Consider the following 57,671-nt stretch of genomic DNA (forward strand, 5'->3'; position numbering starts at 1 on the left):
CACATAGTACGATTCGCAGCCGTTGTTCAATGCCGCCATCAGGGCCGCGTCGGAGAGCAGCCATAGGCCTCCACTGATGTTGATCACCACGTTGTTCTTCGCCATCTGACGTCTTCGAACGAGCTCGTCGATCTTGGAGAAACATGAAATGAAATCGAAGATGTCCACGATGACTGTCTCTACCGGGGTGTGGAACTTGCCCGCCAGTTCCAATATCCTGGCATATTCTGGTCTTGAGGTGTTCTCCTTTCCCGTTACCAGTATCAGTTCGTCATGTCCGATAGTCCTCATCGCCTTGACGATCTTGTCTTGCCGGTAGCCATAGGTGCAGATCAGCGTCCTCATCCGCTCACCTCAGCAGCAGGGCCATGCTGTCCTCGACCCTGATCGGTCGGACCCGCTTGTCGCCCACCTTATCTTCCAGATGGATGGCCCGCTTGTCGATCAGCTGCTTGACGTGATGGTTGACCGTGGCCTTGTGCAGATGCAATTCATCGGCCAGGTCCCTTTGGGTGACCTCCTTCCCTTTGTTTGCCAAAAGGAACCTGAGGATCAGCTTTTCCCGTTCGGTCAGAATGTCCGAATACTTGATCTGAAGGAGCGGCAGCGGTATCTCCTTGTGACTGTCATCATGGACATAGACGGCGTTCAGCCCTTCAAGGGTGCAGACCAGCAACGCCGATGCGCTCATTATGCGAGTCCCTCCGGCGATGTTGAAAACAGCTATATGTTTGTTCTCCGTCCGAAGCTCCAGTATGGTCTTCTGGATCTCCTTCGCGGTGGAAACGAGGTCGAACGCGTCCGGGATCTGACGGGGAGAGAACGCAACCTCCATCATATGGCAGGTCCGGCCGATCTCCTCGACCGCCTTGATGGAATTCTCATGATCGCTGTGAAAGACGACCACCTCATCCACACCTTTGGTGGAACGTATCGTGGGTAGGAGCGTTTCCGGATGATGACCAAGTGTACCGAGTATTACGACCATATTGATCGGACCGAGACAATATCATCGGCCGCCTTATTTCTTGGTTGAGACCGTATTATGGAAACTGATACCATTGACATCGCTTGTTCCATCCGATGAGGAAGGGCAAATTGTCCTAGCGATTCAATATGGACTTCTCTCCGTCTTCCTTCTAGAGCGGTTTATGAAGGGAGGTCGATGATCGGATAACGGCCTGCATTCCGAAATTTCATAATCCGGTGAACGTTTTATGAGTACATATTCAACACGCGTCAATATTTCGGTGATCAGATGCAGCATGACCGTCAAGACAAGCCATGATAAGAAATTGCCAATGGATCGATGATTTGGCAGATATGGGTATCCGATCCCATTAACAGAGAGACGGACACCCTGGTCAGGTGGTCCAGAACGTCATTCTTCGGAGGAAGCCCGGCCTCCAGACCCAGGTTTGTTCGCGATCGTACGAACGGCCGACATTTCGAACCATTGTTGCGGCCTAACGAGTCACTAGCCTCTCTTTCTAAGCTCATTCTCGATAAATGGTCTGTAGTGGCGAGAACAGCATCTGCCAGCTGGGTTGGTTATTTTGCAATGGCCCCCGCCCCCTATCCCTGTGCTCTCCATAACTTCTTCGAATGTGGTTGCGCCGTTCTCTATGGCCTTGACCTCGTCTTCTTCCGTGACCTGTCTGCAATAGCACAGGGGCCTGGGAGAATCCTTTTCTTTGAAGGTCACCCGGGTCTTCACGTCGTCTTTCTTCAGTGTTCTTCCTTTCGCCGTTGTAAAATCGACGACGTCACACTGGGGGTTCTCGCATATCGAATATTTTGAGTCCCCCAAGGGCCAGCATGACTCCTTGGCGTGATTTGCGACGGTGATCTTATCGACACCCGCTCCTGCTTTATTGCACACCGGACATGTGGCCATGAGCCATATTAACAGGTCACGATCCTTTAAACTAATGTGCGGGCCAGAACACCAGTCTGGCAGAGTTGCTTTGTCAATAATGACGATCCTGCCGGAATGGCGAGTGGTCACAGAAATGGACGCAACTGGCCTGAGATAAAGGATGGGCTTTGGATTTGGCTATATCGCGCCACCAAGGGCATGAATGAATCAAGCCACAGATACCAGATTCAATGAATCTAACTAGCATTGATAATACCAATATCCCAGCGCGGGCACCCTTCACCGTTCCACCCCGTCCCCCCCTCAGAAGTGCTGCCGGACCGAATGGACGACCATCAATGAGAAATAAGCCAGCGCGAGAGAGGCTACCACGACAAGACCTTCCAGTATGGTATAACCGATCGGCGCTATTTCCGGTTGCATCAGATGCGCTTGATCGGCGATGACCTGAACGATGTTGAGCGTAGCAGCCAATATCCCCATCAATGCCCCGACGAAAGCTCGCCTGAAGATCAGCGGGATGGTGGCGATCTCCGCGATCAATAGGGCAAAGAAGAGCACTAACCAGATGGCAGAAACGTCAGTTTGGGGCCTCGTCTCGAAACCGAGCGGTGGAGGAAATTCCAGCACGGTCATGATCAGTATCGCAATCACGGATAACACGATGGTCCTCTTTGCCGCCACTATCGAAACCATACCTCAATCTCCTTAATTTTGAGGGAATCCCCAATGGCTGGATAGAAGGAACATTCTTACTTAACACATTTCATCGCTCCATATTTAATTATACTACAGAATTTGCATCGGATCCAGGCTCTCGGTGATGGCCTTCTCATTGCGCTCCTTCGGTTTCTTAGAACGTTGACCATCGATCCGATCGGCACAAACCTCGATTGCGGCTTTCCCTCAGAGCCGACCATATCTCCCGGAACCACCTTGTGCTCGATCCCCGCTGCCCATCGGTTCTACTAACGCGGCCTATCACCAGATGAATAGACAAGCTTGGCTTCCATGTGGAGCGGAAACTATCTGCCCAGCGTCTAGTCGAGCGTTTGATAATGGGAGGTCGACCTGTTGATGCGAGGGAAAAAGGACGAACTTGAAGGCGTTCCCCCTGAACCCTGTGAAAGAGAAAAAATATCAGCCTTGGAATTCTTCCAGCTCTTTCAGGAATCTTTCCATGGAGGCGAGTTGAGGGGCGTGCCCTCCAGGAAGCTCGATCACCCTGGATTCCGGAAGATCCCGTGCCAGCACGTCAATGACCCCATGCAGCCATTTCGCCGACCCGGTTCCTTTGACCAATAGGACCGGCATGTGCAATCCACCCAATCTCTTCGGGTCGTCCATGTGCTCCATCGAGGCCCTCGTATTGAGCAGCGATTGACGGTGCAGGACCCAACCTGGCCATGGAGGAAGGGACTTGGGATCGGTATCATTGGGAACGATTCCGGCCCCATGCAGGAAAATGATCAATTGCTCCACTGAGACGTTGTCCTTGATCGTCATGCTCATGCTCTGCATCCTGTTGAACGCTTCATCATCAGGCCTCTTCCCCCCCAAGACCCAGACCGCAGGCGGTTCTATGAGGGTCAAGGTCCTCACTCTGTCGGGGTGGTTCAGTGCATAATCGAGGCTGATCTCGGCTCCAAAAGACCATGCGACAATATCGAACGGTTCCCGCAGTTCGAGATCATCAAGCGTGTTGGACAGGGCTTCGGATTCTGTCGTCAATGAGTAATCTGATGGCAATCTCCGGCCTTCCAACCCGTATTGCACCGAGATCAATTGGACCCTGATGGCTCTCCGATTTGCCGACAGCCTTTGGGCATGGGGTTCCCAGCTCTTCCATCCCGTCAACCCTCCCGGAACAAGTACAACAGGCCTACCATGGCCAATCTCCTCCGACTGCATCTTCAGTTCCATAGCGATCGGATAAAATTGGAAACAACGACTACTTAATTCTAATCCGGTGAGAAAAATGCTAGGCAATTTCTTTCTCCACGGTCAGGTGTCGATCTGATCATTGCCTCTTGGGTACGTTAGCTTGTGCCGTCCTCCTGGTCAGGAACATGCAACCGACCACCGTGGTAATGGCCATGCTCATGGAGCTATCCCGATCATCTCGATGGACTAGTGCTCGGCCGGCATGCCGGTTAGCATCCTACCCTTGAACTCTCTTGTATCGATAGGGATTGCCACAAACCATCCTTCGTAGCTAAGTTCACTGCTTATCCCACCATTTAGACGGGCCGGGCGCCGGCCTGCGCTGGTCGGTCCGGCTCTTTTCCTTCCTCTTCGCTTCTTCCGTCCTCGCCTCGGCCATCATGGCGATTTCGTCCGCCAACGATGTGCATCCCATGTCCTTCAGGTAGTTGGTGTGCAGGTTCCTGACCGCCAGTTTCGCCTCTCCGTTCTCCTGGACGACGTTCTTGAGCTTCTTCTCCGTTTCCTCGTTCTGCGATTGCGCGAAGTTGGTCAGCGCGTCCATCAGTCTCCGGGTCGGTTCGATCTGCATCTCGGTGAGGAAGCGCGACGGCCCGGCGCCTTCGTAGCCCTTGACCTTTCCCAGCGTGATCGGCCTGGAAGAGATGATCACACCTTTCCTGGCCCGGGTGATTGCGACATAGAACAACCGGCGTTCGTTGTCCATCATCTCCGAGGTCTTGATCTGCTTGACCTTCCCCGAGGTGTCGTACGCCATCTGGAAAACGTCCGATTCGCTCGCGTAGGTGGGCATGAAGCCCTCATCGCAGTTCGGTACGAGGACGTAGTCGAACTCCAGCCCCTTGGTGCGGTGGATCGTGGTCATGACGATCTGGTCCTTCCTCTCCGCTCCGCAAGTAGTGTCCTCGCCCTCTCCGACCTTCAGGAACGTCTCGACGTCCGTCGGCGTCGCCATCAGACCGTCGCGGTAGTTGTTCACGAACTCCTTACGGTCGAGCGAGGGGCGGCCCTTTCCGTAGAAGTCGTCGAACTGCTCCAGATACCCGGTCCGCTTGATCAGCCAGTCGACGACCTCGTGCACCTTCGCCTTCGAGTCAATCCGGTCCTTCGCCTTCTCCAGGCAGAGCAGCAGGTCCTTGAGGGAATCCTGGTTGCGGGAGCTCAGTCGCCGTGACGTGACCAGCCGGCGCAGCAGGTCGTGGAACGAATCCTCGGCGTCGGGACCGAAAAGGTCGGCGATGGCCAGGTCGAGATCGGCCTTGCGGATGAAACGCTTCGGGTAGTTGGCGATGTTCACGAACTGCTGGATCGGCGCCTGGTTCAGCGGTGCCTCGAGCTTCGACGCCACCTCCAGGTACTGTCGCAGCGCCTTGATCTCCATGCGTTCGTACAGCGACGTTCCGCCCTCGATCCGGTGCGGTATCCCCCGCCGCAGCATCTCCTGCTCCAGCCCGCCCAGCTGCATGTAGCTCCGGGCCAGCACGATGACCTTCTCCGCGTCCTGCGTTTCGCGCACGCAATTGGTGAGCGCGTCCGCCATCTCCTTAGCGGCGTTGGTCTCCTGGCCGGGCTTGATCTCGATGAGCCGCAGATACGAAGCCTGTGCGGGACAGTAGGAGATCAGGCTCTTCTGCTTCCTCGAGTGGTTGTGGGTGATACAGTTCTCGGCGTACTGGGCGATCATCGGCCCGAAACGGAACGAGTGCGACAGGTTGTACGTCATCAGCAGCTTGTCCTTGAAGATCGCCTCGAACTCGCCCAGGATGTAGGCCGGACGGGCACCTCTCCATTCGTAGATGGTCTGGTCGTCGTCACCTACCACCATGACGTCCGCCTTGCCGTCGGCCAGCAGCTCGACCAGCTTCTGCTGAGCATAGTTGATGTCCTGATACTCGTCAACGATGATGTGACCGAAACGCCCTTTCCACTGCCGGCTCAGCGGCGTATCCTGCTTGAGCAGATCGACCGCGGTCAGGATCATATCGTCAAACGTCATACCTTTCCTGTCAAGGCGCCACTCCTCCATCAGGCCGTAGACCAGGTGGTAGCACTCTTTCCCCTTCCAGCCGGCGTTCTCCGGCTTGATCAGCGAACCTTTCCAGAAATCGATGGCGGTGAGGGCGGATTCCCGGTCCATCTGAACATCGGAAGTGACCCTGCCGTCGTTCCTCAGCTGGTTGAACGCGGCGTAGACCTGGTTCCGGTACAGCTCGCTCTTGTCCTCGGTCCAGAGCTCGTAGTCGGTCTCGAGGACGCCTAGACTTTTAGCGCTCTGCACGATCCTCAGGGCGATGGAGTGGAAGGTGTTGACCGACGGCTGCATCCCCGGCGGCAGTCCGCTGCTCTTCAGCTTGTATGAGAAATCGTCCGAGGCCATCCGGTTGAACATGAGAACCTGGATCTGACCGGGGTTGACTTTCTCGTTCTGCACCAGGTGCTTGACCCGTTCCACCATGGTGGTGGTCTTGCCCGAGCCGGCGACGGCCAGGACCTTGGCGTTGAGGCCGATCGGATGGTTGATGACCTTCAGCTGTTCCTCGGTGTTGTTCCGCTCCATTTTCGCTATCCTATTGCCTGGGAAAACGTCATGATTGACATAGGTTTCTCTGAGGTCACCGAAAATGGCGTGCGGGTTCGCCGGCATTTCATAGCTCTAAACATACGTGTGTGCAGAGTTCATCGATTAGATAATGGACAGCGACCGTCCCAGCAGCGGTATTAAAGAATCATTAAGAGCACGAAGGCATTTTTCCGTTCAGGCATGAAAATCTAGACGATGACCCGAAGAATAGACCAGAATGGCCCAGAACTTGAACCGTTCGGAATGGACGGCGTTCAATTTTTGATGAACCGATATCAGACGGGGATCGCAATACAAGGAAGAAGACTAGCATGAAAATGCCCATCCATGTGCTCGGGAAAGATGCTGGGAACGCTGACCGTCGCCTGATATCGCCATCGGATCAGCCTATATAATGCAAATCAGATGATAAAATAATCAGTATTGAAATTCTGGAGGGTAATAAATGGATCAGTATGGGGAGAATGCAAGGGCTTTCTTTGAAGAGATAGGACATGTCGGGTTTTTCAAGCGGTTGTTCGGATGGGGTTCCGTGGTCGCAAGGACGGAGATGGCCAAGGCCGATCTCCGAATGGCCTTAGAACAGCAGAACCGGACATCCAGCATAATAACGGGATACGAAGGCGATGCCCGGGCCAAGGAGGAGACGATAAAGGGTCTTCAGGGCAGGATCGAGCTGGTCGGTCAGCAAACCTTAGCGCGAGAGAAAAGGATATCCGAGCTGGAAGCAGAGATCAAAAGCAAGGGCAACCAGATCCAGGATGTCCTGTACAAGATAGGCGGTCTGGAAATGGAGATCAGGACCGCGAAGAAGGAGCTCGAAGAAGCGAACATGTCCCTGGCCACGTTCCGGGCGGCGGACGCCTCCAAGATCGAAGATTATCAATTGAAGATATCCGGCCTCAACCAGCTGAAGCAGGAGCTCAACGACGACCGCGTCCGGCTGCAGAACGAACTGGTCGAAGCGGAAACGAAACGCATGGAGGAGATGAGGAGGACCTGGCTTGTCCATGAGGAGAACGTTCAGCAGACGCTAACGACGTTGTGCAAGAAGCATGCGATCGAGTACGCGGGAAAGGAATCGTACCCTTTCAAGGGGAAGCCGGACAACGCGATCAAGATCTGCGGCGAATACGTCATCTTCGATGCGAAGAGCCCCCAGTCGCAGGACCAGAGCAATTTTCCCGACTATCTCATCGCCCAGGCAAAGCAGGCGGAAAAGTATGTCGGGGAGGATGGAGTGAGGAAGGAGCTCTTCCTGGTCGTTCCATCCAACACCGTCGAGAACATCGTGCCGTTGAGCCATGAGCTTGGTTCATATCGGGTGTACGTCATCTCCCTGGATGCGCTGGAACCGATCATCCTGACCTTGAAGAGGATAGAGGATTACGAGTTCGCCGAACAGCTCAGCCCGGAAGAGCGGGACGCGATATGCAACTCGGTGGGCCGGCTCACGCACCTGACCAAGAGGAGGATGCAGGTGGACGCGTACTTCAGCGAGGAGTCGATGGGTGCGTTGATGCAATGCAAACATCTGCCGGAGGACATCGCCAAAGAGGTCGACCGGTATGAGAAGGCGGCCAGGCTCAATCCGGTCCAAGACCGGGGCAAGAAGAAGATAACCGACAAGGACGTGGCCTCCTGCAAGAAATCCATAGTCGACTCGAATAACCACGTGAAGGACGAATCGACGGAAGTTACGATCATGGACCAAGAGACGTTGAAGGGATGAACCTCTAGCCTTGGCTTGTCTTCGAGGTCTTTTATCTTTTGCAGGCCTTGCCTGTTGATGTCGATGGCTTAAGGAGATTCGTTCGTCTGGAAAATTTCGGGCCAGTCTCAATCGCAATCCTCGAACTGACTGTTGTACAGGCTGTAGTAGAACCCTCCCTGTCTTAGGAGTTCTTCGTGCCTTCCGCTCTCGACGATATTCCCGTCCCTCATGACCAGTATGGTGTCCGCATCCTTGATGGTCGAGAGACGGTGGGCGATGATGAAGGAGGTCCTTCCCACGGTGAGGTCGTTCATCGCCTTCTGGATTATCTTCTCCGTCCTGGTATCGACGGAACTGGTGGCCTCGTCCAGTATCAGCAGTGGGGAGTTCTGCACCACCGCCCGGGCTATGGTGATCTGCTGTCTCTGCCCGGTGGATATCTTGGACTCGTCGTCGAGCTTGGTATCGTAACCGTCCGGGAGCGTGGCGATGAAGTGGTGGATGCCCACCGCCCTGCACGCTTCCTCGACCTGCTCGTCGGTGACGCCTTCCTTGCAATAGGCGATGTTCTCCCTGATGGTGCCCTCGAAGAGCCATGTGTCCTGAAGCACCATGCAGAACATGTCATGCACGTTCTCTCTGGTGAGCGTTTTCGTGGATACGCCGTCTATAAGGATATCTCCTGAATTGACCTCGTAGAAGCGCATCAGGAGGTTGACGATCGTCGTCTTGCCAGCCCCGGTCGGGCCGACTATGGCCACCTTCTGGCCCGCCTTCACGCTGAATGAGAAATCGTGGATGACCTCCTTTTCCGGAGTATACCCGAAGTACACGTTCCGGAACTCCACGTCACCTTTCACGTCCTTGTGAACGACCGTCTTCCAGTCCTCGTTCTCCATCTCTGTCTCATCGAAGAACTCGAACACGCGTTCAGAAGCGGCGGCCACGGACTGCAGGCTCGACATGGCCTGTCCCAACTGTGTCAGGGGCTGGGTGAATAGGCGTACGTACACCATGAACGCGACGATCACGCCGATCGATATGGCCCCGTTCACGAACTGAACCGCACCGACGATACAGATGACCACGTATCCCAGATTGCCGATGAATCCCATGATGGGCATCATCAGGCCGGAAAGGAACAGCGATTTGAACGCGCTGTCGAAAAGACCGTCGTTGATGGATTCGAACTCATTCTGCGCGGCCTCCTCGCCGTTGTACGCCTTGACGATGTTGTGCCCGGTATACATCTCCTCGACGTAACCGTTCACCTTGCCGAGGGAGGCCTGCTGGCGTCCGAAGAACTTCTGTGATTTGGACATTATCACGATCATGAGGACGAAGCCTGCCAACGTGGAAAGGATGGCGGCTGCGGTCAAGGTGACGTCGGTGAGGAACATCATCACCGTCGCACCGATGAGCAGCGCGACGGCGCTCATCAGCGTACCGATGCTCTGGTTCATCGACTGGCCGATGGTGTCCACGTCGTTGGTCGCCCGGCTGAGGACGTCCCCGTAACTGGTCTTGTCGAAATACCTGAGCGGTAGGCGGTTGATCTTTTCCGAGATATCGGTGCGGAGGCGCCTCGACAGCCTCTGGACCACGGTGGTCACGATATAGCCTTGTCCGTACATCGTCACGGACGAAAGGATGTAGATGGTCAGGAGGAACATCCCTATCTCGGCGATGGCGGTGAGGTCCGTCGACCCGGTCCTTATCCCGTCGAAGATGAGGTTGGTCATCTCGCTGAGCTTGTTCGGACCTATGACGGTGAATATGGTGCCGATGATCGCGAGGACCGACGCCGCGACGATCGCCGGAACGTACGGTCTCATGTAGGTGAGCATTTTGCGCCAGGCATCCCTGAAGTTCTTTGCCTTCCTTACCGGACGCATGCCCGGGGAAGGTCCAGGGGGAGGCCCTTGGGAATCCTTGGGGCTCATTTGCTCACCTCCTCCTCTGACAGTTGAGAATAGACTATCTCCTTGTACACCGGGCAGGTGTCCAGGAGGTCGCGGTGCTTACCTACCCCTACCACCATCCCGTTGTCCAGGACGACGATCTTGTCGGCGTCCATTATGGTGCCGACCCGCTGTGCGACGATGATGCTCGTAGCGTCTGCGGTCTCCTTCTTTAGTGCGTTCCGAAGCGCACGGTCCGTCCGGTAATCCAAAGCAGAGAACGAATCGTCGAAGATGTAGATCTCCGGCCTACGGTACACCGCCCGGGCGATCGACAGGCGCTGCTTCTGGCCCCCGGAAAGGTTGGTCCCGCCCTGGGAGATCGCGGCATTGTAACCGCCATCCATCTTCTCAACGAAATCGGTGGCCTGGGCGATGGCGATGGCCTTCTTCAGGTCCTCTTCGGTGCGTTCGGGCGAACTGTCTCCATACCTAACGTTGGATGAGATCGTGCCAGAGAACAGATTCGCCTTCTGCGGCACATATCCTATCTTCTTATGGAGCGCCTGTTGGGTGTAGTCACGGACATCTACGCCATCGACGGAGATCGTCCCCTCGGTGACGTCGTACGAACGCATCATGAGGTGGATGATGGTGCTCTTTCCGCTTCCGGTGGAACCGATGAACGCGACGGTCTCGCCCCGTTCGGCCTTAAAACTAACGTTCTTCAGAACGTATTCAGACGCTCCGGGATACTTGAACCCGACGTTGCTGAAGACGATCTCGCCTTTGGACGCTCCCGGGGATTCGGTGACGTTCCCGTCCTTGATCGACGGTTCCGTGTCCAGGATCTCCTCGATACGCTTGGCGGCCACTATGGCACGCGGCATGACGATGAACACGACCACCAGCATCACGAATCCAAACACCACTTGCATGGCATATGCCAGGAAGGTGATCATCTGCGAGAACAGTATCATTTGCGTGCCGACGCCGACGGTGGCCGCGATAAGAATCGCCCCGAACCAATAGATGGAAAGGGACAGGATGCTCATCACGCCGGACATTATGGGCATCATCAGCGCCATCGCCCGGCCGGTGAACAGATTGTTGGACGTGAGGGCATCGTTGCCCTTCTCGAACTTCTCTTCCTGATAGTCTTCCGCGTTGTATGCCCGGATGACACGGATGCCCTTGAGGTTCTCCCGGACGTTGCGGTTGACGTCGTCGGTGAGCCACTGAATCTTCTTGAAGCGCGGAACGACGAAGATCATCAATACCACGATGACCGCGATCAAACCCGCTATGGCGACGGCGGTGGAGGTCGTCCACTGCCAGCTTTTCCCTTCGATCTTGAGGATCGCCCATGCGGCCAGGATCGGTGATCTGATCACGAGCTGCAGACCCATCGCGACGGCCATCTGCACCTGCGTGATATCGTTGGTCGCACGCGTGATCAGACTGGCGGTGGAGAACTTGTTAATCTCGTGGACGGTGAACGACTGGACCTTGCTGAACTCCAAAGAGCGGAGACGTTTCGAGAGGGACGCGGCCACAAAGGCGGCTATGAAACCGACTACCAACGTCGTGAGAAGACTTCCCAACGCCAGGGCGAGCATCACCCATCCCTCGCTCATGACCTGGCCGACCGTGCCGCCGGTCTGGATCAGGTTGGTGATCGCGAACATGTGGTCCGGGATCTCCAGGTCCAGCCAGACCCCGGCAACGATGAACGCCGCGCATACGGCGATAAGCCCCCATTCCCTGGCCTTCAGATATTTCAGGATCATCTTTCACCAACGATATTAGACAAAATTACAGAAAATATGGTCGATCGAACGCTTGGACCTTAAAATCATAAATGTTGACTGGCAAGGCAATTTCGCTATAATAAATTATTGACATGTCAAGTCATAGGGCTGGGATACATAGAACCGGCTCCTGATCAATGGGAGGTGAACAGGGATCTGTTCGTCTCTCCCCATATTGTCATAGACTATGTGCTCCCTCATGCCATCCAGTATCAGCTGGGACCGGTGACAACGTCCAAAAACCGAATTTCCGGTGGGTCATTTTCATATAATTAATGAACCAACCATAATTTCGAAGACCGTGAGGAGTGTCTTCGAGGTGAATGACATGCCAGAGACAAAGATGCTTGATAAGAGGAAAATGAATGAACAGGATCCAAACAGAATGAAGGATGAGATCACTGGATCAGAACAGGGAGTGGCCGGGGAACGGGTCGGTCTTACTGAGGAAAGGAGAGAGGGAAACCAAGAGAATGAAGGATCGACCTGCAGCGGCAAAGACCCCTATGTCCCAAGGAATCCCGTGAAAAAAGAGAGCAAAAAGTGAACTACTGAGATCGGAAAAGGGACGAACGCCTCAGAGGTGGAAAGAGCCGGACGAAAGGATGGGATCTACTTAAAGCCGGCAAAACCCTACGACCAGTGGGTCACACATCGGCTCGCAGCCCGGAGTAAGTACTCCTAATGTTGGTCAAACGCCAGTCGCCCTTTGAAATTCTCGGGGACCGCAGTTTCATCCTTTTATCGCCAGGCGAATCTGGTCCTTATCATATGCCGATGCGAGCGCCGAGGCAGAGCGCTTCAACTGAGCCATGGCTCTGGCGATCGGCCAGGAAACAGCATCCCTGATCGGCATGTTGGTCTTAGCGGAGGCTTAGCTGTCTCCATCCCGGTCAAGGATCGTTTCAGCAAAGCTTTCGCTGGCCGTGATATAAATCGTTTCCAGTCGCTTACTCCCAAGGAATACCGGTGTTCTTATCGATTATCGTATATCCCAATTGAGTGAGGAAATCGTTGGCCTGGTTGACCCCCAATATCCCGCGATCGTGCATGCCCCCATGGACGGATAATCCGGCCATGGACAGCACGTATTTGGGCGGGTAATCGGTATTTCCATCCTTGAGGACCCATCTTTTTGGGGCCCTGGCCCTTGGTACGCCTTCCTTATCTATGGTCTTCAGCGCGGATTCGATGTGTGTTTTATTGATGCCGCCAAATGGATCTACATTCCTGGCTTCGGCGGCCGCTGTTCGTTGATCAGGGTTGCTTATCTTGACCCGGTCAATTACTTGCAACTGATCTTTGTATGCCTGGACCTCGTTCCGTTTTTCGTAGAGTTGAATGTTGGCCAAGGTTAGCTGTGATCTCAACTCTAGAATGATTGCTTGATCCGATCTTCCCGAATGTGCCAACTCTACGACCATCATTTCCTTCTCTTTTTGTGCCCCGACCAGCGCATCGTGGGCCAGGTTGGCCTCGGCCAGATCTTCCCTTGACCCGTCGAGCTCCTTATCCCTGGACTCGACCTTTCTCTTTTCTTCCTCCAGTAGCTCACGAAGTTCGGATCTCTCCGCTTCCGCAGAGGCATGTTCCTTGATCAAGAGGTCATAATCCTCATGTGCCTCTTGGCCAAGGATTCGTATTGCCTTCCATGAAAAGATCCGTCTCTTCAAACTGGCCGTGCCTAATTCTTCAAATAACCTATCAATATTCTTAACCATCCCATCTGCAGCCATGAGCCGCCCCCCTTCTGATATTCGCATGGAGCTGAAGGTTTTTAGTTATTGCTAGTAAATGGGTTCAACGATCCCGATCAGGGAAACACCCTTTGAGGGCTTTTACCGTTCGAGGCCCGGGATCCCCATGACTGAACATGACATGAGATCTCAAAAGGCGAGGAATTGTTCGATAAACTCTATTTTGACCGATCAGGGGCGTTTTGTTCCAAGGTGAGGTTGTTTTCATAGGAGAATGTGTATCATTTGACATCCTCGATCTCGATGCCTTCAGATGCCTCGACGATCTTCTGGACCCTCCTCTCGCTCTAATCCAATATCCTTTGGCACTGTTCACGCAGGCCTGCCGCCCGCTCGTATATCGCCAGGCTTGATTCCAGATCGAGGTCCCCCTTCTCCAGGACATTCACTAAAGACTCCAATTCCTTCATGGCCTCTTCGAAGCCCATTTCCTTGATGTTCCTATCTTCTGACACGCCTGTCTACCCCTTTCTGGTCACTTCTGCTTCCAAAACCCCGTCCCTCATCACTATCCTCACCTCGTCCCCTTCGTTCACATCGCCCACCGAGCTGAGCACCTTGCCATTGATGGATTGCAAAATGCCGTAACCCCTTCCGAGTACCCGCGATGGGTCCAGTCCGTCCAAAGACGCCTGCATGGCCTTCAGGCGACTGTAAGGGGCCGCAATCTGGCAAGAAGGTCAAGAAGTGAATATCATGATTCTAAGGTTGTTCCGCCCTTAACCAGGGCGATTGATTCACTGTATTGAGCCCACTAGTCCGGCAATACCAGAAGTGATTTGAAATAATCCATCGGGTCCCCGCGATGGAGAAGCCCTTTCCTATTCTTGGAGGTCACATCGACCCTGATGGCGCATGCCAATGCCACCATGCAACTACCCAACCTTTGTTCGGGATTCATTTCCCCGGCATCATCAGGATCAACTATGTTACCTTCAACGCCGAGCAGCAGTGCAGTGGGGGAGTGCTGGAAGGCCCATACAATCTTGTCCCGCATTTCACCGAAACCAACGTTGTCCCTTTTCGCGACGTGGTCCATCAGATACTTTTCCACACCCACCCGGCCATACTCGCTTTCCAGAAAAATGGTGGGGATGTTTTTCATTCTCTGAACGATGGCTTCGTAACCCGTCCAGTTCTCCGCCAGTCGGTAGATAATTATCTTTTTGTTACGATAACCGGTCGAGTTCATGGATTCGATAGCATTTCGGAGCAGGCGGTTCAATATCAATACGGCACCTGCCCTCGATATCGTCAGCGGCATCCGGTTCTTGTCATTCAGGACGCCAATGCTACTTCTGGATTCCTCATTGTTCACCCAGCCCACAATGGTATCAGCATTGACCCAACCATTTCCGTGGGTGAGAAAATAGATCAGGACCACTTGCTCCTTAGTATATTCCTGAATCTCCATTGTTGACCTTCCGTTGAATTCTAGCACGGTAATCATTACTTAAGTAATTAAGCACTCTGGTATAATTGTTCATAATATAAGTAAAGGTTATATCCATACTAGTGAATTAGTTAACTAATCATTATGCAAATTTCAATCGAGACATAATGATTATCAGGGATATGTATGGAGCAAGACCCAGAGGATACGTTGCCTCGCGAATATTATGAGGCTGTATTAATAATAAAGACCGAAATGGAAGACTCGGGTGTTCCCGAGGAAATTGTCGAGGAAACCATGGACGACATCGAATCGCTGATAATTACCTCGATTCGGTACTCCGAAAAAGCAGAGGAGGAAGTCGAGGTGGAAACTGCGTGAAGGCCTCCCCTGGAGTAAAATCTTTACAACTTTCCCACAAGAAGTTGAGAACGCTTATGGGACGCCATATTTTTCATCTTGTCAATAAACTCAGCTCAGTCCGTTGCGTTCGCGTCCCTCTATCGAAACTGAGATCGATCTCACCGCGATGGACAGATCATTACATGGCCCTGATGAGGGATGACTTTCATCGAGCATTGTTAGGACGCGCAACGATTACCCAAAGTTCGGTCCGAGCAGTTATCGCACTAAGGATGGTCAAAGAGGTGCACGATGAATGACATGAACATAACTCCGAACATCAAGAAAGATGGGTCGAACAACCCTGTTTCGAACATCAAGACTCGGACCATCGACGGCATCGACGAGAAGCTGCATGAGAAGATCGTAGCGATGGTCGGGCCGCCCATACAAGGGAAGCTACCGATAAACGTTCAACTCGCGGAACTGTGTTGAATAACTCAACCTACCCTGTCGCCTCCTTCAACTTCGAGTACTGGACGAACATTCGTTCCGCCTGTTTCTGGGCGAGGTCAGGTCGTTTAGACCTGACCGGCTCGCCTACCTTCCTTTTCACGGCAGAGAACATCGTCTCGACCTTCCACCGCATGTTGTAACCTCGCTTGATCTTCCAATCTTCCTCACCCAGGTCATTCCTCTCCCGCACGGCCTTGGGCCGTGCCGAGGAATGACCGTGACGTTTGGTGCTGGCGTTCTTCCGCATCTTGATGACCTGCTTGCGTCCAGCAAGATAACCGAAGTTGTCATAGGTGTCGTATCCGCCGTCTGCCAGCACCCGGGGGATCCGGCCCGGGAGCAGGCGTCCAGCCTGCTCCACCAGGGCAGGCAGGAACGGTGCGTCACTGGCCTTCTCGTCGCTGACCATGAGACCCACGATCGATCCGGAGCCGACCTCGACGCACATGTGCACCTTGATCCAGCCGCGGTGCACATGCCATTTCTCCCGCATCCACTCGCCCCGATCGCTCACTTTTATACCGGTTGAATCGACGGCCAGGGTCCAGCCGGAACCACAAAGGTCCACCATCGGTAGGTGGACCTGGCTTTGGCACTCTCGGTGCCAAAGTGTGGTGTAGTCGGGCACCTGGAATCCGATGACGCAGGCAAGAGCTTGGAGGAATCCTTCCAGCTGCCGCAACGGCAGCCGGAGGAAGGTCTTCAATGTCTCGGCGAAGCTGATAAGGGATTCCGGATGTCAGTACGGCCGACCGAACTTACCTTCGTTCATCCTTTCCAGCTCATCGTCCAAATCGTCCACCCAGTCGTGCTGCAGGAGCAGCACGCCCTGGGCGACGTAGGCCTCGTTGATACGAGGCCAATTCCTTATATTCTGTCGAGTGCATCCATTAATTTGTGGCATCCCTGTTCCCAAACAATTTATTGTAGCAACTACAATAAAAAGGATGCCACACCCTCCTAAGAGTTATTCAACACAGTTACTCGCGGCGAAGATGCATAAGGCGGGTTCTCGTACAAGCAGATCGGACTGTATTTCGGGATGTCCGGCTGCACGGTCAAACGGCGGTTGCACGAAGCAGAGTTGATTTAGAGTGCGTATCCAAGCATTTATGAAACCTTCAAGGTGTAATGAGGAAACCGGTGAAAAAATCGTGAAAGGGAGACTGACAAAGTCTCCTTGATTGATGTTTTGCCCTGGGTCTTACTTCTTCCTCCGCCTCATGAACAAAATCGTACCGACTGCGAGCAGGGCGACAATCACGGCCACCACCGCACCTATCATCAGGCCTCCGTCGGAGGTGGAGTTTCCAGAAACGTCTGCCTGAACGCTAAGCGTTCCGATATTTGTCGTTTGTCCAGCGGTGGTCGATACACTCTGTGATGTGGTGATGAAGCCGTCCATGACGACGGTCATATTGTAAGAGCCGGAGGTCACGTTGCCGATGGCGAAATTACCGTTAGCGTCGGTCGTGGTCGTCATGCCGTTGCTTAGTGTAACCAAGGCATGGGCTATCGGGTTGCCATTCGCGTCTTTGATCATGCCTTCAATCACCCCCTCGTTCTTCATTGTGATGAACGACCAAGAGTACTCAACGGCGTTCCCGGCGAGGTCCTTACCCGTTACCATGACAGAATAGGTCGTGTTATACGCCATCATAGACGATGGGGTGAAGGTGGCATTGTAGCCGCTCCAGGAGAGTGTTCCGCTTACGCCGTTGACCGTGATGCCCAAGGAACTCGTGTTCATAGTGTCGTAGAAAGAGAAAACTATCATCGCGCTTCGAGAAACGTTGCTCCCGATGGGCGAGTGAGCCGTTATCGTTGGAGCAACAGTATCGATGAGGAAGGCGTCGGAGGTCTCGTTCCAGTTGCCTGCGTTATCCTCGACCTTCACGGTGACAATATGGTTGCCATCAGCTAAAGCGTTGAAAGAATGTGTAGTACTCGTTGCCATATCCATCCAATCGCCTCCATCGATGCTCACCCAGTAATTGGCAATGCCAGAAGCGGTATCACTTCCGCTCCAGGAAATTGCGACAATGGATGAGTTTAATCTGGAATTATCCAACGGTTTCACGATGCTCAAGTTGGGCTTGACCGTATCTACATTGAACACCCTGGTGGTGTCATTATTGTTACCTGTATTATCGTAAGCACGTACCTCCATGGTGTGTTGGCCATCAGTAATTCCATTGAACATGTGGTATTGGGTGGTCACGTTGATCCATTGACCGCTGTCAATACGAACCCAAGTGTAGGCCAGACCACTTCCTAAATCGGTCGCTGTCCAGGTGACATTGAGCGATATGGTGTTATGCCATGAACCTTGGACAGGGGTCAAGATGTTTAGTGATGGTTTGACAGTGTCGGTCTTGAATGACCCGGTTGTGGTGTTAAAGTTGTTCGCTTTATCGTACCCACGCACATCCAAGGTATGTTGACCATCAGCTAGACCGTTGATAGTATGATACTTAGTGGTCACATTGATCCACTGACCATTATCGATCCTGACCCAGAAGTAGGACATGCCGCTGCCAGAATCGGTCGCTGTCCAGGTGACATTGAGCGATATGGTGTTATGCCATGAACCTTGGACAGGGGTAGCGATTCTTAGAACAGGCTTAATAGTATCGATGTTGAAGTTTGAGGTCTTAGTGTTCTCAACGTTGCCCGCGTTATCAGTCGAATTGTATTGCAAAACATGGCTGCCCTGACCAGAGACGACGATTGGTGTTGCATAGACCGTCCAGGCGCCACCATCAAGGCGATAGAATGTCTTCGATAACCCGCTGGTGCCATAAGTGGCACTTAGGGTTAACGATACACCATTGTTGTTCCAGGCTGGAGCCAAGGCTCCGGTCATAGTCGCGGTCGTTACCGGAGGCGTGGCGTCGAACACCGTAGAAGCTTCATAAGTCAACGGGGTAGATTGCACATTCCCAGCGTTGTCGGTTGCAACTGAATAGAACTGATACGTTCCTTCGGCACCACCAACGCTGTTGAAATTGAAATCGACGGGCGTGTAGATCCAAACCCCAGTGGGATTGCCTGCTGTGGTGTATAGTGAATATGGTCCGGTGGTCCCTTTCCGATAATTAATCTGCAAACCATGAAATCCACTGCCACCAATATCAGATGCCGCGCAATTCAGCATCACATCGCCCGTGGTCGTGTAGCTCGATAGGTGCCCGATGCTCGATGTTGGCCCCTGGATATCGAGGACCGTCAAGAGCATATCGTCTACATAGAATCCTTCGTATGGGCCGAGCCCTACTGAGCCATCGCTGTAGAAACAGAACGCCACATATATCGCATCACTAGGAACCGTCACCTGGGCCAGTGCCCAACCGTTCGAATTGACCGAGGGTTGGGTCCAGATGGTGTTCCAGGTCGAGTTATCATATACCTGAACAAATGCATAATCGGCAAGGCTGAAACTCCCGGTCACAGCCCAATAATAGAAATTCAGATGAACTCCGCTCAATCCAGTCAAGTCTGGCAGATTAGCCATCATGTAGGCGTTCATATTCTCATCGTAGTAGTGATTGAGATTATTGGGCTGTCCATATGTATCATATCCGACCTGTGCACACCATGCACTGTGTGCTCCGCCTACATTTCTATAGGTGCTGTTCCCCCAGGTATCGACCCCGGAAAGGGCGTTGTTATCACCATACATCCAATTGAGTGATGAAGCACCTTCGAAGTCATCGAATGCTATGGATGATCGTCCTGTCCAGTTTACGTTATCGATCCATCCACAGTCTTGTCCGGTGCTCACTCCTACATCCTTTTCGTAACTCCACATAATACAATGGAGACCGGCCGGGATGCTGTAGTTCAATCCATTCCACCCCTGTTCACCGGATATTTCGTTGTTCAGCATTCCATCACAGTAGAGCTTCAGGAAATCATATCCAGACTCGGATGAAACTTTCCAATCGAATGTTATTGTTCCCGGTCCTTCGATGAATGCAATCAGCCATGATGTGCCTAGGTCACCGACATCTCCGCTCTGCATCATCGAGGCACTTCCATGACCTCCGGGGACCCCGACCCATTGGGCGTCCCCCGCAAAGCTGAAGGCCCCGTCATAATAACCAAGGGCATCCGAGATATTGATAGGATGCTGATTCTGCTGTAACGATGATACGGCACATGGAGTCGACATTGGCAAGCCAATGGCCTGGTTGGAGATACAACTCGCTTTGCCAGGTAAGTATTGACCCTGATATTGCTCTATTCGGAAAGAGGAGACATTCCCTTGAGAATGCGAACTCCCTACATGCAATACGAACTCTACGTTCGGATCATTTGCGTAGCTGACCAATGACGAAATGTCCAGACACATGAAGGTCGACATTTGCATGGTGCTCCCGGCCTGGATAAATGGTGTCACTTGAGCCAGAAAACTGCCTGAAGCTACATTAACCGCGGATATGGATATTGAGGCGTCCCGCGTCGGGGCCAGATCATAATGCCATACACCAATCAGCGATGGCTGATAGTTATGCTTATCCACAATATAACCCACAGACGTATGTGCCGCCATCCACAGGAATGCTTTGTAGGTGACGTAATAGTAACCATTGATTCCGAATGATGTTCCCCAAGAGTTGACGACCTTTAGGGCTCCAACATCGCCATTGTCGTTTATCGTATCATCATAACCAACAATGGTTTGAGCGTGATTATGAGTAGTGGCCGAATATTCGGAGGACGATATGATATTGTTTTGATTGCCGTGATAGTCTGCAATAGTGGATGAGAAACCGTCCGCAAGTAATGCAAAGTCAATTGGCTCCCCTGATGTAAGCAAGGCCTTTATCGTGGCCAACTCGGTCGAGGGAGTATAGAGGATGTCCACAAACCCCTGAGCTTTGTGAAGCGGTGCTTCTCTCCACGCCGCTTCACTGCTCCACGTGGTAAAATCAGTTCCTAAAGGGGCATTATCTTGTGTGGAAGCACCTATGTCCGCAATCACTTTGGTGTTGTCTCCCATCACGCTCCCGCCATCGACTCCATTATTCTGAAGATTGTAGGTCCAAATGGGGCTAAACAAATGCGCTGGATTTCCTGTATATGTGTCTGTCCAGCCGTTATCCTTGGCCTCAATGAAACCGTATGAATAATAGGTCTCCGACCATGCAGCACAGGTGCCTAATGGGTCCTGATTGCCGACCGGTGGGAAATATACAGATTGAGAAAGGTCGTAACTGGTGATCGCTCTGGGGGCATTTGTTGATTCTACATCAGCTACTTCTTGGGTGCCTACTTTCGCCTCCCATTGAGCCTCCGTTGGCGGCAATGAACCAGTAGGCAACCCGCTAGAAGTTACCGAATAATTTACATTCGGATCATATACACCCACTCGTGCTCTCTCAGCTTCCATCTCGCTTTCGGTCATCAAATGACTCTTGACCTCAAGCCCTCGTGATAACGATGCGGCGGAATTTACAAGTTGTGCAATGGATTGATTTGAATTGGAGATGCTTGAACTGACTCGTTCAATTGCCACGTTGTTATTTGAATTGTTTAGGCCATCAACAATTGGCACGAATGCCGTTGTAATCATTACGATAAAACATAGTATACAAACTAACGATTTGGTTATAGAACGCACTATCTCACCCGAACGTTAATATTTAAACGAATGTTTGTTGTTACTTAATCTGCGCCCTATAATTCTCATTATTAAAACAACTCGGTTTCACTCACATGAATGAACTGTTAATATTCTGAAGGTTCGATAATCTCACAAATCTTCACTGATTCATAGGTTTTCCGATTGAGATTCCCGGGAAGAGTTGCAGGTTGATTCATACCATCTGACACAATTTTCAGATTCGCGCAACATTCCATATATACCTAAAACCTCATTCAAAACTGGGTGGAGCATGGGGAATCAAAGAACTGGAACAATATTCGAGGGAAAGACAGAATCATTTCCGGTCAAATTTTCAACCCTTTAAGCATCTCTGGCGATGCCCGACTCTCCGAAACTCCCTCCAGTTATTCTTTTCTCAAACTCCGCATCGTTCTCGTTCGTCGGTGCATTGCGTTTGGCGGTAACAAATAACTGGCCGGTCGTCCAGCTGGATGTTAACGATTTGGCCTGTGTGGTATCGGCGATCTTACTTCCCGAAGAGGTTCCACTCCATGAACCGGTCAGGTTCGTCGTACAGCATGTGCGATGCCCGGGAGCCGCCGACCTCCTCAATCCAGAATATTTCGGAGCATTCTCGGTATTCCTCGCAGTCCTTTCCGTTCCTTACCCAGTCCTGAGGTAGGAAAATCATCTTCAGGAAACACTGATAGGGCAGTCCAAAGAAACCGCAGTGACCACAAGGTGTAGAGGTCACAACTTCACCGCCGCGGCGACGGAGGCTGCGCTACGTATCGGAATCAGTATGCCCTTGGCCTGTGCCTCGGACAGTTTCCGTTGCTCAACACCCCAACTTCGGTAAGATTCGAGAAGGGCCGCACCCTTGGCCTCGTTACAAAGCCTTTTGTAAATTCGGGTGCGAGCCAGATAGATGTAGTGGGCCCAAGGAGATTTGAACTCCCGACCTTCCGGTTATCAGCCGGACGCTCCAACCAGACTAAGCTATGGGCCCTTTTTCTGGTTGAGTTCAGGGAATACCAAGGGCTATTTTAAAGCTTTCTCTGTCCTGGGCCTAAATGGATACCGAAAACCACGTCTTCAGACCTTCTCGTGCACGGTGCCTGGTGTCGACCAACGCTTGAGTTGAGGTATCGTCTCGTTGGCGATCTCCCTCGCCCGGTCCTCCGGTATCGCCATCTTCTTGACCATGATCCTCACCGAGTTATCGATCATCCCTTTCATGGTCGCGTCCGGGTTGGTGTACTTGCCGTTCTGGAAGCAGAAACTGCAATACTCCTGGGTCTCCTTGCCGTTCGCAAGAGTGCCAAAGATCCCGCTTCCCATCAGCATCCCGCAGCTTTGACAACGAACTTCCTGCTCCATGACCGAATCAAGGGAATCTGCGCTATTTAAGGCCCTCCCTGTCCATTGAGCGAACAGTAAAGGAATGTGGGCTTGTCGTTCCGTCCCGAACAATGGACAACAACTATATCCCGAACCTCAATACCTGAAACGATCAACATGTCTGGCGGTCTGAAGAACAGGGGCAAGACCAAGCAGGACGTCGATGAACGCCGTCAAGCAGCGGAGGAGTTCACCGGGACCAAACTGAACGCCGTCTCGCACTGCTCGTTCGACCCGATCGTGGCGGAGAAGAACATCGAGAACATGATCGGATGCGTCCAGATACCGCTGGGATTCGTTGGTCCAATCCTTATCAACGGCGGTTACGCCAAGGGCGAGTTCCTCGTCCCCATGGCGACGACCGAAGGGGCGTTGCTTGCGTCCGTTTCTCGCGGCTGCAGCGTCATATCACAATCCGGCGGAGCTGACGTCGTCATCGTCAAGGACGAGATGACCCGTGCTCCGGTCTTCCGGACCGAGGGCGTCAAGCACTGTGCCGAGGTATCGTGCTGGGTAGACGATCATTTCGACGATATCAAGAACGTGGCGGAAAGCACCACCAAGCACGGCAAGCTTTTGAAGATCCGGGCTTTCGCTTCGGGCAAGAGCCTCTTTCTCCGTTTCTCGTATGACACCGGCGACGCCATGGGCATGAACATGGCGACGATCGCTACGGAGGCGGCGTCCCGTTTCATAGAGGAGAAGACCGGAGCGACCCTCGTCTCCGTCTCGGGCAACATGTGCACCGACAAGAAACCGGCTGCCATTGACTATATCGAAGGCCGCGGCAAGGTCGTGCTGGCCGATGTAACGATTCCGAAGATCGTTCTGGAGGAGAAGCTCCACACGACGGCGGAGAAGGCGGCCGAGACCTGCTTCCGCAAGAACCTGGTCGGGTCGGCGATGGCGCTATCGTATGGATTCAACGCGCACATGGCGAACATGATCGCGGCGATCTACCTGGCCACCGGCCAGGACCCGGCGCAGGTCGTGGAGGGCAGCATGGGCATGACGACGGCGGAAATCGTCGAGGACGGGCTGTACCTCTCCGTGCGGATACCGTGCGTCGAGGTCGGCACCGTTGGTGGAGGAACCCGTCTTCCGTGCCAGAACGAGGCGCTCTCCATGATCGACTGCGTCGGCCTGGGCAAGTCCAAAAAGCTGGCGGAGATCGTCGGAGCGGTCGTCCTGGCGGGGGAACTGTCGACGTTGGCGGCGCAGTCCGCCGGCGAGCTGGGCAAGGCGCACAAGGCGCTGGGACGCTGAAAGAGCTGCTCGAAATAAAAGAACAGAACATTACCTTCGGGTTCAGATCCCTACCATTGAAGCTGAACTACGTTGATGAAACTCATTACCGTCAGACCATCAAATAGGCGAGGGTATGGGCAAACAGATGATCTTGAGCAAGGAGAGGGACCTGAGACTTGTCACCGTGCGTCGTGGTGGAAGCTTGCAGGACAGCGATCACCACCTTCTTGCGGTGTGGGCGGCCGATTGTGCCGAGCACGTACTGTACTTGTTCGAGCAGGAACGGCCCGGCGATGACCGCCCGCGACATGCTATCGAGATGGCACGGGCATGGGCCAGGGGCGATGTCAGTTGGACCGAAGCTCGCCAGGCCGCCTTTGCAGCGAACGCGGCTGCAAGAGAGGTGTCCGGGGCTGCGAAGGAGGCAGCTCATGCCGCCGGTCAGGCCGGGGCGGTGGGCCATGTGGCAGCTCACGATCTGGGTGCTGCGGCGTATGCGATCAAGGCGGCGCGGTCAGCGGCCAAGGAGAACGAGAGCGACGAGGCTGGCCGTCTGGAGTGCCGTTGGCAGCGATCCCAACTTCCGGATGAGGTCCGCGAGCTGGTGCTCGACGACCAGCGGTTGCGCAACGAGCTGTGCTGGAACGTTTTCGTTTGCTGACCGGCCAGGTCATCAGGGGCATATGGCATGAGCGAACGGCAGAACGGAAAAACAATCAAATAGTCTCATAATCATCGTCTGCCACCATGCCAGTAATCAACTTCAACTTCAACGACCTGGTCGGTCTGCTGGGCAAGGACGTTCCCAGCTCGGTCGTGCTGGAACGCATCCCCATGATCGGAGCGGACCTGCACGAGTTCGACGCCGCCACCGGCGATACGTCGATCGAGTTCTTCCCGAACCGGCCGGACCTGTACTCGGTTGAAGGTGTTGCACGTTCGCTGCGTGCGTTCATGGACATCGTTCCCGGTCTTCACGTCTATCCGACCAAGGATTCTGGCATCGTGATGAAGGTGGAGGAGACGGTCAGCGAGGTGCGTCCCTACGTCGTCGCGGCCGTCATCAAGAACGTGGTCATGACCGACCAGATCATCCGTTCGCTGATGGAGCTGCAGGAAAAGCTTCATCTGACCGTCGGCCGGAAACGTGTGAAGGTGGCGATCGGCGTCCATGATCTGGACAAGGTCTCGCCCCCGTTCGTCTACAAGGGCGCGGAACCGGACAGTGTATCGTTCGTCCCGCTGGCAAAGGACGAGCCGATGACCATGCGGGAGGTGCTGGAGAAGCATGAGAAGGGCGTCGCATACAAGTCCATCCTGGAAGGCAAGCCGCTCTACCCAGTTATCCTCGACGCAAACGGGGACGTGCTCTCGTTCCCGCCCATCATCAACGGAAGGCTGACGACGGTGACGACGGATACGAAGAACATCTTCATCGACGTCACCGGGATGGATTACATCACTATCAGCGGCGTTCTGAACATCGTGACCACGTCCATCGCCGAGAGGGGAGGGGATATCGAGACGGTCACCATCGTCCAGGGCCGGAAGAAGGACGTCACGCCGAAGCTGGAACCGGGCCTGTGGAAGATCGACATCGCCGCCGCCAACAAATGGCTCGGCCTGGAGCTGGACTCCGATGGCATGGCCAAGTGCCTGGCCCGGATGGGCTATTCCGCCGAAGGCAAGGGCAAGAAATTGAACGTTCATTCGTCCGCCGTCCGCATGGACCTGATACATCCGCACGACGTGATCGAGGACATCGCCATCGGCCACGGTTACGAGAACTTCGGCAAAGTGCTTCCCAAAACACAGACCGTCGGTTCCGAGCGGCCCATCGAGAGGGCGGCGGATCTCGTCCGCCAGCTCATGGTCGGGTACGGGTTCTGGGAGGCGACGACGCTGACGCTGACGTCGAAGGAGGACCAGTTCCAGCACATGCGGGTGCACGAGCAGGAGGTGGTCGAAGTGCTGAACCCGGTCAGCGAGGACCACACCTGCCTGCGGCTGCGTCTGACGCCATCGCTGCTGGCCGTTCTACGCAAAAGCAAGCACCGGGACCTGCCCCAAAGGATATTCGAGGTGGGCGACATTGTGGACGTGAAACGCCGCAAGAACCTGGCGGTCATGGCCATCCACTCCAAGGCCGGCTTCACCGAGATGAAGTCGGTGGTCGAGGGCGTGATGCGCGATCTCTCGGTCAAGTTCGACCTGGAGCCGCTCGAGTCCGGTATGTACATCCCGGGACGGGGGGCGTCCGTCATCGTCAACGGCCAGTGCATCGGTTCGTTCGGCGAATTGCACCCGGAAGTGATCACCGCTTTCGAGCTCGGATACCCGGTCATCTCGTTCGAGGTGAACCTCGATGTCCTGGTCGAGGGCAAGGTCGGAAAGATATTCTGAGCGCAAACGTCTTAACCAAACATCTGTTCCGGCAATCCAAGCCGAGGTAGCTAAGCCCGGATTACGGCGCCAGCCTTGAGAGCTGGTGGTACCCTGTACCTCGGGAGTTCGAATCTCCCCCTCGGCGCCTACTTTTACTTCATTCAAACAAAGCCAACCGGATGGAAAAGAGCGATTTCTCCTCAGGGCCATAGGACATCAACGAGCCATAATCAAGACCACTAGGACATCAACATTAAACATAGGAATCATTGCCTATATAGGCATTTTATCCTATGGATTTCTCGACCTGTTTACTCAAATCGAATAGCTCCTGGCCCAGTTTGGATTCTATTGTTTATGAATCCCATCTCCGAATCAATTCTTCGGGCCGGCTGTTTGGACCATTTGACAAAATATTAATACAACATGGTGCATTTGTTGATATGGTGCAATGGTGATTGCATGACAGACTCAACAAATACTTCGAATCCGAACGACATAGGGCATGACGAGAACTTCAAGGAGAACGTTCGCCGACAGCTGCTGGCGAAAGGAGCGGAGGGAACGACCGACCCGATCGACACCTACGTGCCTATGGTCCAACTGCCGCCGGCGGAAGGCCGGGCGGTGAGATGGTTCGGCTCGGTCATCGGCTCGCTGCTTTTCCTGTTCGGCGCGATCTGGTTCCTGGCCATAATCGGCTATGCGGTGCCGTGGTACGCGGTCTTCCCGATCATGGCCATGTTCGTCGGCGGGTTCTTCATCACCGCGGCGTTAGCCACCAGGAAGGACCTGTCGAAGCTGAAGAGGTGATCATGTGACCGATGTAACGATACGAGGTATAGACGACGACGTTTACGCCAAGTTCACCGCCGAGGCCAAGAAACGGGACCTGTCCATAGGGGAGCTGACCACCATCGTGATGCGGGCGCTGGTCGAGGACATCAGCACCACCAACTACCGCATCGGGAACCTTGCCTCGCTCACCGTTTCCAGAAAGGACCTGGAATCGCTCAAGGGGCCGGTCATGTTCCAGAACATCAAGATGCTGGAGTTCGCCGATGATATCGATTGGGACCTGTTCGACCGGAGCGTCATGTCCATCAAGAACTGCACCAAGGTGCTGATCCCGCCGTCGCTCACCAGGTTCCAGGTGCTGACCAAGTGCGCCATGGTCTCCGAGGTCAAGACCAAGAGTTGAACATCGATCGGACTGGAAGGTGAGAACATGAAAGCGGTGTTATGTACGAAATATGGGCCACCCGAGGTCATTCATATCGCGGAAGTTCAGAAGCCCGTCCCAAAGTCCAATGAGGTGCTGATAAGGGTGCGCGCCACAACGGTAACGCCATCGGACGTTGCCTTCCGGAAGGGCAGGCCATTTGTGTCCAGGTTCTTCACCGGCCTCCTCAGGCCCAAGAACATCCCGGGGGATGTGCTTACCGGGGACGTCGAGGCAGTGGGCAAGGATGTCAACGCGTTCAGGATAGGTGACCGGGTCTTCGGATCGACCGGAGCCGGTTTTGGCGCCCAGGCCGAATACAAATGTCTGGCCGAAAGCGGGGCGTTGGCGGTCATGCCGGCCAGTCTCAGTCACGCCGGAGCGGCCTCGGTCTCCGATGGGGGCCTGACGGCCTTGCCTTTCCTGAGAGACGGAGGGAAAATCCACAGCGGTCACAAGGTCCTTATCAACGGCGCCTCCGGATCGGTGGGAACCATGGCGGTGCAGCTTGCCAAGCATTTCGGGGCGGAAGTGACCGGGGTATGCAGTACGACGAACCTAGAATTGGTGAGGTCCATCGGTGCCGATGAGGTCATCGACTACACCGAGAGTGACTTCACCAAGACCGGTGAGACCTTCGACATCATCTTTGACGTCGTGGCAAACAGCTCTTTTTCGCGATGCAAAGGCTCTCTGAGAGAAGGGGGCATCTACCTGACCACCTTCCCCTCACCGTCCGTCATGCTACGCAGGTTGGTGCCTTCGGGCGCCGATCGCAAGAAAGCGAAATTCATGGCCACCGGTTTGCGGTCCGCCAGCGAGAAGGCCGTCGACCTTCTCTTCCTCAAAGGGCTTTGTGAGGCGGGAAAGATCCGGCCGGTCATCGATAGAACCTACGGTCTCGACCAGATCGCCGAGGCCCACCGCTACGTGGAAAAGGGCCACAAGAAGGGAAATGTGGTCATTCAACTATGAGAACGATCGGCAGGACCTCGCCTGATCGCTCATCCCTGTTGGCCGTCATGCGTGCCGGACGTTCGTGTACCCGGAGATCTCCGAGTTGGTCGTCGCCAGGTCCTCTACGCTCAGTTTGTGCACGTCGTCATTGCCGGTCATCCTGGCGAAGTCCTTCAGTTCCTCGTTCGAGACCCGCAGGAAGTGCTCGACCTTCCGGGCGGATATGTCGACGATCAGCCTGGCGCGCAGGTTCGGGTCCTGGGTGGTCACGCCCACCGGACAGCGACCGGTGTCGCATATCCGGTATTGCTGGCAGCCCACCGCCATGATGGCCGCGGTGCCTATGGCGACGGCGTCTGCCCCCATGGCCAGCGCCTTGGCGAAGTCCGATGAGACCCGCAGGCCGCCGGTTATGACCAGGGAGACATGGTCCGCCCCCTCCTGGTCCAGGAATTTCCTGGCCCGGTACAACGCCAGCGGCGTCGGTACGGACGCGGAGTCCTTGACGAACTTGGGAGCGGCCCCGGTCGAACCCGGCCTGCCGTCCATCGTGATGAAGTCCGGTTCTGCGTACAGCGCCACCGCCAGGTCATCCTCGATGCGGCCAGCCGCCATCTTTATGCCCACCGGCCGGCCGCCGGAGACGTCCTTCAGCATGTCCACGACCTTCTTCAGACCGACCCGGTCCCTGATCTCCGGAAAGCTCGACGGACTGATGATGTCCACTCCTTCCGGCTTGCCCCTGATCTCCGCGATCTCCTTCGTCACCTTTTCCGCCGGCAGGTGCCCGCCCATGCCCGGCTTCACCGACTGGCCGATCTTGATCTCGATGGCGTGCGAGCGTTTCAGGTTCTCCTCGGTGACGCAGTACTTGTTCGGGACATATTCGAATATGTAACGGTGGGCGTTGTTGAACTCGTCGTCGATCAGCCCGCCCTCGCCGGAACCGATCGCCGTGCCGACCGCCGCGCTGCCCTTGGCCAATGCGACCTTGCACTCCCGGGACAGCGCACCGAAGGACATGTGGCTGACCATGATCGGCGTGTCGATGACCATCGGTTGCTTGGCGTTCGGACCGATGACCGTGGTGGTGCTGACCGGGTCGATATGGTTGAAAGGGATCTTTGCCAGCTGTGCTCCCAGCACCAGGATGTCGTCCCAGGAGATCACCGTTGACTTCGTCCGCATCGGTTCCAGTATGGTTTCGGCGGAGGTGGTGATCCGGTGGATATCCGCCATTCGCGGCTCGGTCTCGTCGCTCCTGCGTGCCCAGCGGGCCAGGTAACCGCCGATCTCCTCTTCCTCCAGCATCACCTTGAGCGTGTGCACCTTGCCGCAGTGCGGACAGGTCACCATCTCCTGCAGCTGGGAAGGGGTCCTTTCCTCGACCAGTTTCAGATGGGACTTGTCGGAATCGCAGATATGGCACCTCCAGGTGTCGGGGAAGTCCTGGGGGTACGTGCCGGGCTTGATGCCGGTAGGGGAATCGCCCCTGTCCACCTCATACTCGAACACATGACAGACGTTGCAGCGGTATTTGGGCATGGTCATCCTTCCTTACGTCCTGGATGAGGCAGTTATCTTGAACCGCGACCGCTTATATTTTCCGATGTCAGCACAGTTCCTTATTATCATTTTGACATTTTCATTTAGACAGATTTATATTCTGAAAATAGGAATGTTCGCCAGCTCGGAACGGATGGGAATAGGCCGTTGTGCAAATACCGTTATAAGGGCGACCGCTGCGCCCATGGGAAGATCAATTCTGCCGCATGCGTAGGCGAGGAATCCTGCAGGCATGCCGATGTCACCAACCGCCAAACATACCGCGACGATTGCTCCAAGGAGCACTGGTATGGGCTCTACTGCGCAAAATACAGACGGTTCTTCTGCGCGGGCAAGGAGAACTGCGCCTCCGCTCAGGATTACTTCGTTTCGATGGCAAGGTCCAACACCAGGGCAGAATGAGCTGCTAGAATTTCTGTCGGCGCACAGAGAAAGATGCCTGGACAATTGCCGGATCTCTAATTCGTATCCGATGCCAGTGCCTATGGAACGGTCTTGCCGGGGCGACCCTCACCGTTCCAGGGACCTTGTGCGAAAGCACCAGCCTTTATTGACGCGCAGGTCGAAGGATCCAGGCCCATTCGGCTAACTATAAGAATTCTATCGAACAGGAATTTCATCGCGCTTTATTTCTTGAAGACCTTGATAAAGATGCTTCGTTCCGAGATCGTACTGATGGTCTTGGCACCGTATTTCTTGAACGTACTTTCAATAAGCATCTCGTGCACCTTGGAGCCGTTAATGCCCAGGCTGTGCGATATCTTCATCGAATAGTGATCGCCTTCATCTGAGTAAATCGCGGTATCGAACCAGTATGCCATCTTGCCGAAGAATATGACCCCTTCAACGATCTCTTTCAGACTGAAATCCTTCAATGGTTTCTGGTAGAAGTACTCGAACGTCCATTCCAAAGGGGTCTGTTCATCTATATAGGCCCTGACCTTCTCTAGATTCGCGGTGGTCAATAGGATCTTCAGAGCTTCCTTGGGTAGCAGGCACATCGAATCGATCTCGGTGCCCACCCGGACAAATGCATCCTCTTCCGGGGACAGCTTGGGCACTGCTTTGGAATGATCCTCGAGATTCTCTATCGCGAACTCCAAGGCCTTTTGTTGGGTGCCATATTTATCTGCGAGCTTCAAGAGGATCCCCCAGTGTTTAGCAGATATTGTTGTGGATATCCGATTGTTCTTCAAAGGCCGCCACCTCAATATTTATAGCATATTTTTATGTATAATAAATATCTCACACGTTTGGATTTTAGACCATACGCATGTTAACACATATCATGCATAATGAACGCATACCGTGCAGATAACAAATATGTAATTGCGTATTATATTATTCAAATGTCGGATTTAGTATTCCCATCGTAAGGGCCGCTGGCCAATTGGGTGTTAAGTCATCATCACCTGAACATCGAGTCTGGGGACCGAACAGAAGGTAAGGGTCCCTGAGGGGAATGCGACCCGACCAATGGAATGACAGCACTTCCTAACTCTTTAGTCCGATCTCGGGAGGTAAGGAGCAATGCGAACGAGACCTGAAACACGGCAGGGAGACGTTCCAGGTCACCTGTACCCGGTGAGGCCATTACCTGTTCCGGAGAATACGCCTATCGAAGAACCTGAAGTTAACTCCAACTCGCGCATCCTTGTCCTTGCCCCCCACCTCGAGGACCCGATCATCGGATGTGGTGGCACCATGTGCAAGCTGGGAAAACGCGGAGCCCACGTTAAGGTCCTTTACATGACCGATCCCTCCTACGGGAACGGGGACGGCCCCTCATCTGGACCGGGGCCGATGGAGAAGAAGAAGGACGCCGCAGATTCTCTCGCTTTGTTAAGATGTTATGAATCGGAATGCCTGGGATTCCCTGGCCTGGAGATCAGTTGCGGAATACAGATCAAGCGCCTCCTGCTCCAGGTCATTGAATGCTATTCGCCGGACATCGCCTTCATCCCGTCCGTCCATGACCTGCATCCAGACAACATGATGACCGGATTGTTGGCCGCCAGCGCGCTCATGGAGTATGACAGACGTCTCACTCTCTACTCCTATGACGTGTGGGGCGGCCTCTTTCCCAATAACCTGATCGATATCTCAGATGTCATGGAGGACAAACTGGCCGCCATCAGTTCATGTGGCTTGAGATGCGAGATGGACAACAGCAGGAATGGGTCGACGGAGGGGTGTTCCTTCCGCCTGTCATCGGTGCAGGGAGACCGGCATTACGAACCGTTCCTCAGGCAGAACCGGGAGGACTTTGTCATCATGGCCTGGCAGTACAGAGCGTACGGTTATGTCGACGGCAAGGTGACCGTCGATACCGATCGATATGACGCACAGCTTTCGGCAAATGACCCATCGAACTGCTATGCGAGGGATCTGTGATCAGCTCTCGAAGTACAGCTCTTTCTTGATCCGCGGCACCATGGCCGCGAGGACCGCCGACTCGGTCAGTTCCTGACGCTTCATGACCCCGTTGGTGAGGAATCCGATGGCGCCTCCCTTCCGGCCGATGCTCTCGCCCACGATCTTCTCCGCGAAAACGTCGCCCACGGTCAACCCCTTCAGAAGTTCAGATTCGATCATGGACGGATAGCGGAAACCCGGACCTGTGCCGAAGGTGTAACGACCCATCTTGTCCAGGATGGCGCAGTATTGGACGTCGTAGATCCCGTCCTCGCGGCGGAAAAGTCCGGCCTCGATCCCCACGCCGATGTCGGCGTTCTGCATGACCTGCCAGGCGCGTTCCTTCGCCCCCCGCTTGACGTCATCCTCCCAAGGCTCGTCCGGAACGGACGTGTGGGTGACGGAGCCTTCGATCTCCAGCTCCGGGAAGAAATGGGAGAAGATGTTCCTGACCGCCTCCATCTTGACCGGGTTGACCGAGCCGACATGCACCACCAGGGGCCGGTTCAGATGCCCCTCGAGGTCCACCTCGCCGTCCAGCACCCGGGTGGAACTGATCGGGCACCAGTCGTCCGCCAGGACATGGCCGATCTGGACGATCATTAGGCGCTTCAGTCCCCGGCGCTCCCTCTCTGCGTTGATGATGGCCACGTTGCCGATGGTCTCCGGCGAGACCACTATGGCATCCAGGGTGCCGTCCCGGGCGGCCTCGCCCATCGATGAATCGATGATATGCACGGCATAGGGCTTGCCCTTGGTCTCGGCATAGTCGATGACCGACGAACGCCTGTCCAGCATCGGGGTCATCCGGATCTTGTGCCTGGCGGCGTACTCGTCGGACATGAGGCCGATGGCCACCTCGTCCCCTACCTCGAAGGCCTTGTCGAGCAGGGCCCGGTGCCCCTTGTGCAGCACACTGAACGTTCCGCCGATAGCGACCTTCATTGCAATCCCACAACGATCATCGCAATTATCAGGACCACGAAACTGACCACGTAGAGCATCATCAGCTGCTTCTTTTTCTTCTGCATGACGCCCTTGTTGGAGCTGCCACATTCCTCGGAGCAGAAGCGGTCGTCGCCCACGAATGCCTTGCCGCACTCACGGCAGTGTTTGTGTTGGGCGATCTTGTCCTTGAATTGCATCGGATTTGTAATGTCAGGCCCTTAAAAGAACTTTGCCAATCAAATCCCCGTTATGGCGATTCGGGCATGTCCCCGATACCGGTCTCGCAGCGCCGGTCCAGCTCGTTGTTCATGATGATGATGCAGTGATCGGCGTGGTAGGAGATGGGGCCCAGGCAGATAATGCCCGGCGTATGGCGCAGCAACTGCGACTCCTCATCGCTGGTCAGGTCCGTATGGTCGCTGAGCACGAAGGTGACGTCGCCTTCGAATCTCTTGTCCCGGACGTCGTTCCCGTCCTCCTTGAGGTAGACGATGCGGGACCGCTCCGACAGTTCGTCTATGACATCGGTGAAGCCCTTGGCCGACACGTAGATCCCGGGCGAGCTCTTGACCTCCCCCTGGCCGGTCTGAAGCAGCGCGTTCCTCACCAGCGCCCCGGTGCTCCTCTCGTCCGGGTTCAGGTACTTGAGCTCGTTGCCGACCAGCCGGACGGTCCGAGGCGGGGTCGGCGGCCCCTGCAACACCAGATACACCTCCACGTCCCGGCGCAGCTTGTGCGACAGGAAGAATGCCGAGTTGATGCACCTCAGAAGTATGTCCAGACGACCCGCCCCGCCGGCCATGTCATCCAGCTTGAAATCACCGTTGCTGACGGCCTTGTGGCCGACGATGACGAACCGCCTCACTCGATACCCTCCAGACCGCCGGCGCCCGCCTGCTTCATCAGTTGCTTGCGCAGCTTGCGGTTGCCCATGAAGCCCTTGACCGCCTTCTTGGAGTTGTTGTACTGGTGGATCAGTTCGCGCACGTCCTTCGGGTCGGTGCCCGAACCGCGCGCGATGCGGACGATGCGGTTGCCCTTGATAAGACGGGGCTCCTCCATCTCCTCCTCGGTCATCGAGTCCATGATGATGCGGTACTTCGCGAGCCGTTCCTGCGACTCCTCCACGTTGATCTTGTCGGTCATGCCGCCGCCCATGCCGGGCAGCATGCCCATGAGCTTCTTCAGCGGGCCCATGTTGGAGAGCATCTCCATCTGGTCGTACATCTCCCTCAGGGTGAACTTCCCGGACATGATCTTCTTGGTGGTCTCCTCCGCCGCCTCTTCGCTGATGTTCTCCTTAGCGGTCTCGAGAAGCGACTGCAGGTCGCCCATGCCCAGCAGACGGGAGATGAAACGGGTCGGTATGAACGGGTCCAGGTCCTCCAGGTGCTCGCCCACTCCGATGAACACGATGGGCGCCTTCGTCCTCGCCACCGCGCTGAGCGCGCCGCCGCCCTTGGCGGTACCGTCCATCTTGGTGATGATGACCGACGTGATGCCCACCGCCTCATGGAACGCCTGGGCCTGCGGGCCGGCCTGCTGTCCCACGGATGCGTCCAGGACCAGTATCCTCTCCGTCGGCTTGGCGACGGCGGCGATGTCCTTGATCTCCTGGATCAGGTCCGTCTCCAGGGCGTGACGTCCGGAGGTGTCGACGATGATCACATCCTGGTTGGCCAGCGCCTTCATGCCCTCGGCGACGATCTTGGATGCGTTCGTCTCCCCGGGTATGCCGAAGAAGTTGATGCCCACCTTGTCGGCGATCTGCTTCAGCTGGTCATAGGCTGCCGGACGGTACACGTCGCCGGCGATCAGCCCGACCTTCATGCCCTTCTTGTGAAAGTAACGTCCGAGCTTCCCGGAGGTGGTGGTCTTCCCCTGACCGTAGAGGCCGACCATCATGATGGTCTGCTTCTGGATCGGCAGCGTCTTCTGTTCGCCGAGGATCTTGACCAGCTCGTCGTTGATGATCCTGACCACGTGCTCGCGCGAGCTCTTTCCTGCCGGAGGCTTCTCGGTCAGCGCGCGGCGTTCGACCTCCTTGGTGATCTCCAGGACCAGCTTGACGTTGACGTCCGCCTGTAGCAGCGCCCGCTGTATGTCCTTGGTGATCTCCTTGACCAGCTTCTCGTCGATGTTGCTGGCGTTGACTATCTTCTTCAGTACGTCGCGCAGCGATTGGCCAAGGTTCTCGAGCACCATTTCAAAGTCCTCTGCCAGCGGTAGGGTTCAAACGATAATAACCTTTTTGCGATGGCATAAAATTGTGATAGAAGGAAAAAGGTTTGGGAAGGGCTAGCCTTGTCAGAAGGGATGGGATGCACTCTGAAAACTAGCCCAGACCTTCCCACTACTACTATCTATTATAGAATATTTATAGCTTTCTTAAATTAAGGTGTATTCCGATAATTAGAGGCACCTTATTTTCCCTTAGGTGATAGCTAAAAAATAAAGAATTGTATGAAAAGGGTTTCGGCCTACAGGTAGCCGGACTTCTGAAGGGTCATCAGATCTTCGGTGCTGAGCTTCTCGCCCTTCTTGAACTTGTCAAAGATCTCTTCCGACTCCTTCATGGCGGAGGATTCGTCCTTCTTCTTCCTCGCCTTGCGGGCCTTCTGCCTCAGGCCGGTGATGATCTTATCGTAGTCGTGCACCTGACGGATGGCCTCGATGTGCCTCTTGTGCTCATCGTCCGCCTTGACCTTGGTCTCGATGAACTTCTCCTGCGATCCGTCCGCTTCCTTCCTCAGGGAGTCGGCCTTCTCGTAGAGCTGGATCATCGCATCGTGTTCCGCCTGGGCCTTCTCCGCCAGCTCCGAGACGAGCTTGTGCTGCGCCTCTGCCTGGTCCTTGGCCTCGCGGAGCTCATGGATCGCGCCCTTTACGTCGGAGTTCATCTCCAGGGACTTCTCGCGCTCCTTGATCTGTATCGATAGGGACTTCATCAGGTCGACCAGTTCCTTCTCCTTCTCCTTGGTGAGGGAAGAGGTCATCTGCTTGAACTCGAGGGCCTTGAGGTCCTTCTTCATGCGCTGGACCGATGGTCCCTCATGAGGAATGGTGTCCTTCTTGAGCTTGGTAACGTTCTCGTTGAGCTCGTTGACCTTCTTGTTCCATTGGTCGCGGCTTTCCTTTGCAGCCTTGACCTGTTCGTTCAGTGTGTCCCTAGTCTCGCGGTGTTTGGCCGCCTCTTCTACCAGTTCACGGACCTTTGCGTTCAGCTCGTCTCTCTTTTGAACCCATTCTTTCGTCTTTTCGTTGAGTTCATCCCGGAGCCGCCTGTGCTTCTCCGCCTCGTTGTTGTTGAGCTGACGCTTCTGGTCGAGGTCCTCTAACAGTTCGGTCATAAATCTCACTCTCAATTGTGCATTTGACAATTAAGGCAAGTTCGACATAATGCAGATTATTTATAACTCTTTCGATAACCTTCGAGTTTCGTAGCCCGAGCCAGCCAGAGCACTAGCGGCCGTCCCCGGGGTCGTCCTCGAGGCTATCATCCTCGTCGTCCTTTGGTAGGTCGTCCTCGATATGCTCGACATCGATGTCGTGCCAACCGTCGTTCGGGGAGTCGAGGGTACCGTCCTTCATCTGGAACTTGACCTTGAGCTTGCCTTCCTCATAGAAGACGGTGGCGCTCTTGACCATCGAAACGTAATAGTTCACCCTTTTCCCGTTCTTGGTCAGCTTGCGCTCGGTGCACACCAGCATGCCCGCCGCCTCCAGGTCCCGGATCCTCCGATAACAGGCGGCGATCGGTATGCCGAACTGCGATGATATGTCCTGTGCGCACTTCGATATTCTCACCGTGGCGACCAGTATCTTGACCGCGTATGGGTCGGTGAGAAGCTGGGAGGCGCTCAGGAGGTCGACCATGTACAGCTCCCAATCGCAAGATGAGAATAAAAAGCCAGAGGGCTCCTTTTCAGGAAATAGAAATCTTGCCTTCCGGGTCGAAGGATACACATGGCCGAGGCGTTGGACCGCCTTCCAGTGCCTTGAATGACCCCAGACGGGTTCATTGTGCTCCTTCTCCTCAGGTGGCGCTCAGACCAGGGGCATCAGCCTGGGGCATTCCTTGTCGCCCACCATCTCGATCTCCAGATGGTAGTATGGCGTATAAGGCTTCTGGCCGCACATCAGCACGGTCCCGTTGATGCTCTCCAGCTTGAGATGCATCGTGGCCTGGTTGGCAAGATGCGGCAGCGATTTGCTGATCGGGGTCGCCTCCGCCACCACCACGTGACCGCCACGCCTCATGGCGTCGATGTGATGGAACGTCTGCGGCAGTACGTCCCCGCCATAGGTCGCCTCCATGGAGTCGAACCCGAGTATCGAAAGGTATGGCACCGAGGATTTGGAAAGCATGTACTTGAGAGAGTCCCAGCGCAGGTCATGTGACGCGTCGGTCCCCTCGATGGCCCGCAGGAATGGGTATCCATTGGTCGACTGGTTGCTGGTGTCCAGGATGTTCAGGCCGTCGTGCATCTGGGGTTTCTCCAGCTTGCTCAGCAACCTCTTCTGGACATCGTCGTAGTCGAGCGAATAGAGCGGGTTCCAGACCAGACCGCGTCCCTTGGACAGGTGGTCTACGATGATGCAGGTCTCCAGCCACTGGACCGTGCTCTGCGGTACGCCCTGGTCGATCTCGATGAGCGTCATGCCTCCCCGGGGAAGGCCGCCCATGACCTGGTCCAGCGCGGTGCAGCCGAAAGAGATGGTCCTCGGGTCCGGGTCCGGCACCGTGACATGTTTTCCCTTTGATGACGGCAGGGATTCGCTGTCATGGTCGAAAACGCTGAGACGGCCGCCCTGCAGGGTGAACATGTACTTCCAGCGGTGTATGCTTCCGCCGCGCAGCTTCTCGATGATGAGCTGCCTTATTCGCCGTCCATTGTGCTCGCCGGAGTCCATGATGAGCACGCCGTCCCCCAGGTAGTCCATTATGGACTTGGCCGAGGTCTCCAGGACATAGATGATGTTGGTATCGGAATGTTCCACCAGGTCCTTCTGCAGCACGTTAATGATGCGCTGCGCGCTTATACCGTATATCTCGGACAGCGCCTCGATGGAGTCCAGGATGATCAATGAACGCTTCGGGAGATTGTTCTCGGTGATGTCATAGGCGAGCTCCAGCTCCGGCAGCATCGTGCCGATGTCCAGGACCAGAGAGCCGTCCGGCCCAATGACGTTGTAATCGTCCTCGTCCTCATGGTCGATCTCACCAGCCTCGACCTGGCCTTCGAGCTTGTTAAGCTCTGTCCTTACGACAGAGGGGTTGGAATCGGTGATGGTGAGCGCCCGCAGCAGATTCTTGGTCGCCTTCAGCGTCGCATCCTGCTTGGGATTGTATTCTTCCTTTTCCAATGTGGTCGTCTTCTTTAGGAACGCCTTACCGGCCTTGAGGATCTCGTTCCGCTTCGCCTTCTCCCTCAACCAGGGGAACTGGCGGAAAAGTGCCTCGTCGGACACTCGCATGGAAAGGTAGTACTCGGGCTGCTCCTGTGAAAGCTCCTCTATCAGCTGAAGGGCGAATGTGGTCTTACCAGTTCCCGCGTCTCCCTTGATTATCAGGGAGTGTCCACCGGGTGACCTGAAGAAGTCAAGCACCTCTTTAGGTATCCTACCATTGCCAGTATCAGCGCTCAATCGAACCACTCGGAGCGAGAACCTACTCGACGCACTTAAAGCTTACCGGCTCATTCTCAGTCCAGCTAATGAAAACAGTCGCCTCTCGATAGGGGCTATCGCCTCCATGAAAAGTGCACTTTGATATCCGGGCCCGACAAGGTTTTATGCGCAGTCGGGCATTGCACCTGTCTATTAGCTATACGGAGCTGAACTAATGCTTCTTTGCCCATTGGACTACCGCTACGGGCGCGACGACATGAAGATGATATTCACCGAGGAGAACCGTCTCCTCACCCAGCTTAAGGTAGAGGCAGCCCTGGCCAGGGCGCACGCCAAGTTGGGCAACATACCGAAGGCGGCCGCTGCAGAGATAACCAAGAAGGCGGACCTCAAGTTCGTGAGACCGGAGAGGGTCAAGGAGATCGAGGACGAGACCAAGCACGACGTCATGGCCATGGTCCGTTCATTGTCGGAACAGTGCTCCGGAGAGGCCGGACGCTATGTGCATCTGGGGGCGACGTCCAACGATATCGTCGACACCGCCTCGGCCATCCAGATCTCCCAGGCACTGGACATAGTGGAATCGGACGTCGTTCACCTCATCGGCACGCTGGCCGGGCTGGCCAAGCAGCACCGCGACACCATAATGATGGGCCGGACGCATGGGCAGTTCGCCATACCGACCACCTTCGGATTCAAGATCGCCGGCTACATCACCGAGATGATGCGCTACCAGGAAAGGATCTCCGAAGCACGGAAACGCCTGTGCGTCGGCAAGATGTCCGGAGCGATCGGGACCGGTGCCGCCCTGGGCCCGAAGGTCCTGGAGATCCAGGAACTGGTCATGAAGGACCTGGGACTGGGGATCGAGGAAGCGGCCACCCAGATCGTCTGCCGTGACCGGTATGCGGAGCTGGTGTCGATCATGGCCATGCTCGACACTTCCTGCGAGCGTTACGCGACCGAGGTCCGAAACCTGCAGCGGTCGGAGATCATGGAGGTCTCGGAAGCGTTCGACAACGAGAAGCAGGTGGGAAGCTCGACCATGGCCCAGAAACGGAACCCGGTCATCTCCGAGAACCTGTGCGGACTGACCCGGATCGCCCGGGCGTTCATCATCCCGGCCATGGAGGACATGGTCCTGTGGCATGAGCGCGACCTCACCAACTCGAGCGCGGAACGCTTCATACTGCCCCATGTCATGGTGCTGACCGATGACATCGTGACCAAGATGGACACGGTCTTCTCCGGGCTGGTGGTGCACAAGGACAACATGCAGAGGAACCTTGATTCCTCCAGGGGACTGATGATGGCCGAACCGGTCATGATATGCCTGGTCGGAAAGGGTCTCGGACGCCAGGACGCCCACGAGATCGTCCGCCGGGCCAGCATGGCCGCTGAGGACCAGGGAAAGACCTTCAAGGAGATGCTCCTGAAGAACAAGGAGGTCAAGTCCCGGATGACCAAAGCGGAACTGAACAAGGTCATGGACCCGTCGAACTACGTCGGAGTGGCGCCCCAGATCGTCGATTCAGTCGTCGCCAAGGCGGAAGCGGTGACAAAGACTAAGAAACCCAAGAGGACCAAGTGAGCCTTGGCTGGCCGTGCCAACGGCCAGGGCCCTACGATCATTTTTGTTCCCCCACGATCTCTCGGACATGTTTTGCCGACCGTTCACAATATGGATCCATCGGGCAAAAATAGATAAGTCACGCACTGGCCTATTAGCGCGATAAGTTGTTCCAACCAGATGCCTTGTATGATATCCTGATCGTCGACGACGAGCCTGGCCTATTGAACCTGGCAAGGATTTACCTGGATATGGAGGGAGGATTCAGGATCACCATCGCTGGCTCTGCGAAACAGGCCTTGGAGCTTATCGCAGCCCATCATTTTGACGCCGTCATCTCCGACTATCAGATGCCGGGGATGGACGGCATCGAGCTTCTAAGGCATCTGAGGTCCAGGCAGATCAACGTGCCATTCGTTCTATTCACCGGTAGAGGAAGGGAGGATGTGGCGATAGCCGCCCTCAATAGCGGGGCTGACTTCTACATCCAAAAGGGCGGGGAACCGAAGGCGCAGTTCGCCGAGCTCAAGCATGCCATCATTTACTCGATCCACCGGAAAGGGGCGGAGGAACTGGTGCAGAGCATCGTCGACAACGCTCCGCTCATGATCATGATCATTGACGAAGAAAGACGTATCCAGACGTTCAACAAGGGGGTGCTGGAGTTCACCGAGTTGTCACCGCAGGAGATAATCGGCCTTCGCTGCGGCGATGCTTTCGATTGCGGCAACTCCAAGGAGAACGGCAATGGATGCGGCTTTAGTTCGCATTGCGACGAGTGCCGCCTTTGGGAAGCGATCCAGAGGGCGATAACCAAGGGGGAGAGATGTCTTCGGGTGGAGGCGGTCCTTCCCACCCCGGATGCGGACGGGAACGGCAAGACCGTGCTCATGGTCTCCACCGCTCCCATCAGAGCGTTCGGAAAGAACCTGGCCCTCGTGTTCCTGGAGGACTTCACTGGATTTCGGAGGAAGCAGCCGGCAGAGCATGCGATGTTTGGGCATAATTGACCATATGACCTGAAGGTAATCGTCCTGATCAATGAAAAATAGGAAAAGGTTTATTTTTATCGTTCAGAAAAGCACAGCATCGGCGAACTGAGGCAGCTGGACCTTGACCAGGTCGAACTGACCGTCCGAGAAGCTCAGAATGACATGCATCTTCAGGTCGATACCGTCAGACTCGCTTCCCATATAGAAGACCGAGTTGGTATGGAAGTTCAGCCACAGGTTGGCCTGGGACAGATCCCCGTTGACCGGTATGTCGGTATGGAGCACCAACTGGACGTTCTTTGAATCGATCGCCATGACGACGTTCTTCTCCGTATCAAGCAAGGCTATGGTCCCATGCCAGTTGATATGCAGGTTAACATCGAAGTGGTCATTCTTCTCCTTCGCCATGACGTTCATGTGGGCCGTCCCATTGATGAAAATGTATTGGATCCCGCTATCCAGGAACTGTTGAAGCGGAACTATCTCATTAAGCATCGCCAATTGTTCATCGGTCAATTGGACTTGGTAAAGGTCGATGGTCAACGAATCGACCTTCACATTGTCGACCATCCGATAGTCCGGGCTCTTGGCTTGAGCAGGCGCTACGGCGAAGGCCATTATGAGCATTGGCATCAACACGGCCAGCACTAAAAGTTTCACTAGGTTCTTAGCGTTCATGTCTAGTCATCCCCCTTAGGATGCCTTATCATCGGTCTCAATCGGTATATACTGATGGAGGCCATTTCAAGAAATGAAAATAGCGGAAGAGATCCGCGAAACTAACGGGATTGTGACAAAACCCGCGGAGCTGGAATGGTCTGAAATCTAGAATCCAGTATCATTGCTGGTCAGAAACAATTATATCCCAAGTAGTGTTCCCTGTCAATACATTGGGCTGGTAGATCAGCGGAAGATCGCTGCCTTCGCAAGGCAGAAGCCGGGGGTTCGAATCCCCCCCAGTCCACCATTTTCCTGGCTAACCTCGATTCCTCCCTTTTTCGGGAGAAACACACTGGCCTGATATGCTGCATAGAGGTCTTCTGCAGCGTTCATATCCTCGAAATCTAGACCGAGGTACTTCATTGTCGTTCTTGTATCGGCGTGACCGAACTTCCTTGCTATGAGCTCTATCGGCACCTTTGCCCGATACATCATGCGACCGCAGGTCCTTCTTAGATCGTGGTTGGAGAAATGGAATCCTACCCGTTCCCCGATCTTGTTCAGGATCTTCTCGATGGCGCTCTTCTGATAGGCATGCAGTTGTCCGTTCCGCTGATAGATCAGCAGCTTATCCGGAACGACTACCGCCTTGTTCTTTTTCCTCGCCTTCGCGATCTCCCGGTCCCTTATCTCAAGGTACTCTTCGAGAACTGCTATCGTCTCCGGATGCCAGTTGATGTCCCTGGGCTTTCCTCCATACCTTCCCTTACCTAGAAGGTGAACGGAATTGATCCGTCCGCTGGAGAAATCGCTGGCCTTCAGACGTATGAGCTCGATCCGTCTCATTCCGAGGTCTAGCTCGCAATGGACTATCATCTTCTCAATCCCCCGAACATTCATCTTTACTGTCATTGCTTGCTCATCCGTCAGCCATCTTACCCTTGACGATCTTAGGTTCCCGAATCCTATCTTGATCTTTGCTACCTCTTGATTACCAGTCCATTTCAGGAAACCCATCAGCATGGATACCATGTTCGCCTTGTACCGCTCTGATCTCCCGACTAGGAAATCATTGCGAATGTAATTAATCTCGGGCCTTCCCATCTTTCGAGGGTTCAGCTCGAGCTTGGCATCCTGTAGGGCTTGAAGGATGGTCTTTAGAGCCCATTTGTAGTCACGGATCGTGACCTCGCTCCTATTCCCATCCCTTAGCTCTTGCAGATAGGCATCTAGCTCCCTGCCGAGGGAATACCATGCCGTTGGCATTAGTTCCCCTCAAAGACATGATAAACAGTGTGAGATACAAATTCTCTCGCTCCCGACCTACCCCCGTACCCCTTTCTTGTTAACTTGTTAACTATTTGGGATACTGGCAAGCGAGTTAGGACGAGGTAAATCACGTTTTTCGCCTTCTAACTATTTTGAACCCTGTTCACTGGACGATTTCGTTCTGTCGCCGAATTTTTGCAAATTGGACCTATATGCCAGTTCGAATTGCTCAACGTTTTTGAAGAAAGAAAGATTGCCGGTTCCTGGTTCAGCAACAAACCCCATGCCTTTCAAAAGGTTGGTGACAGTTCGGGTCTTTACCTCTTCGTTGAAATTGTCTCCAGTCTGCTTGAGATCGGTGTTCAATTGGTCGGTTACATTCCTGGTGCTAATATCCACGATAGCTTTCGCTCTCATTTTATCCTTGGTCAACGGCTCCTTTTCGATGGTTGATTGTTTCTCTACCTTCTTGAATTGTGAATTAAACTCGGATTGAAGGGCATAAAAGACCCTAGCCGACATAGAATCCTTGAGCTCGGCACCGGAAACTCCTTGAGACCGGGCAATGAAGGAAACAATATCATTTTGCCCTCCCGCTATCAGGGCAGCCGTTAAAATGCTCCTTGCGTTGTCCTTCGATCTGTCTTCCAGTTTTATTGTCGTGCCGTCCAATTCGATTGGAGCACTGATCTCCTTGTTCACCTTCTGGAGGTATGAATCAAAGTCGATCTTCCCCGACAATACCCTGAGCCTTAACGATAATAACCTAGTCCTCAGGTCTTCGCTCCCATCCAGATCTCCCCGTTCCTTCAGCTCTATTTCCTTGGGTTTCTGGAGCATCGTTATGATAAGCGAGCGGTTCTGGTTGTCATCATCGGGCAGCTTATCCCGTATGCCAATCAGCATCGGTGAGTACAGGTCGTAAAGGTCAACTCCCCCATTCTCGTTCACTCTCGGGACACTGTAGCCTTTCTGATACCCTCCATTGAAAACAGCTGCCATCTCCAGCTTTCTTTCCTTTGGTATCTTCTGGTATTCGTCCTGAAAAACCGTTATTCGGTAGGACTGGATAAGACGGAAGAGCGCCGCAGGGGTAGAATCGATAAGTTTTGCCCCCCGGTAAGTCAACATCTGAAGAGTCTCACCGCAGCAGGATTTTCCTACAGTGGTCGTACCGACGATGATCACTCTAGGGGAGATCTCGAATTGGTCGAAAATCCAAGAAAATATCACCCAGGCAGCTAGCGTCGAATAAGCTGACTCATCGCTGAACCAAACCCGTTTTCTAATGAATTCGGTAATATCTTCCAATAATTTCGGGTCTGGCTCTCTCATATTAGGGCGAGATGGAAGGGGCCAACACATGCTGGAGAATTTACTTTCCAGTTGATGAGCCAGTTCCTTATTCTCTTTTTCCCATTCGATAAATGACCTGATTGGGTTATCCTTGAAGGATGGTATGACAAAACCTAATCCGTTATTGGGGTCTTGAAATGGCTCTGCATCGAAGATTTGTTTTGAGTAGATCGGTTTCTTTCCTTTTTTGCTAGTTGAAGATTTGTCGGTCGGGGTTTCGTCCTGGAACGATGGATTATCCTGCTTCAATGGGCATTTCTTCCAGTCGCAGACCTCTTCCCCGAAAGTCTCCTTGATGGGACCGCAGCCGGGATGGTTGGATTTCTCGCCTTTGTAAGCCGATTTGAGGGTTTCCAGGCAACCCTTTTCGAGCTCGTTATCATACCCCTGGCACTTGTGAGCATAGGTGACCATGTCCTTTTGCGCTTTAGCCTGAGGGACATCCATCAACAAGTTGAACCGGGCAATCCGATAGGCTCCAGGATTCCTGAGCCCCTCTTTCATCCCTTGCATCAGATGATAGTAACAAGGGATTGCATCCAGTTCAGAAACAATGGAGAGAGGTTGAGAATCATCTTTTTCTGCCGATTCTATGAATCTCTGTATCTCCCCGTTGATCAGCTCGGACAATTCTGTTATATCCCATTGGTGAATTGATCCGGTCCAAGGCATCTGGAACTTTATGGTGTCCTTGGTCGGTCTTTCTTCGGGAATATCATCGATCCATGTTTTTCTGCTGCCGTTGTCCCTTAATGAACCGAACTCCCTTATCATATGGCCTTTCCCGCTTGGGTATGATCTCCAACTGATCGCTGAAGGGTCTAGCCCTGCCAGTTTGATATCGATTCCAGAGTCGTTGATAATCAGGTCATAAACAGTTTCCCTCATGATCTTGAGCGGGTCTATCTCGAGCTCCTGGACCTTATCAAGCAGGACCTTATTGATTTTCAGAGTACCGGCATCAATGAAAACATGGACATGGATACCTTTTCCTCCAGACCATCCGGAGATATACGGAACGGCCTCGCTCTCTAGGTAAGAGATCAGCTTTCTGGCCTCGACCTTTAGCACATTCCAATCTTTTTGGTCGAAATCGAATACCAGCTCATTTGGCAAGATCGTTCTGGCGATGATGAGTTGGGTCTGGTTGCCTATAATGGGCATCCAGCGTCCTCTCAGGTCCGGCGAATATTGGACCATGATGGGGCTCTTGAACTTGGTCGAAAGATGGCCGAGCTCGTTTAGCCAAATCTGTTGGTCCTTGATCACTTTGGCGTTTAGATTATCATCAATAGGGGGAAGGTCGGTCATGTTAAACCTCCCATTGCGATCATGCGACGGGCCTCCGGGCTCCCCCATCGATAATACTTCCAAAAGAATCCGTCAAACTCATTCGACGGTAGATGGGTTATGAACTCAACGAGCTCGTCTTGGTCTTTAGCCCAACCGTAGGCTACCCAACAGTAGCTATACCCGTTCGGTACGACTTGAAGATTGTTTCTTTTCTTGGTTGTGCATCCTTCCCTTTCTGACATGATTGAACCTCCTTTTTGAAAGAATTTGTTCGCCTTCCTGTTCCGCTTTTTTTCTACCCTCCACAGAGCCGTTTTTATACACAAAACTCCTGGACTTTTTCTCCATTTTCAGGCGGCTTTCGACGGTCTTTCCATCGCAGTATGGCATTGATCACCGCAATAGCAAAACCAGAGGTCAAAGGCAAGTTGTTTCACCCCTCGAGCTCGTGTTGTCGATGATCTTCATAGGATCACCGCAAAAGCGATCCCAATTCCCAAAACCGCCCCTCCGCAGCCGAACAACAACCGCAATCGTCTTCCGATTCCGGTGACTCCGAGCAGCAACATCATACCGGCGCTTGTGGTCGCCATCGCTGATAGGATGACAAGAGCGAATCCGGCCGGGCCGGTCGAGCCGAGGAAGATGTCGGGAAGTGGCATTATTGCTCATTCCTCTTCTTTTCCTCTTCCTTTTCCTCATCCCCATCATCTTGGAGTTTGTACAATTTCACTCGGCGAAAATATGAATGTCGAACGAGGGCCAGATGTGGGTCCGTCTGTTTCGGGATACCCGACAGGGTTAGGTCTGGACCGAGTCCCAATTGTGATTCCAAGTCGGTTTGGCACTTTGAGGAACAATAAATCGGAATGAAATCCCTCGAATTCACCGTGATTGAAAACTTTTTCAAGCATCCTGGACACTTGCGGGTTAGCTCAATCGAGGTCATTGTGCCACCGCCTTTATCTGGTTCTCCGTCGCCTCTGCTCGTATTCCCTGCACCACAAAAACCCGTGCCAGGGTTCTTGGAGGCAGGTCTTTCCTTTGCGCCACCCGATTAAGCTTTTCAATGTCCTCCGGGTCGAGGCTTATCGTATACGGCACCTTTGCCATAGACATTAGAAACTGTTATAATCTAGATAAATTATTAGCAATATCTTGATAACAATAAATTGATAACAAAGTTGGTGAAAAATCATGTCCAGTATTCTTCTTAGCCCGAAAGAAAAGAAATTTCTTGAAGAAGCAAAGTATAGATACAATTTACCTGCGACTCCAAGTGAAAGAGTATTCATTTCAAGGCTGGATAAAAAAATAGAAACGAATCTTCCATCCTCCATTATTGATTTCTTGGTAGATCTGAGTCTCGTATCCAATTATTATTCCTATAAAAATCCTGAGATCAAGAATGAAATGATAGAAAGTATGGTGCAAATTTTTTATCCCACTTATGTGGCGAGCATGATACAAAACTGGATGCCAAAAGATGCTAAAATGGAATTATTGAGGATTCTTATGGAGCAGAATGACCCCCGAGAGATTATGGGTGTCTTCACAAGATACCTTAATGATTGTGAGTTTCATGACTTTGAAGACCCGGAAAGGGAGATTCTGGTCCTCGAAGATGATAAGAATAAGATTGTCTCTGAGATGATGGATTTCATTAACTTAACATCGGACAAGGATTGTATTTACAGAGATGAAAGACCACTCTATACTCATGATCGAGAAAGAATCAATGTAATGTATTTTGTGTCAAAAGAAGCTAGAAAAAAACTTGCCCTAATTAACTCAGATTCATATTCAGGCGAGATCAAATATGCTCCAATCGAGATTCGTAATGCTCTCGGCAAACGATTCGGAGTAACAATAATATTTAGAGTCAATTGGATAAAAGCGGTATTGATATCACTATTCAATGTTGATCTGGATGGCAGCAGGTGGTGGGATGAATTGGAAAGGGGAAGGTTCGGAATAATAAGACGTGGAAGATTTCTAGAATATCAAACAGTAGTAAGAAGTGAGAAGGACATTATCAGCAGAATTTTCAGGGTAATCTCTGATTTATGCAACAACGGCATCGAAATAGGGTCACCGAAGTTAATGTTTCAATATACGGTTATTAAACCGGATTTTAATACCGCTCAGTTCTTCGTTGGTAGGGGAAGACCAATTAAGACGATAGGAGGAAAAGAAATAATTCCATATGATGAAAAAAACCCATTCCAAATTAGATTGGAGAAGGAGATAAAACGGGCAATCGAGGCATTAAATGAACAAGGAATTATAAAACGTAAACGTGGAATCAAACCGAACTATTTCATACCCACAGATTCACTAAAGGCGATTAGAGATTCGGGTGTTTTTCATAAATCTCCCGATGACGTCACAGAAAAAAATGTTGCATTATTGCCAGGAGAGTTGATGATAACCTTTGATCACCTTATTCAGGAAATTGATATCAAAGAATGAAATTACCCTTTCTTAATGAATACCTGGCCTTTTTCACCCTCATAGAATAGGATGTGGTCACCGTCATTAATGCCCATCAGATCGGCCGCATCTTTTACCAAGCTGATCCGCAACTTGGAACTGACCTTCGATGACCCAAGGAATTTCATTTCTGACTTGGTTTCGGGCATAATACCTATATTGGAGATAATGGAGAAATATACATATATCCTTTCCCCCTATATTGTCGCAATCTCCAATATAGGAGATAACATGAGGTAATGACATGGATTGGAAAAACAATGATTGGCCTATCTATTGCGAGACTAGCCTGGTATTGGAGCTCGACGTTGAGCATGATCAAGAGGACCTGGAAAAGCTGAAAGAGGAATTGAAGCAAGGCATTCTCGCTTGGGCCAGGGAAAAGAAGCGGAACGAGCATGTAATGAGGGTTAGGGATATTGTCATGAAAGAGACGGTCAGGGATGACTATGGCGTGATCCAGAGCCATATCGAGACCGTGAACGCTAGAGCGAACAATATTGATAACATAGCAAAACCGAATCGGCAGGAATTCAACCCCTTAGTCAATATCAAGGTCGAGATTGGCCGAACTGTCCCCGATTCGGTGGCCAATGAGATCATGGAAGAAATGGACCAGGAGCGGGAGATCATCCACAGTATCCTTGAAACCGTCAAGGTCGAACGGGTCGAAATCAATTAGGAAACAATAAAGCTGGTTTGGACGGTTTCTAGAACGTCCGGACCTTTCTTTTCTCTGAAAATGTCAAAGGTGACCCGGCCGTTTGCACGACCGGCCGGATCGGGGGTTCAATCCCAATAGTATAATATAAATCGTTATTATTAAATGTATCACATTAACACATCTTCACTCGATTGCTTAGATCGATAATGGACTTTAATCAAGATATGTGCAACGATTTGAGAATTGCTATTCTGGCTGCAATAGATGTTCTGTGGACAAGTCTTGCATTTGTCCGAAATGCAGGTAAATAGGCCATAACAGCTAGGGACAGTGACGGGGACTGGCCCCCGTCCTGTCCATGGGGTACGAATGGTCTGAACCGCTGGCATGATTTGGTAATGTGTTTCAGGTTAATAATAATGATGTTAGCTTAACAATGGAAGTGAATAAAAGGAAAAGATTTGGTGTCACCTTCTCAAAGGATTGATTAGGTACTGGAAAGATAAACACGGATCATGCCACTTGTGACAGCTGTCCCAAATGGAGTGCTCACCTTAAGACTGTAGGATGTGGTCTCTCCCGGCGCCAACGAGACATCCTGAGTTTGTCGATATGTGTTCTGACCTTCAGTAATGTCCACATGAATGTTCTTCGATCCGATCGCATCTCCAGTATTGGTCACTTTGACTGTTACTGTTGTTGCCCCCAGGACGCTTTGGGAATATGTTGAACTCACTACCTGCAGATTCGGCTTGGGACCGATCAAAGCAGATCCCCCATCGTTCCCTCCGGGTCGCACTGCGAGAACGACCAACAGAATGACGATAATAATTGCGACTATAGCTATTACGCCGATTATCAGGCCTCTTTTTCTCTTCGGTTTAGGGGCCGGTTGTTGATAATACTGTGGCGGCATTTGTTGATATCCAGGTGGCGGCTGTTGATATGTAGGTTGTTGCGGTTGCTGCTGATATGGACCTTGGTTTGGTTGGTTTAATTCCTCGTTCCCCATTTAGATCTCCGACGATTCTAGTCGGTCATATATCCTAAAACTATGTTCAAAATTATCAATTGTGAAACGATTCTTCGATGTATCTAACGTTACATAATACTCTATTTTGTAACATTATCTTCATTCCATAAGACCTGGGTTATATACTAACTCAGTTTGTTTGTATCGTTATGTTACATTATTAATACTGTTTGTAACAATATCTACCTGGGAAGTACAGACAATGAGAGAGGGAATGCGATCAAAGGATGATGCTCTGAACGACCTCGAGCTCGATACTTTGTTGAAGGCGGCAGACCCGGACGATCCAAGGGAGGCTTTGATTATCCTTCTCGCCGGTGATCTCGGACTCAGGGAGGGGGAGATCTCCGCTTTGAGGTCCTCTTGGATCAACTTCCAACGTGGACACATCATCATACCCTCGAAAAGCGAACAGGGATGGACTCCTAAGCGTCCTGACAGCGCTAGGACCATTCCGGCCTTGAAGATGTCTCCGAGAGCGTGGGAAGCGGTAAGAACGTACTTCACGGCCCATCCCTCGCTCGATATGACCCGCATGACGGTCTATCGGATAGTGCAGAAGGTCGCATTGAGGTCAGAGCTCAAGAGGAAGATCTATCCCCATTCATTGAGGGCGACAGCAGCGACACGACTTGCTTACAAGATCACTAACCCGGTCATCCTTTGCGATCTGTTCGGTTGGAAGCAGCTCAAGATGGCCGAGTATTACATCCGGAGAGCAGGGGGAAGGGCCGAGCTCGAACTTGATAAGATACTTTGAACTCACATTGCATTCATAATGGCATTCTCCTGCAATTGAGCCATGGACCTGACCCAATCTGTGTTTAATGCATAGCTACCAGAATAATATTCGAGTTGATTCATACAAACTACATTGTTTTCTCTAAAAAGAATCGAGTATACATGAGGCTGGGATGAAGTAGACGACGCTTGATACATGTCATCCCCCAGTCCGCTATTAGTAATATGGGCCATTGGAACGCTCGAACTGGATGAGACGGTGGTTGAAACGAAGTTTTTAGCATCATCTATACTGTAGAAAACGATGGCTGCGGATCCAAACATAGCTCCGCTCGAAGATTGTTGAGAGTACCCATTATGATATGTTACGATAGATGAACTTCTTGCCGATACCACACTAGGCATGGATGCGGTTGACTCGTAAGTCCACCCAGATGGCATCATACCGGCATTCGCTGTAAAACTGCTTGATGAATTTGTCAACAAAGTCGTGTTATCAGCTGAACCTTTGTTCGTAGGCGAAAGAACAACCAATGCAACAATGACCAGAACAACGGCAATCGCCACTACCGACACACCAATAACAACTTTTCGACTTCTCTTCTTGACCGAGGGTTCTGAAATATAGGGCTGTTTCGGTTGAGTTTGCACCGGTTGGCTGCTCGAATCTACTGTTGATTGGATTTTCTTTCCACACTTGGGACAAAACGTAGATTCCATTTCAAAGGAAGATCCGCAATCTGAACAGAATTTTCTAGGAATCTGATCTGTATTCTCCATATCTCCACCACGACGCCTGAAAACGGCGTAATATGTGGGAGTTTGTGCAAGAGCTTAATGGTTGGCCTTGGTCTTGAAATGTGATAATGAAATGGAAATCATACTGTCTCATCGTTCATCATTCATTTCTTTCCCTTCATCAATTGACTTCAATACACTTCAAAGGATTGCGTGAGAGCCGTATACGAAAACTATCTTCTCTCCATTAATCTTCCAACGACCTTTGATATCGCCCTTTGCCTCGACTTTTACGATGTTCTCAGCCCCGCATTCAGGGCAGGGTATCTCTTCCCATTCTCTGCTCATGATCACCCGGACCAGGCATCATATCTAATCCGTTGCTTTGAGAGATGAGTGAAAGTGCCGTCCCTATACCATATAGGCGGCGCTTTAAAACGTAAAACATTACCGACCCAGTCTGATATCCTCGTTTTTTCTGGTTAAGTAACTATTGGTTGGAATAGTGTTGTCCTGTTTCCCATATAAAGGCGGCGCAGAATATGGAATAGAATATCAATCCAGACTGGGACCTCCATATTCACTTGATAAATACTTACCCTAATATCAAACGGATCGGGTTTCCAATCCTCTATCATATAGGGAGGCTGCCAATTGCCAAAGAACTATAGCCAGACATCAAGAACGGATGGAAGAAGTATATTAGTTTGAGCTGACCGTTTTAAAAAGGGGTATGGAAACAGGGACCGCCTCGAACGTCATTATCATTGACTGGCTAGGGTTAGGTAGTGGATGGTAAAGGGGCCGGAATAGATTGGGATAACCTCGACCGGGGATCGGAGCAGGTCCTTGATATTATTGAATAATACATTAATAATCTGGAATAGGTTTTGATTAGTGATTAGGGCCACCATATATAGGGGCAGTTATTCGTTTCGGATCTAAAAGAAAGAATGTGGCCGGGCATGGTTGGGATGATCGGGAGCCGATGAATTGGTTTGGATCGTTCTTTTATTCTCTAAAATGTAGCCTGTACTATATATTGTGGCGCCTGTGCATTGTAAAATACAATTCCAGATTATTATGAATGATACAAAATAGACTATGATGGAACAACCTCGAAAGACAAAGTAAGACGAACATGAGTACTCATCATTATTGAAGTATTCTGATATAATATCAATAACACAAATATTTACATAACAACACTTATTCAAACCACAGGGGAAAGGATGTTTAGGAGAGCATGTTCAACTAATCGAGAATCAATTTATGGTGTTCATGGATTTTCAATTATTGGAGATAACTTACAAGCCAATACCATTGGATCTGGATTTACTATAGCTCCGGGTATCATAGTAACGGCTGGTCATTTAGTCCATCTTGATAGCGATGCGAAGAAGAGCATCCAAACGAGTTTTGATGTGATTAGGTCTCCTGATATTGGGCAAGGGACTGAAAAGGCAGAATTTATTGCCGAAGATTCAGAGTATGATATAGCCTTGCTAAAGATTGTTAATCCAAGATCGGCTAAATTTCTTACTTTGGAACCTAATAAAATACAGACTGGTACGAATTGCGGCTCTCTAGGATTTCCACTATGTTCTTTTGACAATAATGGATTCCACCTTGTCGAACGTTTTCAAGGATCTTATGTTTCCTGCTATTCTCAAGGGATTTCACCAAAGGGGAAACCTGTTTATCAATATGAAGTCGATTCGTTGATGTATAAAGGTTCGAGTGGATGCCCTGGTTTTCTAATGAGCGGGGTTGTTATTGGTATGCAGAGCAGCTACCAGATGAATCGGGAAGGGCAGGATGGCAAAATGTCACAACTAGCAATCTCGAACTGGGTACCATCGATGGAAATTATTAGGTGTGCTAAAGCTAATGGAATTAAAATTGGAAAACGGTAATTTATCCAGCATCGAATCAACTCGAATAAGACTCTGAATGATTGTTCGACTTCTTTTTTAATCCTTGGAGGTACTAAAGAATCACACAAGACCAGAACAGTTTCGTGCCGTTCTCCCTACTGTTCCTTGGAGCCAGCATCATTCCCGGAACAGTAGGAACAGTAAGAACAGTAACTTACAACTTCTAAAGAGAAAAGAAAAAGACTGCAAAGGGTTTGGCAACCCCAAATTACACGAATTATCGTTATTGATCTGAAATCACGACTTACTGGATGCCCGTTGTTTCCAGTCCGGGCAGACCCGCCATTATTCCTATTATCTTACGTAAATTACTAGGGTTATACCGATATTCCGTTTTTCCTGGCCAATTTGATTATGTCCATGGAAGGAATCCAAAGAGACATTGTCACTCGATCGTTGTCCACCGGGGCAAAATTATCTTTGCCACCACGACTTAACATACCAAATACTCTTGAATTGGAAAGGAAACCTGGACATCCACTTGAGCCCTCAAACATCATTGATTCACATTCATAATAATCAATAATTGATCCATTTTGCGATGCTTTTTGATAACATGCCGAGATATATGACCCCTGAAACCTCTCTAGGAAATTTGCCTGATTCCCCTTTTCAGTTTTTACTAAGTGACTTAATGGAAAGCCTAATGAACCACAACTTGCCCCATTAGGTGCTCGGGAAGGTTCTAAGATAAGAAATTCCCTCGATCTAGGTTCTTCTATCCTCAATAATGCAATATCGTGATCGAGATCTTGTGCGATAAAACTTACTTTTTCAAATGGTTTTTCCATATCAGGTAATCTGATAGTCAAAAGAACTGGCTTCTCGGAATCTTTCATTTCTGTATCGTGATGAATTACATGAGCGGCGGTAACTAATATTCCCGGGGCTATTGTAAATCCCGACCCGAAAGCATGTGTGTATAGATCATTTTCACCTTTTATGGGAACGCAAATTCCGTAAACAGAATCTCTGGTTTCTTTGTACGCATTTCTAAACATGATAGATAGACTGGATACAATTCGAAGTATCAAACTTGTACCTCATATTACTGACTTTGTTATTAGGAATTCTTACACGATCTCCGCTCCCGGTTTGGACCGTCTATTCGGATTTACCAATTTTGTTAACTCCTAACTCCTATCTAACTGGGTTTTTAACTTTGTCATCCAGCATTAACAGAATTAACTGAATAGTTAGATAGTTAGAAGAAAGAGGGAGTAAGATAGATAAGAAAAATTGGACAAATAATTAAGGCAAGATATCTCGTAGCATTCTTAGGTGTGAGTCTTGGGGAAGACATACAAGGACAAGAAAGGCTATATTAGGTGGAGCGACAGCGGGAAGCTGGTGCATAGGACCGTGGCCGAGAACATGATCGGAGGTCCGATAGGAAAGGGAAGGGTTGTCCACCACAAGGATGGGAACAAGAGTAATTTCAGAAAAGGCAATTTGTTGGTTATGAGTAGAAGCGAACATTCATCCCTTCACGCTAAGAAAAAGAAACATTGGTTCTGGTAAAATAAAAAAATTGAAAATGGTTTGCGACGGTTTGTTATTCCGTTTTATCTCTCAAACCCTCGGCGGGGCTTTTCCTGAATTAGGGAGAAATCGGTCGTTAACCAGTCGGTTTTATGGAGGGTAATCCCCCCCAGTCCACCACTACGCATATCCAGAAATATATTTTTGAGATTCAATAACGGGTCTCTGTGTTTTTATTGAATCGGACTCTTTGTAGGAGTCCTTGAGCTGTTTGCCCGCGACATTTGTCTTTTGGCTCGATCTCACGTTCGGCTAAGGACTGGTTTCTTTTTCGAAAGAGTAGAAGTCCACCGCTTCATCCCCTACCACCCATGCATCGTGTCCAGGAGGGATGTCTATCACATCACCAGGGACTACGTCGACTTCCTGTCCATCGTTAGCCCTGATCCGGAGGCGACCCTTGATCTGGATAGCGAAGTGGTGGAGTTGACAAGTGGCCGTGCCAGCGAAAGGGCTGACATCCTTCGACCATTTCCAGCCGGGTTCGAAGGTATATTTGATTGCCACGAAGTCCCCTATCTTCACCCTCTCCGCTCTGGTCAATGGTGGTGTCATTACGGAGTCTGGTTTGTTGAAGTTCTTCTTCTCGATAGTCATGTAAATTCCTTAGTATTCGCTTGACAGTTCTTGGTATTAGAATAATCGTTCGATTGGTGAACCGAGTATGTCATTAAAGGGCGGAAAGAAGAAGTCAAGAGGAAAACAGAAAGACGAAGGGATTGTTATCCTTCTAACCCTCTTCAAGAGTGAATTTCCCGACCCTGGGCAGAATTGATGGTCGGCCATTCGGAGTTGTTGGTCGAACACCGACCTTGTCCACTTTTTGTTCTTCTATCTAATGCCTACTTCAAACGTTCTTCATTCCTCTCTTCGCAAGAAAAATGAATGCGCGATGGCGATCGCCGCCCCAACGGCCCACTACGATGAGGGAAGAGACCTTGTTTAAGCTCTATGTCTGACCATCACCTCGGGGTGCCCTGGCAGCGTGTCTGAATAGAACACCTAGCAAGATCCCGGAGACTATCAGCGTTATCCAATCTATGGTGATAACAAGCACCTCAAATTGGACAGCATCATGGCCTGCTAATGTAAGACCGATAAAAGATCCGGTCGCCAAGACAAAACCAGCAACAAAAAGAAATCGAATAGAACGTTGCAGCCTTCCTTCATTGAAGAGCGGGGCCAGGGCAAGGAACGACGTGCTCATCAATATGTAGGCTAGGGACTCAATACTCACGAATAGGCCGTGGGGATTGTACTGGGTAAAGAGAGATAGGCCTTCTGTCTCTCCTGCTAAAGTACTAGGCAAGACCACGGTCCATTGAATGAAAAAATCAAGCATAAGCATGGCCGCACTGATTGTGGCAAATGATAGTGCGATTTGGCTGAAGAGCTTCTTTTCATTCGATGCGTTGTGATGGATGAATGCTACCAGCACCACGAATAACGGCATAAGTAAGAATGCTGGGATGAGCCATAAGTAATCGGCTTGGATGTACGAAGGAGTGTAGGGATAGGGATAAGTGTACGATAGAGTGCCAAGGAGAGCGAGCGAGAAAGTTACGGTCGTTAGTACAGCAGTAAGGGACGCAAGCCAGAATCCGATTCGGTTCTTTTCCATCATCATGTCTATATCTCCAACTCAGTAGTCCACAAGAAGCACATGATATAATATTTAAATCTACTTCGATTTATACGACTTCTTTTCTTCCTGGACATAGATGATAGATCAAACACTGAAGAACATCAAAATGGAATCTCCCCGATTCGGACCGAATGACCGAGGAGGTATTTCGACATCCATTTAATAAAAGATAATGTCGTCGGATGGCTGACACCTCAGATCTATTTTACATTTATTTCCTATGCCACCGTCTTCGGGTTCTAGTTAAAGCAAGGCAGTTCCAAGCGAGACTTTGAACAGAAACAACATCGTTTCACATTACGGAACGATATATTTTCAGATACATCGTGATTGGCGCAGATGAGTAAGACGTGTTCCTTTTTATATTGCCAGATAATTCTTGAACAGAAACTCCGAAATATTGAAATGCAATGAATGATAGCAGTATCTCGATGGGGTGTCGAACGTTGTCTATTCATTTACTCATCGAAGATAGGATAATCTCTTTCATCAAATCGAATGACGAGTTGGCCATTA

56 protein-coding genes and 3 tRNA genes are annotated in these 57,671 nt (G+C 52.1%); 21 read left to right on the forward strand and 38 right to left on the reverse strand.

The window, feature by feature from the left end; all coding sequences use genetic code 11:
- The 6 genes from VGK23_00825 to VGK23_00850 all read right to left on the reverse strand — a co-directional run.
- Positions 1-345: DUF6293 family protein (locus tag VGK23_00825; GenBank protein HEY3419081.1), on the reverse strand; the 345-nt coding region annotated here is incomplete at its 3' end.
- Positions 346-349: 4 nt separating this feature from the next.
- A complete protein-coding gene (locus VGK23_00830; protein ID HEY3419082.1) occupies positions 350-988 on the reverse strand; it encodes a MarR family transcriptional regulator in 639 nt (212 codons plus the stop codon).
- A 489-nt stretch (positions 989-1,477) separates the two neighbouring features.
- Positions 1,478-1,897 carry a (2Fe-2S)-binding protein gene (locus VGK23_00835; GenBank protein ID HEY3419083.1) on the reverse strand — a complete coding sequence of 140 codons (420 nt, stop codon included), beginning with the start codon at positions 1,895-1,897 and terminating at the stop codon, positions 1,478-1,480.
- A gap of 285 nt (positions 1,898-2,182) precedes the next feature.
- Entirely contained in the window at positions 2,183-2,575 is a 393-nt protein-coding gene (locus VGK23_00840) for a hypothetical protein (GenBank protein HEY3419084.1), read from the reverse strand.
- 444 nt (positions 2,576-3,019) lie between these two features.
- Positions 3,020-3,802: an alpha/beta hydrolase gene (locus VGK23_00845; protein HEY3419085.1), complete on the reverse strand. Its 783-nt coding sequence runs from the start codon at positions 3,800-3,802 to the stop codon at positions 3,020-3,022.
- Between the two features lie 298 nt (positions 3,803-4,100).
- Positions 4,101-6,467: an ATP-dependent helicase gene (locus tag VGK23_00850; protein HEY3419086.1), complete on the reverse strand. Its 2,367-nt coding sequence runs from the start codon at positions 6,465-6,467 to the stop codon at positions 4,101-4,103.
- Positions 6,468-6,849: 382 nt separating this feature from the next.
- Here VGK23_00850 and VGK23_00855 point away from each other — a divergent pair, with 382 nt between their 5' ends.
- Complete coding sequence (locus VGK23_00855; GenBank protein ID HEY3419087.1) at positions 6,850-8,136, forward strand: hypothetical protein; 1,287 nt, start codon at positions 6,850-6,852, stop codon at positions 8,134-8,136.
- Positions 8,137-8,243: 107 nt separating this feature from the next.
- Here VGK23_00855 and VGK23_00860 read toward each other — a convergent pair whose 3' ends face one another.
- Both VGK23_00860 and VGK23_00865 read right to left on the reverse strand, forming a co-directional pair.
- On the reverse strand, positions 8,244-10,061 hold the full coding sequence (locus tag VGK23_00860; protein HEY3419088.1) for an ABC transporter ATP-binding protein: 1,818 nt from the start codon (positions 10,059-10,061) through the stop codon (positions 8,244-8,246).
- Positions 10,058-11,809, reverse strand: a complete 1,752-nt coding sequence (locus VGK23_00865) for an ABC transporter ATP-binding protein (GenBank protein HEY3419089.1) — start codon at positions 11,807-11,809, stop codon at positions 10,058-10,060. Before VGK23_00865 ends, VGK23_00860 begins: the two co-directional genes overlap by 4 nt.
- Positions 11,810-12,158: 349 nt before the next feature.
- On the opposite strand from VGK23_00865, the gene VGK23_00870 reads away from it, so the two are divergent.
- Complete coding sequence (locus VGK23_00870; GenBank protein ID HEY3419090.1) at positions 12,159-12,377, forward strand: hypothetical protein; 219 nt, start codon at positions 12,159-12,161, stop codon at positions 12,375-12,377.
- A 403-nt stretch (positions 12,378-12,780) separates the two neighbouring features.
- Here the strand turns inward: VGK23_00870 and VGK23_00875 are convergent, their stop codons facing one another.
- The 4 genes from VGK23_00875 to VGK23_00890 all read right to left on the reverse strand — a co-directional run bounded on the left by VGK23_00875 (position 12,781) and on the right by VGK23_00890 (position 15,037).
- On the reverse strand, positions 12,781-13,566 hold the full coding sequence (locus VGK23_00875; GenBank protein HEY3419091.1) for a hypothetical protein: 786 nt from the start codon (positions 13,564-13,566) through the stop codon (positions 12,781-12,783).
- Between the two features lie 308 nt (positions 13,567-13,874).
- The gene (gene xseB, locus VGK23_00880) at positions 13,875-14,042 is read right to left on the reverse strand and encodes an exodeoxyribonuclease VII small subunit (GenBank protein HEY3419092.1); all 168 of its coding nucleotides are present in this window, start codon (positions 14,040-14,042) and stop codon (positions 13,875-13,877) included.
- A gap of 6 nt (positions 14,043-14,048) precedes the next feature.
- Entirely contained in the window at positions 14,049-14,255 is a 207-nt protein-coding gene (locus VGK23_00885) for an exodeoxyribonuclease VII large subunit (GenBank protein HEY3419093.1), read from the reverse strand.
- A gap of 86 nt (positions 14,256-14,341) precedes the next feature.
- Positions 14,342-15,037: a hypothetical protein gene (locus tag VGK23_00890; GenBank protein HEY3419094.1), complete on the reverse strand. Its 696-nt coding sequence runs from the start codon at positions 15,035-15,037 to the stop codon at positions 14,342-14,344.
- Between the two features lie 129 nt (positions 15,038-15,166).
- Here VGK23_00890 and VGK23_00895 point away from each other — a divergent pair, with 129 nt between their 5' ends.
- Positions 15,167-15,361 carry a hypothetical protein gene (locus VGK23_00895; protein HEY3419095.1) on the forward strand — a complete coding sequence of 65 codons (195 nt, stop codon included), beginning with the start codon at positions 15,167-15,169 and terminating at the stop codon, positions 15,359-15,361.
- 273 nt (positions 15,362-15,634) lie between these two features.
- The gene (locus VGK23_00900; protein HEY3419096.1) at positions 15,635-15,817 is read left to right on the forward strand and encodes a hypothetical protein; all 183 of its coding nucleotides are present in this window, start codon (positions 15,635-15,637) and stop codon (positions 15,815-15,817) included.
- Between the two features lie 10 nt (positions 15,818-15,827).
- Here the strand turns inward: VGK23_00900 and VGK23_00905 are convergent, their stop codons facing one another.
- The 6 genes from VGK23_00905 to VGK23_00930 all read right to left on the reverse strand — a co-directional run bounded on the left by VGK23_00905 (position 15,828) and on the right by VGK23_00930 (position 22,829).
- Positions 15,828-16,562 (reverse strand): IS5 family transposase, encoded by a 735-nt coding sequence (locus VGK23_00905; GenBank protein HEY3419097.1) that lies wholly within the window; start codon positions 16,560-16,562, stop codon positions 15,828-15,830.
- Positions 16,563-16,577: 15 nt separating this feature from the next.
- Complete coding sequence (locus VGK23_00910; protein HEY3419098.1) at positions 16,578-16,742, reverse strand: hypothetical protein; 165 nt, start codon at positions 16,740-16,742, stop codon at positions 16,578-16,580.
- A 300-nt stretch (positions 16,743-17,042) separates the two neighbouring features.
- Positions 17,043-21,416, reverse strand: a complete 4,374-nt coding sequence (locus VGK23_00915) for a carboxypeptidase regulatory-like domain-containing protein (protein HEY3419099.1) — start codon at positions 21,414-21,416, stop codon at positions 17,043-17,045.
- A 559-nt stretch (positions 21,417-21,975) separates the two neighbouring features.
- On the reverse strand, positions 21,976-22,203 hold the full coding sequence (locus VGK23_00920) for a hypothetical protein (GenBank protein HEY3419100.1): 228 nt from the start codon (positions 22,201-22,203) through the stop codon (positions 21,976-21,978).
- 180 nt (positions 22,204-22,383) lie between these two features.
- Positions 22,384-22,458: transfer RNA gene (locus tag VGK23_00925), tRNA-Ile, on the reverse strand.
- 86 nt (positions 22,459-22,544) lie between these two features.
- On the reverse strand, positions 22,545-22,829 hold the full coding sequence (locus VGK23_00930; protein HEY3419101.1) for a zinc ribbon domain-containing protein: 285 nt from the start codon (positions 22,827-22,829) through the stop codon (positions 22,545-22,547).
- 138 nt (positions 22,830-22,967) lie between these two features.
- On the opposite strand from VGK23_00930, the gene hmgA reads away from it, so the two are divergent.
- The 7 genes from hmgA to VGK23_00965 all read left to right on the forward strand — a co-directional run bounded on the left by hmgA (position 22,968) and on the right by VGK23_00965 (position 28,680).
- A complete protein-coding gene (hmgA, locus tag VGK23_00935) occupies positions 22,968-24,116 on the forward strand; it encodes a hydroxymethylglutaryl-CoA reductase (NADPH) (protein HEY3419102.1) in 1,149 nt (382 codons plus the stop codon).
- 127 nt (positions 24,117-24,243) lie between these two features.
- On the forward strand, positions 24,244-24,759 hold the full coding sequence (locus VGK23_00940) for a hypothetical protein (protein ID HEY3419103.1): 516 nt from the start codon (positions 24,244-24,246) through the stop codon (positions 24,757-24,759).
- Positions 24,760-24,845: 86 nt separating this feature from the next.
- Positions 24,846-26,501: a phenylalanine--tRNA ligase subunit beta gene (gene pheT / locus VGK23_00945; protein ID HEY3419104.1), complete on the forward strand. Its 1,656-nt coding sequence runs from the start codon at positions 24,846-24,848 to the stop codon at positions 26,499-26,501.
- A gap of 40 nt (positions 26,502-26,541) precedes the next feature.
- A tRNA-Ser gene (locus VGK23_00950) sits at positions 26,542-26,628 on the forward strand.
- A gap of 317 nt (positions 26,629-26,945) precedes the next feature.
- A complete protein-coding gene (locus tag VGK23_00955; GenBank protein ID HEY3419105.1) occupies positions 26,946-27,296 on the forward strand; it encodes a hypothetical protein in 351 nt (116 codons plus the stop codon).
- A gap of 4 nt (positions 27,297-27,300) precedes the next feature.
- Positions 27,301-27,684, forward strand: coding sequence for a hypothetical protein (locus tag VGK23_00960; GenBank protein HEY3419106.1), 384 nt, complete (start codon positions 27,301-27,303; stop codon positions 27,682-27,684).
- Positions 27,685-27,711: 27 nt separating this feature from the next.
- Entirely contained in the window at positions 27,712-28,680 is a 969-nt protein-coding gene (locus VGK23_00965) for an NAD(P)-dependent alcohol dehydrogenase (GenBank protein ID HEY3419107.1), read from the forward strand.
- A 45-nt stretch (positions 28,681-28,725) separates the two neighbouring features.
- Here the strand turns inward: VGK23_00965 and VGK23_00970 are convergent, their stop codons facing one another.
- Complete coding sequence (locus VGK23_00970; protein ID HEY3419108.1) at positions 28,726-30,207, reverse strand: glutamate synthase-related protein; 1,482 nt, start codon at positions 30,205-30,207, stop codon at positions 28,726-28,728.
- Between the two features lie 168 nt (positions 30,208-30,375).
- Between VGK23_00970 and VGK23_00975 the strand changes: the two genes are divergently transcribed.
- Entirely contained in the window at positions 30,376-30,630 is a 255-nt protein-coding gene (locus tag VGK23_00975) for a hypothetical protein (GenBank protein HEY3419109.1), read from the forward strand.
- 224 nt (positions 30,631-30,854) lie between these two features.
- Here the strand turns inward: VGK23_00975 and VGK23_00980 are convergent, their stop codons facing one another.
- The gene (locus VGK23_00980) at positions 30,855-31,370 is read right to left on the reverse strand and encodes a hypothetical protein (protein HEY3419110.1); all 516 of its coding nucleotides are present in this window, start codon (positions 31,368-31,370) and stop codon (positions 30,855-30,857) included.
- Between the two features lie 388 nt (positions 31,371-31,758).
- Between VGK23_00980 and VGK23_00985 the strand changes: the two genes are divergently transcribed.
- Positions 31,759-32,622, forward strand: a complete 864-nt coding sequence (locus VGK23_00985; protein ID HEY3419111.1) for a PIG-L deacetylase family protein — start codon at positions 31,759-31,761, stop codon at positions 32,620-32,622.
- On the opposite strand, the gene yjjX is transcribed toward VGK23_00985, so the two are convergent.
- The 7 genes from yjjX to gvpD all read right to left on the reverse strand — a co-directional run bounded on the left by yjjX (position 32,623) and on the right by gvpD (position 39,249).
- Entirely contained in the window at positions 32,623-33,588 is a 966-nt protein-coding gene (gene yjjX, locus VGK23_00990) for an inosine/xanthosine triphosphatase (protein HEY3419112.1), read from the reverse strand.
- Complete coding sequence (locus VGK23_00995; GenBank protein ID HEY3419113.1) at positions 33,585-33,788, reverse strand: DUF2116 family Zn-ribbon domain-containing protein; 204 nt, start codon at positions 33,786-33,788, stop codon at positions 33,585-33,587. Before VGK23_00995 ends, yjjX begins: the two co-directional genes overlap by 4 nt.
- Before the next feature lie 50 nt (positions 33,789-33,838).
- Entirely contained in the window at positions 33,839-34,456 is a 618-nt protein-coding gene (gene trmY, locus VGK23_01000; protein ID HEY3419114.1) for a tRNA (pseudouridine(54)-N(1))-methyltransferase TrmY, read from the reverse strand.
- Positions 34,453-35,796 (reverse strand): signal recognition particle protein Srp54, encoded by a 1,344-nt coding sequence (locus VGK23_01005; protein HEY3419115.1) that lies wholly within the window; start codon positions 35,794-35,796, stop codon positions 34,453-34,455. The genes trmY and VGK23_01005 overlap by 4 nt, the downstream gene beginning before the upstream one ends.
- Before the next feature lie 275 nt (positions 35,797-36,071).
- The gene (locus VGK23_01010; protein ID HEY3419116.1) at positions 36,072-36,941 is read right to left on the reverse strand and encodes a phosphoserine phosphatase; all 870 of its coding nucleotides are present in this window, start codon (positions 36,939-36,941) and stop codon (positions 36,072-36,074) included.
- A gap of 112 nt (positions 36,942-37,053) precedes the next feature.
- Positions 37,054-37,467 (reverse strand): winged helix-turn-helix domain-containing protein, encoded by a 414-nt coding sequence (locus tag VGK23_01015; GenBank protein HEY3419117.1) that lies wholly within the window; start codon positions 37,465-37,467, stop codon positions 37,054-37,056.
- 171 nt (positions 37,468-37,638) lie between these two features.
- Positions 37,639-39,249, reverse strand: coding sequence for a gas vesicle protein GvpD P-loop domain-containing protein (gene gvpD / locus VGK23_01020; GenBank protein ID HEY3419118.1), 1,611 nt, complete (start codon positions 39,247-39,249; stop codon positions 37,639-37,641).
- A gap of 187 nt (positions 39,250-39,436) precedes the next feature.
- On the opposite strand from gvpD, the gene purB reads away from it, so the two are divergent.
- A complete protein-coding gene (gene purB, locus VGK23_01025; GenBank protein HEY3419119.1) occupies positions 39,437-40,813 on the forward strand; it encodes an adenylosuccinate lyase in 1,377 nt (458 codons plus the stop codon).
- A gap of 146 nt (positions 40,814-40,959) precedes the next feature.
- Positions 40,960-41,802 (forward strand): response regulator, encoded by an 843-nt coding sequence (locus tag VGK23_01030; GenBank protein ID HEY3419120.1) that lies wholly within the window; start codon positions 40,960-40,962, stop codon positions 41,800-41,802.
- A 63-nt stretch (positions 41,803-41,865) separates the two neighbouring features.
- Here VGK23_01030 and VGK23_01035 read toward each other — a convergent pair whose 3' ends face one another.
- Positions 41,866-42,462, reverse strand: coding sequence for a hypothetical protein (locus tag VGK23_01035; GenBank protein HEY3419121.1), 597 nt, complete (start codon positions 42,460-42,462; stop codon positions 41,866-41,868).
- A 214-nt stretch (positions 42,463-42,676) separates the two neighbouring features.
- On the opposite strand from VGK23_01035, the gene VGK23_01040 reads away from it, so the two are divergent.
- Positions 42,677-42,751, forward strand: a tRNA-Ala gene (locus tag VGK23_01040).
- A gap of 1,109 nt (positions 42,752-43,860) precedes the next feature.
- On the opposite strand, the gene VGK23_01045 is transcribed toward VGK23_01040, so the two are convergent.
- The 4 genes from VGK23_01045 to VGK23_01060 all read right to left on the reverse strand — a co-directional run bounded on the left by VGK23_01045 (position 43,861) and on the right by VGK23_01060 (position 47,475).
- Positions 43,861-46,380: a hypothetical protein gene (locus VGK23_01045; protein ID HEY3419122.1), complete on the reverse strand. Its 2,520-nt coding sequence runs from the start codon at positions 46,378-46,380 to the stop codon at positions 43,861-43,863.
- Between the two features lie 156 nt (positions 46,381-46,536).
- Positions 46,537-46,752, reverse strand: a complete 216-nt coding sequence (locus VGK23_01050) for a hypothetical protein (GenBank protein HEY3419123.1) — start codon at positions 46,750-46,752, stop codon at positions 46,537-46,539.
- Between the two features lie 74 nt (positions 46,753-46,826).
- On the reverse strand, positions 46,827-47,024 hold the full coding sequence (locus tag VGK23_01055) for a hypothetical protein (protein HEY3419124.1): 198 nt from the start codon (positions 47,022-47,024) through the stop codon (positions 46,827-46,829).
- Positions 47,025-47,307: 283 nt separating this feature from the next.
- The gene (locus VGK23_01060; GenBank protein HEY3419125.1) at positions 47,308-47,475 is read right to left on the reverse strand and encodes a hypothetical protein; all 168 of its coding nucleotides are present in this window, start codon (positions 47,473-47,475) and stop codon (positions 47,308-47,310) included.
- Positions 47,476-47,559: 84 nt separating this feature from the next.
- On the opposite strand from VGK23_01060, the gene VGK23_01065 reads away from it, so the two are divergent.
- Entirely contained in the window at positions 47,560-48,834 is a 1,275-nt protein-coding gene (locus VGK23_01065; protein ID HEY3419126.1) for a hypothetical protein, read from the forward strand.
- Positions 48,835-48,836: 2 nt separating this feature from the next.
- Here VGK23_01065 and VGK23_01070 read toward each other — a convergent pair whose 3' ends face one another.
- Positions 48,837-49,004: a hypothetical protein gene (locus tag VGK23_01070; GenBank protein ID HEY3419127.1), complete on the reverse strand. Its 168-nt coding sequence runs from the start codon at positions 49,002-49,004 to the stop codon at positions 48,837-48,839.
- Between the two features lie 95 nt (positions 49,005-49,099).
- On the opposite strand from VGK23_01070, the gene VGK23_01075 reads away from it, so the two are divergent.
- Together VGK23_01075 and VGK23_01080 are read left to right on the forward strand one after the other, a co-directional pair.
- Positions 49,100-49,537, forward strand: coding sequence for a hypothetical protein (locus tag VGK23_01075; protein HEY3419128.1), 438 nt, complete (start codon positions 49,100-49,102; stop codon positions 49,535-49,537).
- 1,229 nt (positions 49,538-50,766) lie between these two features.
- Positions 50,767-51,312: a site-specific integrase gene (locus VGK23_01080; protein ID HEY3419129.1), complete on the forward strand. Its 546-nt coding sequence runs from the start codon at positions 50,767-50,769 to the stop codon at positions 51,310-51,312.
- 2 nt (positions 51,313-51,314) lie between these two features.
- On the opposite strand, the gene VGK23_01085 is transcribed toward VGK23_01080, so the two are convergent.
- Both VGK23_01085 and VGK23_01090 read right to left on the reverse strand, forming a co-directional pair.
- The gene (locus VGK23_01085) at positions 51,315-52,073 is read right to left on the reverse strand and encodes a zinc ribbon domain-containing protein (GenBank protein HEY3419130.1); all 759 of its coding nucleotides are present in this window, start codon (positions 52,071-52,073) and stop codon (positions 51,315-51,317) included.
- 159 nt (positions 52,074-52,232) lie between these two features.
- The gene (locus tag VGK23_01090; protein HEY3419131.1) at positions 52,233-52,379 is read right to left on the reverse strand and encodes a hypothetical protein; all 147 of its coding nucleotides are present in this window, start codon (positions 52,377-52,379) and stop codon (positions 52,233-52,235) included.
- Positions 52,380-53,263: 884 nt separating this feature from the next.
- Between VGK23_01090 and VGK23_01095 the strand changes: the two genes are divergently transcribed.
- Positions 53,264-53,947, forward strand: coding sequence for a serine protease (locus VGK23_01095; protein HEY3419132.1), 684 nt, complete (start codon positions 53,264-53,266; stop codon positions 53,945-53,947).
- 338 nt (positions 53,948-54,285) lie between these two features.
- On the opposite strand, the gene VGK23_01100 is transcribed toward VGK23_01095, so the two are convergent.
- Positions 54,286-54,969, reverse strand: a complete 684-nt coding sequence (locus VGK23_01100; protein HEY3419133.1) for a serine protease — start codon at positions 54,967-54,969, stop codon at positions 54,286-54,288.
- Positions 54,970-55,258: 289 nt separating this feature from the next.
- Between VGK23_01100 and VGK23_01105 the strand changes: the two genes are divergently transcribed.
- A complete protein-coding gene (locus tag VGK23_01105; GenBank protein HEY3419134.1) occupies positions 55,259-55,489 on the forward strand; it encodes an HNH endonuclease signature motif containing protein in 231 nt (76 codons plus the stop codon).
- A gap of 273 nt (positions 55,490-55,762) precedes the next feature.
- On the opposite strand, the gene VGK23_01110 is transcribed toward VGK23_01105, so the two are convergent.
- Positions 55,763-56,107 (reverse strand): cupin domain-containing protein, encoded by a 345-nt coding sequence (locus tag VGK23_01110; GenBank protein ID HEY3419135.1) that lies wholly within the window; start codon positions 56,105-56,107, stop codon positions 55,763-55,765.
- Between the two features lie 352 nt (positions 56,108-56,459).
- Complete coding sequence (locus VGK23_01115) at positions 56,460-57,137, reverse strand: hypothetical protein (GenBank protein ID HEY3419136.1); 678 nt, start codon at positions 57,135-57,137, stop codon at positions 56,460-56,462.
- Between the last annotated feature and the right edge of the window lie 534 nt (positions 57,138-57,671).

This window comes from Methanomassiliicoccales archaeon (assembly GCA_036504055.1).
GTDB lineage: Archaea > Thermoplasmatota > Thermoplasmata > Methanomassiliicoccales > UBA472 > DASXVU01.

Coding starts and splice junctions, on each gene's coding strand:
- VGK23_00830 (HEY3419082.1), bottom strand. CDS start 988: ATGGTCGTAATACTCGGTACACTTGGTCATCATCCGGAAACGCTCCTA.
- VGK23_00835 (HEY3419083.1), bottom strand. CDS start 1,897: ATGGCCACATGTCCGGTGTGCAATAAAGCAGGAGCGGGTGTCGATAAG.
- VGK23_00840 (HEY3419084.1), bottom strand. CDS start 2,575: ATGGTTTCGATAGTGGCGGCAAAGAGGACCATCGTGTTATCCGTGATT.
- VGK23_00845 (HEY3419085.1), bottom strand. CDS start 3,802: ATGGAACTGAAGATGCAGTCGGAGGAGATTGGCCATGGTAGGCCTGTT.
- VGK23_00850 (HEY3419086.1), bottom strand. CDS start 6,467: ATGCCGGCGAACCCGCACGCCATTTTCGGTGACCTCAGAGAAACCTAT.
- VGK23_00855 (HEY3419087.1), top strand. CDS start 6,850: ATGGATCAGTATGGGGAGAATGCAAGGGCTTTCTTTGAAGAGATAGGA.
- VGK23_00860 (HEY3419088.1), bottom strand. CDS start 10,061: ATGAGCCCCAAGGATTCCCAAGGGCCTCCCCCTGGACCTTCCCCGGGC.
- VGK23_00865 (HEY3419089.1), bottom strand. CDS start 11,809: ATGATCCTGAAATATCTGAAGGCCAGGGAATGGGGGCTTATCGCCGTA.
- VGK23_00870 (HEY3419090.1), top strand. CDS start 12,159: ATGCCAGAGACAAAGATGCTTGATAAGAGGAAAATGAATGAACAGGAT.
- VGK23_00875 (HEY3419091.1), bottom strand. CDS start 13,566: ATGGCTGCAGATGGGATGGTTAAGAATATTGATAGGTTATTTGAAGAA.
- VGK23_00890 (HEY3419094.1), bottom strand. CDS start 15,037: ATGATTACCGTGCTAGAATTCAACGGAAGGTCAACAATGGAGATTCAG.
- VGK23_00895 (HEY3419095.1), top strand. CDS start 15,167: ATGGAGCAAGACCCAGAGGATACGTTGCCTCGCGAATATTATGAGGCT.
- VGK23_00900 (HEY3419096.1), top strand. CDS start 15,635: ATGAATGACATGAACATAACTCCGAACATCAAGAAAGATGGGTCGAAC.
- VGK23_00910 (HEY3419098.1), bottom strand. CDS start 16,742: ATGCCACAAATTAATGGATGCACTCGACAGAATATAAGGAATTGGCCT.
- VGK23_00915 (HEY3419099.1), bottom strand. CDS start 21,416: ATGATTACAACGGCATTCGTGCCAATTGTTGATGGCCTAAACAATTCA.
- VGK23_00930 (HEY3419101.1), bottom strand. CDS start 22,829: ATGGAGCAGGAAGTTCGTTGTCAAAGCTGCGGGATGCTGATGGGAAGC.
- hmgA (HEY3419102.1), top strand. CDS start 22,968: ATGTCTGGCGGTCTGAAGAACAGGGGCAAGACCAAGCAGGACGTCGAT.
- VGK23_00940 (HEY3419103.1), top strand. CDS start 24,244: ATGATCTTGAGCAAGGAGAGGGACCTGAGACTTGTCACCGTGCGTCGT.
- pheT (HEY3419104.1), top strand. CDS start 24,846: ATGCCAGTAATCAACTTCAACTTCAACGACCTGGTCGGTCTGCTGGGC.
- VGK23_00955 (HEY3419105.1), top strand. CDS start 26,946: ATGACAGACTCAACAAATACTTCGAATCCGAACGACATAGGGCATGAC.
- VGK23_00965 (HEY3419107.1), top strand. CDS start 27,712: ATGAAAGCGGTGTTATGTACGAAATATGGGCCACCCGAGGTCATTCAT.
- VGK23_00970 (HEY3419108.1), bottom strand. CDS start 30,207: ATGCCCAAATACCGCTGCAACGTCTGTCATGTGTTCGAGTATGAGGTG.
- VGK23_00985 (HEY3419111.1), top strand. CDS start 31,759: ATGCGAACGAGACCTGAAACACGGCAGGGAGACGTTCCAGGTCACCTG.
- yjjX (HEY3419112.1), bottom strand. CDS start 33,588: ATGAAGGTCGCTATCGGCGGAACGTTCAGTGTGCTGCACAAGGGGCAC.
- VGK23_00995 (HEY3419113.1), bottom strand. CDS start 33,788: ATGCAATTCAAGGACAAGATCGCCCAACACAAACACTGCCGTGAGTGC.
- VGK23_01005 (HEY3419115.1), bottom strand. CDS start 35,796: ATGGTGCTCGAGAACCTTGGCCAATCGCTGCGCGACGTACTGAAGAAG.
- VGK23_01010 (HEY3419116.1), bottom strand. CDS start 36,941: ATGACCGAACTGTTAGAGGACCTCGACCAGAAGCGTCAGCTCAACAAC.
- VGK23_01015 (HEY3419117.1), bottom strand. CDS start 37,467: ATGGTCGACCTCCTGAGCGCCTCCCAGCTTCTCACCGACCCATACGCG.
- purB (HEY3419119.1), top strand. CDS start 39,437: ATGCTTCTTTGCCCATTGGACTACCGCTACGGGCGCGACGACATGAAG.
- VGK23_01035 (HEY3419121.1), bottom strand. CDS start 42,462: ATGAACGCTAAGAACCTAGTGAAACTTTTAGTGCTGGCCGTGTTGATG.
- VGK23_01045 (HEY3419122.1), bottom strand. CDS start 46,380: ATGACCGACCTTCCCCCTATTGATGATAATCTAAACGCCAAAGTGATC.
- VGK23_01050 (HEY3419123.1), bottom strand. CDS start 46,752: ATGCCATACTGCGATGGAAAGACCGTCGAAAGCCGCCTGAAAATGGAG.
- VGK23_01055 (HEY3419124.1), bottom strand. CDS start 47,024: ATGCCACTTCCCGACATCTTCCTCGGCTCGACCGGCCCGGCCGGATTC.
- VGK23_01060 (HEY3419125.1), bottom strand. CDS start 47,475: ATGGCAAAGGTGCCGTATACGATAAGCCTCGACCCGGAGGACATTGAA.
- VGK23_01065 (HEY3419126.1), top strand. CDS start 47,560: ATGTCCAGTATTCTTCTTAGCCCGAAAGAAAAGAAATTTCTTGAAGAA.
- VGK23_01070 (HEY3419127.1), bottom strand. CDS start 49,004: ATGCCCGAAACCAAGTCAGAAATGAAATTCCTTGGGTCATCGAAGGTC.
- VGK23_01075 (HEY3419128.1), top strand. CDS start 49,100: ATGGATTGGAAAAACAATGATTGGCCTATCTATTGCGAGACTAGCCTG.
- VGK23_01080 (HEY3419129.1), top strand. CDS start 50,767: ATGCGATCAAAGGATGATGCTCTGAACGACCTCGAGCTCGATACTTTG.
- VGK23_01085 (HEY3419130.1), bottom strand. CDS start 52,073: ATGGAGAATACAGATCAGATTCCTAGAAAATTCTGTTCAGATTGCGGA.
- VGK23_01090 (HEY3419131.1), bottom strand. CDS start 52,379: ATGAGCAGAGAATGGGAAGAGATACCCTGCCCTGAATGCGGGGCTGAG.
- VGK23_01095 (HEY3419132.1), top strand. CDS start 53,264: ATGTTTAGGAGAGCATGTTCAACTAATCGAGAATCAATTTATGGTGTT.
- VGK23_01100 (HEY3419133.1), bottom strand. CDS start 54,969: ATGTTTAGAAATGCGTACAAAGAAACCAGAGATTCTGTTTACGGAATT.
- VGK23_01110 (HEY3419135.1), bottom strand. CDS start 56,107: ATGACTATCGAGAAGAAGAACTTCAACAAACCAGACTCCGTAATGACA.
- VGK23_01115 (HEY3419136.1), bottom strand. CDS start 57,137: ATGATGATGGAAAAGAACCGAATCGGATTCTGGCTTGCGTCCCTTACT.